The sequence below is a fragment of the Pseudomonas sp. NPDC090592 genome (assembly GCF_044769185.1).
Classification (GTDB): Bacteria; Pseudomonadota; Gammaproteobacteria; order Pseudomonadales; family Pseudomonadaceae; genus Aquipseudomonas.
Genome location: NZ_JBIVXJ010000024.1, coordinates 1 through 57,671, shown reverse-complemented (window position 1 = coordinate 57,671; position 57,671 = coordinate 1). Strand labels below are relative to the sequence as shown.

At 60.3% G+C, this 57,671-nt stretch carries 39 protein-coding genes, 5 tRNA genes and 2 pseudogenes (1 of these 46 running past the window's edge); 18 read left to right on the top strand and 28 right to left on the bottom strand.

Annotation, left to right across the window (positions count from 1 at the left end; genetic code table 11):
* From kdsB to ACIQUI_RS20305, 6 genes are all read right to left on the bottom strand, one after another.
* Positions 1-595, bottom strand: partial view of a 3-deoxy-manno-octulosonate cytidylyltransferase gene (kdsB, locus tag ACIQUI_RS20330; RefSeq protein ID WP_403202088.1) — the 5' portion only. Its footprint begins 170 nt before the window's first position; the window shows 595 of its 765 coding nt (coding positions 1-595); it begins with the start codon at positions 593-595; the stop codon falls past the left edge of the window.
* Positions 592-777: a Trm112 family protein gene (locus ACIQUI_RS20325; protein WP_003247142.1), complete on the bottom strand. Its 186-nt coding sequence runs from the start codon at positions 775-777 to the stop codon at positions 592-594. The genes kdsB and ACIQUI_RS20325 overlap by 4 nt, the downstream gene beginning before the upstream one ends.
* A 43-nt stretch (positions 778-820) precedes the next feature.
* Positions 821-1,831 carry a tetraacyldisaccharide 4'-kinase gene (lpxK, locus tag ACIQUI_RS20320; protein WP_403202085.1) on the bottom strand — a complete coding sequence of 337 codons (1,011 nt, stop codon included), beginning with the start codon at positions 1,829-1,831 and terminating at the stop codon, positions 821-823.
* On the bottom strand, positions 1,831-2,265 hold the full coding sequence (locus ACIQUI_RS20315; RefSeq protein WP_346645013.1) for a biopolymer transporter ExbD: 435 nt from the start codon (positions 2,263-2,265) through the stop codon (positions 1,831-1,833). Before ACIQUI_RS20315 ends, lpxK begins: the two co-directional genes overlap by 1 nt.
* Entirely contained in the window at positions 2,262-2,897 is a 636-nt protein-coding gene (locus ACIQUI_RS20310; protein ID WP_028614013.1) for a MotA/TolQ/ExbB proton channel family protein, read from the bottom strand. The genes ACIQUI_RS20315 and ACIQUI_RS20310 overlap by 4 nt, the downstream gene beginning before the upstream one ends.
* Before the next feature lie 192 nt (positions 2,898-3,089).
* Positions 3,090-5,306 (bottom strand): DNA internalization-related competence protein ComEC/Rec2, encoded by a 2,217-nt coding sequence (locus tag ACIQUI_RS20305; RefSeq protein WP_403202080.1) that lies wholly within the window; start codon positions 5,304-5,306, stop codon positions 3,090-3,092.
* 142 nt (positions 5,307-5,448) lie between these two features.
* Here ACIQUI_RS20305 and ACIQUI_RS20300 point away from each other — a divergent pair.
* Positions 5,449-5,955, top strand: a pseudogene (locus tag ACIQUI_RS20300) (DUF2062 domain-containing protein); the annotation flags it as partial.
* Positions 5,956-5,964: 9 nt separating this feature from the next.
* Here ACIQUI_RS20300 and ACIQUI_RS20295 read toward each other — a convergent pair.
* The 3 genes from ACIQUI_RS20295 to ACIQUI_RS20285 all read right to left on the bottom strand — a co-directional run bounded on the left by ACIQUI_RS20295 (position 5,965) and on the right by ACIQUI_RS20285 (position 8,429).
* Entirely contained in the window at positions 5,965-6,744 is a 780-nt protein-coding gene (locus tag ACIQUI_RS20295) for an ABC transporter permease (RefSeq protein WP_300024237.1), read from the bottom strand.
* Positions 6,741-7,673 carry an ABC transporter ATP-binding protein gene (locus tag ACIQUI_RS20290; RefSeq protein WP_027919461.1) on the bottom strand — a complete coding sequence of 311 codons (933 nt, stop codon included), beginning with the start codon at positions 7,671-7,673 and terminating at the stop codon, positions 6,741-6,743. The genes ACIQUI_RS20295 and ACIQUI_RS20290 overlap by 4 nt, the downstream gene beginning before the upstream one ends.
* Positions 7,674-7,805: 132 nt before the next feature.
* Complete coding sequence (locus tag ACIQUI_RS20285; protein WP_403202076.1) at positions 7,806-8,429, bottom strand: glutathione S-transferase; 624 nt, start codon at positions 8,427-8,429, stop codon at positions 7,806-7,808.
* A 283-nt stretch (positions 8,430-8,712) separates the two neighbouring features.
* Between ACIQUI_RS20285 and ACIQUI_RS20280 the strand changes: the two genes are divergently transcribed.
* The 7 genes from ACIQUI_RS20280 to ACIQUI_RS20250 all read left to right on the top strand — a co-directional run bounded on the left by ACIQUI_RS20280 (position 8,713) and on the right by ACIQUI_RS20250 (position 16,843).
* Positions 8,713-11,160: an acyl-CoA dehydrogenase gene (locus ACIQUI_RS20280; protein WP_403202073.1), complete on the top strand. Its 2,448-nt coding sequence runs from the start codon at positions 8,713-8,715 to the stop codon at positions 11,158-11,160.
* Between the two features lie 77 nt (positions 11,161-11,237).
* Positions 11,238-11,648, top strand: a complete 411-nt coding sequence (locus ACIQUI_RS20275; protein WP_403202070.1) for a PA2817 family protein — start codon at positions 11,238-11,240, stop codon at positions 11,646-11,648.
* A 185-nt stretch (positions 11,649-11,833) separates the two neighbouring features.
* The gene (locus tag ACIQUI_RS20270) at positions 11,834-12,376 is read left to right on the top strand and encodes a fimbrial protein (RefSeq protein WP_403202067.1); all 543 of its coding nucleotides are present in this window, start codon (positions 11,834-11,836) and stop codon (positions 12,374-12,376) included.
* A gap of 61 nt (positions 12,377-12,437) precedes the next feature.
* Complete coding sequence (locus tag ACIQUI_RS20265; protein WP_403202064.1) at positions 12,438-13,172, top strand: molecular chaperone; 735 nt, start codon at positions 12,438-12,440, stop codon at positions 13,170-13,172.
* A 28-nt stretch (positions 13,173-13,200) separates the two neighbouring features.
* Entirely contained in the window at positions 13,201-15,699 is a 2,499-nt protein-coding gene (locus tag ACIQUI_RS20260; RefSeq protein ID WP_403202061.1) for a fimbria/pilus outer membrane usher protein, read from the top strand.
* 65 nt (positions 15,700-15,764) lie between these two features.
* The gene (locus tag ACIQUI_RS20255; protein WP_403202058.1) at positions 15,765-16,094 is read left to right on the top strand and encodes a hypothetical protein; all 330 of its coding nucleotides are present in this window, start codon (positions 15,765-15,767) and stop codon (positions 16,092-16,094) included.
* Complete coding sequence (locus ACIQUI_RS20250; protein ID WP_403202056.1) at positions 16,088-16,843, top strand: fimbrial protein; 756 nt, start codon at positions 16,088-16,090, stop codon at positions 16,841-16,843. Before ACIQUI_RS20255 ends, ACIQUI_RS20250 begins: the two co-directional genes overlap by 7 nt.
* 76 nt (positions 16,844-16,919) lie before the next feature.
* Here ACIQUI_RS20250 and ACIQUI_RS20245 read toward each other — a convergent pair whose 3' ends face one another.
* From ACIQUI_RS20245 to ACIQUI_RS20215, 7 genes are all read right to left on the bottom strand, one after another.
* Positions 16,920-20,759, bottom strand: coding sequence for an RHS repeat domain-containing protein (locus ACIQUI_RS20245; RefSeq protein ID WP_403202054.1), 3,840 nt, complete (start codon positions 20,757-20,759; stop codon positions 16,920-16,922).
* Between the two features lie 27 nt (positions 20,760-20,786).
* Positions 20,787-21,281 carry a hypothetical protein gene (locus tag ACIQUI_RS20240; protein ID WP_403202051.1) on the bottom strand — a complete coding sequence of 165 codons (495 nt, stop codon included), beginning with the start codon at positions 21,279-21,281 and terminating at the stop codon, positions 20,787-20,789.
* Between the two features lie 60 nt (positions 21,282-21,341).
* Positions 21,342-24,227: a hypothetical protein gene (locus tag ACIQUI_RS20235; RefSeq protein WP_403202048.1), complete on the bottom strand. Its 2,886-nt coding sequence runs from the start codon at positions 24,225-24,227 to the stop codon at positions 21,342-21,344.
* A 29-nt stretch (positions 24,228-24,256) separates the two neighbouring features.
* Positions 24,257-24,871: a hypothetical protein gene (locus ACIQUI_RS20230; protein ID WP_403202045.1), complete on the bottom strand. Its 615-nt coding sequence runs from the start codon at positions 24,869-24,871 to the stop codon at positions 24,257-24,259.
* A 47-nt stretch (positions 24,872-24,918) separates the two neighbouring features.
* Entirely contained in the window at positions 24,919-26,541 is a 1,623-nt protein-coding gene (locus tag ACIQUI_RS20225; protein ID WP_403202042.1) for a hypothetical protein, read from the bottom strand.
* Positions 26,538-29,057, bottom strand: coding sequence for a hypothetical protein (locus tag ACIQUI_RS20220; protein WP_403202039.1), 2,520 nt, complete (start codon positions 29,055-29,057; stop codon positions 26,538-26,540). Before ACIQUI_RS20220 ends, ACIQUI_RS20225 begins: the two co-directional genes overlap by 4 nt.
* Positions 29,058-29,141: 84 nt before the next feature.
* Positions 29,142-30,893 (bottom strand): hypothetical protein, encoded by a 1,752-nt coding sequence (locus tag ACIQUI_RS20215; protein WP_403202036.1) that lies wholly within the window; start codon positions 30,891-30,893, stop codon positions 29,142-29,144.
* Positions 30,894-31,320: 427 nt separating this feature from the next.
* On the opposite strand from ACIQUI_RS20215, the gene ACIQUI_RS20210 reads away from it, so the two are divergent.
* The 4 genes from ACIQUI_RS20210 (at position 31,321) to ACIQUI_RS20195 (ending at position 42,224) form a co-directional block, all read left to right on the top strand.
* Positions 31,321-36,108, top strand: coding sequence for an RHS repeat-associated core domain-containing protein (locus ACIQUI_RS20210; protein ID WP_403202033.1), 4,788 nt, complete (start codon positions 31,321-31,323; stop codon positions 36,106-36,108).
* A 231-nt stretch (positions 36,109-36,339) separates the two neighbouring features.
* A complete protein-coding gene (locus ACIQUI_RS20205) occupies positions 36,340-38,319 on the top strand; it encodes a hypothetical protein (protein WP_403202030.1) in 1,980 nt (659 codons plus the stop codon).
* A gap of 179 nt (positions 38,320-38,498) precedes the next feature.
* Positions 38,499-40,673 (top strand): autotransporter outer membrane beta-barrel domain-containing protein, encoded by a 2,175-nt coding sequence (locus ACIQUI_RS20200; RefSeq protein ID WP_403202028.1) that lies wholly within the window; start codon positions 38,499-38,501, stop codon positions 40,671-40,673.
* An 81-nt stretch (positions 40,674-40,754) separates the two neighbouring features.
* Positions 40,755-42,224 carry a hypothetical protein gene (locus ACIQUI_RS20195; protein WP_403202025.1) on the top strand — a complete coding sequence of 490 codons (1,470 nt, stop codon included), beginning with the start codon at positions 40,755-40,757 and terminating at the stop codon, positions 42,222-42,224.
* 39 nt (positions 42,225-42,263) lie between these two features.
* On the opposite strand, the gene ACIQUI_RS20190 is transcribed toward ACIQUI_RS20195, so the two are convergent.
* The 5 genes from ACIQUI_RS20190 to ACIQUI_RS20170 form a co-directional block, all read right to left on the bottom strand.
* A tRNA-Gly gene (locus ACIQUI_RS20190) sits at positions 42,264-42,339 on the bottom strand.
* 86 nt (positions 42,340-42,425) lie between these two features.
* Positions 42,426-42,501, bottom strand: a tRNA-Gly gene (locus ACIQUI_RS20185).
* 3 nt (positions 42,502-42,504) lie between these two features.
* Positions 42,505-42,580: transfer RNA gene (locus ACIQUI_RS20180), tRNA-Glu, on the bottom strand.
* Positions 42,581-42,671: 91 nt separating this feature from the next.
* Positions 42,672-42,747: transfer RNA gene (locus ACIQUI_RS20175), tRNA-Gly, on the bottom strand.
* Between the two features lie 4 nt (positions 42,748-42,751).
* Positions 42,752-42,827: transfer RNA gene (locus ACIQUI_RS20170), tRNA-Glu, on the bottom strand.
* Positions 42,828-43,093: 266 nt separating this feature from the next.
* On the opposite strand from ACIQUI_RS20170, the gene ACIQUI_RS20165 reads away from it, so the two are divergent.
* Entirely contained in the window at positions 43,094-43,861 is a 768-nt protein-coding gene (locus ACIQUI_RS20165; RefSeq protein ID WP_403202022.1) for a hypothetical protein, read from the top strand.
* Positions 43,862-43,972: 111 nt separating this feature from the next.
* On the opposite strand, the gene ACIQUI_RS20160 is transcribed toward ACIQUI_RS20165, so the two are convergent.
* Both ACIQUI_RS20160 and ACIQUI_RS20155 read right to left on the bottom strand, forming a co-directional pair.
* Positions 43,973-44,455 carry a GAF domain-containing protein gene (locus tag ACIQUI_RS20160; RefSeq protein WP_403202019.1) on the bottom strand — a complete coding sequence of 161 codons (483 nt, stop codon included), beginning with the start codon at positions 44,453-44,455 and terminating at the stop codon, positions 43,973-43,975.
* Positions 44,456-45,343, bottom strand: coding sequence for a DUF815 domain-containing protein (locus ACIQUI_RS20155; protein WP_391135555.1), 888 nt, complete (start codon positions 45,341-45,343; stop codon positions 44,456-44,458).
* A 203-nt stretch (positions 45,344-45,546) separates the two neighbouring features.
* Here ACIQUI_RS20155 and ACIQUI_RS20150 point away from each other — a divergent pair, with 203 nt between their 5' ends.
* On the top strand, positions 45,547-47,904 hold the full coding sequence (locus ACIQUI_RS20150) for a response regulator (RefSeq protein WP_403202016.1): 2,358 nt from the start codon (positions 45,547-45,549) through the stop codon (positions 47,902-47,904).
* Here ACIQUI_RS20150 and ACIQUI_RS20145 read toward each other — a convergent pair.
* Positions 47,894-48,382, bottom strand: a complete 489-nt coding sequence (locus ACIQUI_RS20145) for a glutathione peroxidase (RefSeq protein ID WP_403202013.1) — start codon at positions 48,380-48,382, stop codon at positions 47,894-47,896. The genes ACIQUI_RS20150 and ACIQUI_RS20145 overlap by 11 nt on opposite strands.
* Before the next feature lie 13 nt (positions 48,383-48,395).
* Entirely contained in the window at positions 48,396-48,791 is a 396-nt protein-coding gene (gene msrB / locus ACIQUI_RS20140; RefSeq protein WP_016715103.1) for a peptide-methionine (R)-S-oxide reductase MsrB, read from the bottom strand.
* 167 nt (positions 48,792-48,958) lie between these two features.
* Here msrB and ACIQUI_RS20135 point away from each other — a divergent pair, with 167 nt between their 5' ends.
* Complete coding sequence (locus ACIQUI_RS20135) at positions 48,959-50,170, top strand: pyridoxal phosphate-dependent aminotransferase (RefSeq protein WP_012313392.1); 1,212 nt, start codon at positions 48,959-48,961, stop codon at positions 50,168-50,170.
* 292 nt (positions 50,171-50,462) lie between these two features.
* Positions 50,463-51,350 (top strand): protease HtpX, encoded by an 888-nt coding sequence (gene htpX / locus ACIQUI_RS20130; RefSeq protein WP_016715101.1) that lies wholly within the window; start codon positions 50,463-50,465, stop codon positions 51,348-51,350.
* A gap of 171 nt (positions 51,351-51,521) precedes the next feature.
* Here the strand turns inward: htpX and ACIQUI_RS20125 are convergent, their stop codons facing one another.
* Entirely contained in the window at positions 51,522-52,172 is a 651-nt protein-coding gene (locus ACIQUI_RS20125) for a thiopurine S-methyltransferase (protein ID WP_403202008.1), read from the bottom strand.
* Between the two features lie 110 nt (positions 52,173-52,282).
* Between ACIQUI_RS20125 and ACIQUI_RS20120 the strand changes: the two genes are divergently transcribed.
* The gene (locus tag ACIQUI_RS20120) at positions 52,283-53,050 is read left to right on the top strand and encodes a DODA-type extradiol aromatic ring-opening family dioxygenase (RefSeq protein WP_403202006.1); all 768 of its coding nucleotides are present in this window, start codon (positions 52,283-52,285) and stop codon (positions 53,048-53,050) included.
* Positions 53,051-53,202: 152 nt separating this feature from the next.
* Here the strand turns inward: ACIQUI_RS20120 and ACIQUI_RS20115 are convergent.
* Together ACIQUI_RS20115 and ACIQUI_RS20110 are read right to left on the bottom strand one after the other, a co-directional pair.
* A pseudogene (locus ACIQUI_RS20115) lies at positions 53,203-54,919 on the bottom strand (DEAD/DEAH box helicase).
* 396 nt (positions 54,920-55,315) lie between these two features.
* On the bottom strand, positions 55,316-56,071 hold the full coding sequence (locus ACIQUI_RS20110; protein WP_403202002.1) for a spermidine synthase: 756 nt from the start codon (positions 56,069-56,071) through the stop codon (positions 55,316-55,318).
* 116 nt (positions 56,072-56,187) lie between these two features.
* Here ACIQUI_RS20110 and ACIQUI_RS20105 point away from each other — a divergent pair, with 116 nt between their 5' ends.
* Positions 56,188-57,534 (top strand): class II 3-deoxy-7-phosphoheptulonate synthase, encoded by a 1,347-nt coding sequence (locus tag ACIQUI_RS20105; protein WP_004575935.1) that lies wholly within the window; start codon positions 56,188-56,190, stop codon positions 57,532-57,534.
* Positions 57,535-57,671: the final 137 nt, after the last annotated feature.

Sequence of the window (57,671 nt, the reverse complement as noted above, 5' to 3'; positions counted from 1 at the left end):
CCTGCAAAAAGCCGACGCGGTAGGCGTACATGCCGATGTGGCGGCGATACGGCACGCCTTGCGGCAGCACGTTGCGGTCCTTGGCAAAGGCATCACGGGCCCAGGGCAGCGGCGCACGGCTGAAGGTCAGGGCCAGGCCGTGCTTGTCACTGACTACCTTGACCGCATTAGGGTTGAACACGGTTTCCGGCTCATGGATCGGCTCGGCCAGGGTGGCGATGCCAGCCTCCGGGTGCGCAGCCAGGTTGGCCGCCACCTGGTCGATGATGACCGGCGGAATCAGCGGCTCGTCGCCCTGCACGTTGACCACGATGGCATCAGCCGGCAGGCCCAGATGCGCGGCCACTTCGGCCAGGCGGTCGGTGCCCGACTCATGGTCGGCACGGGTCATCAGCACTTCGGCGCCGAAGGCCTGGCAGGCTTCAAGGATAGTGACGTCGTCGGTGGCGATGACCACGCGGCTGGCAGCGCTTTTACGCGCCTGCTCCCACACATGCTGCACCATCGGCTTGCCGGCAATCGCCAGCAGCGGCTTGCCCGGCAGGCGCGTGGAGCGCAGCCGGGCAGGAATCACCACGGTGAAGTCCAGGCTCATTTGTCCAGGCGCTCGTCGTCGGTCAGGGTACGCGCCTCGCTTTCCAGCATGACCGGGATACCGTCGCGGATCGGGTAGGCCAGGCCGGCGCCCTTGCTGATCAGCTCGGTCTTGTCGGCGCTGAGCTTGAGCGGGCCCTTGGTGATCGGGCAGGCCAGGATATCGAGCAGTTTGGTGTCCATTGAAGGCTTCCTTTAGGCCAGGTGGCCGGAAATTGAAAAAGGCCTAGCGCTTGAAGTGCACGGGCAAAAGGCGCAGCAACTGGCCGTCGAACCAATTGACGAAAGCGGCTGACGGCACAGCGTCCACTGCCAGGTACCACCAATCGTCGGCGGCAAAAGCACGACATTTTACCGCGTCTTTTTCAGTCATGATCAGTGGCTGGCTTGGCTTGAATGTCAGACGCTCGCGGGTGTACTGCGCATGGTCGGCGAAGGGGTGTAGCGTGGGAGATAAATTCAAGGCTACCAAGGTCTTGAAAAAGCGCCTGGGATTGCCGATACCCGCTACTGCATGGACATGTTCATTCTTTGAAAAACCGTCCAGCTCACGCTGTTCGCCGCTTCTCAGATTGATGAAAGCCGTAGGTTCGAGATGAAAAGCGAAACCTGCACTGTTATCAATACCTGCACCATTGCGCAACACGGCATCAACGTCTTGCAGGCGCTCTACCGGCTCTCGCAGCGGCCCTGCTGGCAGACAACGCCGATTTCCCAAATCGCGCGCGGCATCAATCAATACCAACTCCAGATCACGTGCCAGGCGATAGTGCTGCATGCCATCGTCGCACAGAATCAGGTCGAGGGATTCGCTGGCCAGCAATGCCTTGACTGCACGCGAGCGGTCTGGGTCGATCATTAGTGGCACGCCTGTGCGCTGAACGATCAACAGTGGCTCATCACCCGCGTGATCTGCACTTTGTTCAGCGGTTACGCGCCAGGGAAACTGTGGCGGCCTGGCGCCATAACCACGACTGACCACGCCGACCTTCAAACCCTGCTTGCGACAATAGTCGATCAGCCAGAGAATCATCGGCGTTTTACCAGTCCCACCCACAGTGATGTTACCCACGACAATAACCGGTACTGGCGCGCGATAGCTGGGGCTTTGGCCACTGAGAAACCGTGCCCTCTTGCGCATCACTACCCGGCGGTAGAGCGCTTCCAGCGGGCGCAGCAGTGTCAGTGCCGGATGGCCGTGGTACCAGGCAGCAAGCAAACGGTCGGTGAAAGCCATCAAGGCGTACCCTGGGCCGCCTCGACAGTGGTCATGCGCAACTGGCTGAAACCGAGCTTGCCGGCAGCATCCATTGCAGTGACCACAGCCTGGTGCGGGGTCTTGCCATCGGCGCTGATGGCCAGCGGCAATTTGTTGTCGCCGCCCGATTCACGCTCGATGGCTTCGCTCAAGGTGGCCAGGTCGCTCTTGGGCAGCAGGTGATTGTTCACCGAATACACGCCCTCGGCGCTGATGGTGATTTCCACCAGCTTGCCCTCGTCGGCCGGCGCCTGTTCGGCACTGGCAGCCTCAGGCAACTCGACGCGCAGCTGGGTCTCGCGGGTAAAGGTGGTGGTAACCACGAAGAACAGCAGCAGGACGAACACCACGTCGATCAACGACGCCAGGTTGATGTCGACGTTCTCCCGCTGGCGATTGCGCCGGAACTTCACGCCTTGCCTCCGGCCACTTCCACTTCACGGTCGCCCTGGATCACTTCCACCAGCTTGATCGCTTCCTGCTCCATGCCCACCACCAGCTCATCGATGCGGCGCAGCAGGAAACGGTGGAAGAACACCGCCGGGATACCGACCATCAGGCCGGCTGCGGTGGTAACCAGGGCCTTGGAGATACCACCGGCCAGCACCGACGCATTGGCGGTCATTTGCGAGCCCATGAAGGCGCTGAAGATGTCGATCATGCCCAGCACGGTGCCCAGCAAGCCCAGCAGCGGGGCCATGGCGGCGATGGTGCCGAGGGTGCTGATGTAGCGCTCCAGTTCGTGGATGACGCGCGAAGCGGCTTCCTCGATGCACTCTTTCATGATTTCGCGACCGTGACGCGAGTTGGCCAGGCCTGCGGCAAGGATTTCACCCAACGGCGAATCGGCGCGCAGGGCCTTGAGCTTGTCACTGGTCAGCTGTTTGTCCTTGATCCACATCCACACCTGGCCCAGCAGGTGCGGCGGGGTGACGCGACTGGCGCGCAGGGTCCACAGGCGTTCGACGACGATAGCCATGGCAGCGATGGAACTCAGAATGATCGGCAGCATCATCCAACCACCGGACTTGACCAATTCCCACACAGTAAACGCCCCTTCGGAAAAAGGCCGCCACTCTACCATAGGCGCGCCAAGGGCTCATCTGCCGGAGGTCAGGGAATTGGCCTGCAACCTGCGCCGGCCCTTTCGCGGGCTCGCCCGCTCCCACAGGTATTGCACTGAACCTGAGGCCGGTGCAGTACCTGTGGGAGCGGGCGAGCCCGCGAATGGGCCAGATCAGCCACCCACAGCATCACGCCAGAATCGCCGCTGCCCGCGCATCCCCTCAACCTCTCCCCCCGCTCCCAGCATCAACCGCAATGCACCCTCCACAGCCGTATCATGCATCCTCACCCCATGCCGCCGATAACGCTCGACCACCTGTGCATGTGGGTGCCCAAAGCTGTTATTGCGCCCCCGCGACACCAGCACCCCGCGCGGCGCCGTGGCGCGAATGAACGCCTCGCTGGACGAACTACGGCTGCCATGATGCGGTGACTGCAGCCAGTCAATGCGCGGAGAATCGGTAGCCGCCAGCCAGGCCCGTTCGGCTCCGGCTTCGATATCGCCCGCCAGCAACAACCGCTCGCCCTGCGCCTCGACCTGCAACACACAGGAGCGGTCATTGCTGCTCTGCCCGGCTGCCCACTGCCACAGCGAAAAACGCACGCCATCCCATTCCCATTGCTCGCCACTGGCACAGGGCTGCAACTGAACGTCACTCAACTCTTCCCCACCAATCATCCGTCTGACCGGCAAACCACGCTGAATGGCCCCGGCCCCACCTGCATGGTCGGCATGGGCATGGCTGACCAGCATCACGTCCAGGCTACTCACACCCAACTTGCGCAAGGTCGGCAGCACTATCCGCTCACCCAGGTCGCTTTCGCCCCTGGCCGGCCCGGCGTCATACAGCAGGTTGTGCTGCCGGGTACGCAACAGCACCGCCAACCCCTGGCCAACATCCAGTTGCAAGACCTCGACCTGCCCGAACGGCACCGGTTCGCGGGGGACCCAAAGGGCTAGCAACATCACCCCACCCAACCCTCGCAGCGGTACACCACGGGGCAGCAGCACCAGCAATGCGCCCAGGCAGACCAGCAACCATGCCCATAATGGCAGGGCTGCCGGCACCCACGCCGGCCGTTGCTGAGCCACCAGCGCCAAGCCCCGGAACAGCAAGTCCAGCAGGCCACCTGCCAGCCACAACAACAGCTCCCCAGCCCCGCCCAGCGGCAACAGCAAGGTACCCAGCAACGCCAACGGCAACACCGCCAGGCTGATCCACGGCACGGCTACCAGATTAGCCAGCGGCGCAGTCAGGCTCACCGGCAACCCCACGGCCAGCAGCACCGGCAGCAAACCGACGGCAATCACCCATTGCGCCCGCGTCCAGGCTTGCCAGGGCCGCCAGCCACCCAGGCGGGCACTGAAACAATAGATAAGCGTGGCCACCGCGCCAAACGATAGCCAGAATCCGGGTAGCAGTGCCGCCAGCGGTTCGACCAGCAACACGGCAACCAGCGCCAGCAGCAACGGTAGAAAAGCCCCAAGGTGGCGAAAGCGCAGACGCCACAGCAGCACCACCGCCAGCATAAGGCAGACACGTTGCACCGGCACACCCGCACCGGCCAGCCAGCCGTAGGCCAACGCCGCCGTCATGGCCAGGCCACACGCCCAAGGCAGCCACGGCAGGCGGGCGGGCCACAGCCCCCAACGCGCCAGCCCGGCTATCAGGCCATACAGCAAACCTGCCACCAGGCCTATGTGCTGGCCTGAAATCACCAGCAGATGCACCGTGCCGGTGGCCTGCAACGTCTGCCAGTCTTCCCGAGCCAGGCCCGCCCCGTCACCAAGCACCAACGCGACCAGTGCGGCCTCCCGGCCATGGGACTCTACAGCCAGCAAGCGCTGACGCAGGCTGTCACGCCAGCCACCAACAACCGGCACCAGCATTTGCCCGGCCTTGACCGAACCTGTGGCGCCCACCCGCCGCGCCAGCAACTGCGCCTCCCGATCCGGCCCATGCGGGTTCAGCAGCCCGGCCGGGCGCTGCAAGGTCACCGCCAGCCGCCATTTTTCACCCGCCCGCAGCGGCGGCCCGTCGAACCAGCTCAGTTGCAGGCGTTGTGGCAGCTCGGCGCGCCGCGAGTGCGCGGCCTCCAATTCGAAGCGCACACCCTGTGCAGTCCGGGCCGGCAAGCCGACCACCCGCCCCTCCAGCCACAAGGTCCGGCCATCAAGTGCGGGAGCAAGGCGATCATCCAGCGCACCTTGCGCAGACCAGCACGCCCAGCACAAACCCAGCAGAAAAATACCCAGTGGCCACACCCGGCTAAACAGGCTAGCGACGGCGCAGCCAGCCAGCAGCACCAGCCACCCGACCGATGGCAATACGGGGAGAAAACCCAGGCACAACAGCCCGAGTGCGAGCGCAAACATCCCTGTGCGCATGAGGTAGAGCTCCAGAAGGCAAGTCACCCCCTGAGGCATAGCCCAATTGCCGGCAGTGCTTGCTCAACAATTGTCACAAACTCTAAACGAGGCTGAACCGGAATAAGGGCATACTGCCCGGATCAACGCTCCGGGAGCCTACATGCCGCGCCGACTTTTCAAACGCTACATGCCGGATCCGACCAGCATTCGCGAACACAAGTCCTTACGCTTTTTCGGCAAGCTGCTGCACGACCCGAACCTGTGGCACCTGAACCGTCACTCGGTGGCGCGGGCCATGGGCGTGGGCCTGTTCGCGGCGCTGATCCCGATGCCGGCACAAATGCTACTGGCTGCCGCGCTGGCCATTCCGGTGCGCGGCAACCTGCCAATCGCCGTCAGCCTGGTGTGGCTGACCAACCCGCTGACCATGCCGCCGGTGTTCTTCGTCACCTACATGACCGGGGCCTGGCTGATGCAGGTGCCGCCGCGCACCCTGCCCGACGAACTGACCTTCCAGTGGATCACCGACCAGCTGTCGACGCTGTGGCAGCCCTTCCTGCTCGGCTCGGTGGTGTGCGGCGTGGTGCTGGGAATCGCGGGCTACTTTGCCACCATGCTCTACTGGCGCTGGTGGGTGGGCCGGCAGTGGCGTCGCCGCCAATGCCGGTGCAAGGCCTCAGGCGCGCATGCCGCGGCCGCTGACCAGCAGGCGAACGCACAGCGTGTAGAGCACGGCAGTGGCCACCAGCATGAAGGTGATCGCCGTACCAATGCTGATATCCGACACCCCTAGGATGCCGTAGCGGAACGAGTTGACCATGTGCAGCACCGGGTTGGCCAGCGACACGGTCTGCCAGAACGGCGGCAGCAGGTTGATCGAGTAGAACACCCCGCCCAGGTAGGTCAGCGGCGTCAGCACGAAGGTGGGAATGATCGAAATATCGTCGAAGTTGCGCGCAAACACCGCGTTGACGAAGCCCAGCAGCGAGAAAATGGTGGCAGTCAGCAGCACCACGACCACCGTCACACCCAGGTGATGCACCTGCAGGTCGGTGAAGAACATCGACAGGATGGTCACGATCACCCCTACCGCCAACCCGCGCAACACACCGCCCAGCACATAGCCGACCAGAATGGTGTGCGGCGATACCGGCGACACCATCAGCTCTTCGATCGAACGCTGGAACTTGCTGCCGAAGAAGCTCGACACCACGTTGCCGTAGGAGTTGGTGATCACCGACATCATGATCAGCCCCGGCACGATGTACTGCATGTAGGTGAAGCCGCCCATGTCGCCGATCTGCCGGCCGATCAGGTTACCGAAGATGACGAAGTACAGGACCATGGTAATCGCCGGCGGCAGCAGGGTCTGCGGCCAGATGCGCAAGAAGCGCCGTACTTCGCGGTAGACGATGGTGTTCAGGGCGACCCAGTTGGTGCGCAGTTCCACACTCATACGGCCACCTTCGACAGGTTTTTTTCCACCAGGGACACGAACAGCTCCTCGAGACGGTTGGTCTTGTTGCGCAGGCTTTGCACCTCGATGTTCTGCAGCGCCAGCTGGCCGAACAACGCGGTGATGCCGATGTCCTTTTCCACTTGCACCTCAAGGGTGTGCGGGGTCAACAGCCGGCACGGGTAGCCTTGCAGTACCGGCGCACTGGCCAGGTCCTGCTTGAGGTCGAGCACGAAGGTTTCGACATGCAGTTTGCCCAGCAGCTGGCGCATGCTGGTGTTCTCGACAATGGTGCCGTGGTCGATGATGCCGATGTTACGGCACAACTGCTCAGCCTCTTCCAGATAGTGGGTGGTGAGGATGATGGTGATGCCTTTCTGGTTCAGCTCGGTGAGGAAGCTCCACATCGAACGGCGCAGCTCGATGTCCACACCTGCGGTGGGTTCGTCGAGGATCAGCAGGCGTGGCTCGTGGATCAGCGCACGGGCGATCATCAAACGGCGCTTCATGCCGCCCGACAATGACCGCGACTGCACATCACGCTTGTCCCACAGCCCCAGCTGGGTCAGGTACTGCTCGGCGCGCTCCTTGGCCAGCTTGGGCGGGATACCGTAGTAACCGGCCTGGGTCACGACGATGTCGAAGGTTTTCTCGAACTGGTTGAAGTTAAACTCCTGCGGCACCACGCCCAGGCAGCGCTTGAGCGCCGACGGCTCACGGTCCAGGTCGTGGCCGAATACGTTGACCGTGCCGCTGGTCTTGTTGACCAGGGTGGAGAGGATGCCGATGGTGGTGGACTTGCCGGCGCCGTTGGGGCCGAGCAAGGCGAAGAAGTCGCCTTCGGCAACGTCCAGATCGATCCCTTTGAGGGCCTGGAAGCCATTGCCGTAGGTTTTGGTCAGCTGTCGAATGGACAGGGCAGAACTCATAGCGGGTCACGTACCGAGTGAAAAGGTCAGGACACGCCAGGGCAGATCACTGGCGCAGTGAGTGCGGCCATGGTGCAAGGCCAGGCCGCACAAGTACAGTCACATCTATTGATAATGACTATCGAAGAAGGCTCAGGTGAGCGCGGTCATCACCGCAGCCTGGTAGGCCGGGCGCTGTTTCAGGCGCTCGTACCAGGCTTCCAGGTGATACATGGCCGGGCGCTCGATGGGCATTTCGAACCAGGCGTAGATGAAGCTCCCCAGTGGGATGTCGCCCATGCCGATCTGGTCACCGGAAAGGTACGGCTGATTGGCCAGGGTTTCGTCGGCAATGGCCAGCAACTGGGCGCACTGCTTGTGCGCGGCGTTGATCGCCACCCAGTCGCGCTGGTCTTCCGGGGTGCGCAGCAGGCCCCAGAACAGCGGGCGGAACGGTGCGGCGAACGACGAGGTGGTCCAGTCCATCCACTTGTCGGCCAGGGCGCGCTGGCGTGGGTCTTCCAGGTACCAACCCTGCTCTGCGCCGTACTCGGCGCACAGGTAGCGGACGATGGTGTTGGACTCCCACAGGGTGAGGTCGCCGTCCTCCAGCATGGGGACCAGGCCGTTGGGGTTGCGGGCGCGGTAGTGCGGCTCGTTGACCACGCCGAAGGCGCCGCCGGCGTCGATCGATTCGAAGTCCAGGCCCAGCTCGTGGGCGACCCACAGCGCTTTGCGCACATTGCTCGAATTCTTGCGGCCCCAGATCTTCAGCATGGCGATGTCCTTATGGATGCAGAGGGTGGACAGTCTACTCCAGAGTTTTGTTGCCTGTACTGGCCTCTTCGCGGGCGCGCCCGCTCCCACCGGTGTCTCACCAGCCTCGAAGCCTGTGATTTCCCTGTGGGAGCGGGCGTGCCCGCGAAGAGGCCCGCACAGGCTGAAAATATCCTGAAACTCCCACCGCCACACCCTGTCACTGTTCTGACCCTGCCGTTCACAGCGTTGCGTCTAAGCTATCCGGGACGGCTCAAGCCCTTGGTTCCAAGGAGGACCGATTATGTTGCTGTTGTGGTTGATAGTGCTGGTGATCGGCGCGGCGTACCTCACGCACCGGCGCCTGGCGCCCTTGCAGATTCTCGGCATCATGGCGGCCTACGTGCTGCTGATGGGCATTTTCAGCAGTGCCCCCGGCTGGCTGCTGGCCCTGATCTGGGTCGTATTGGCGCTGAAAATAGCCCTGGTGGCGCTACCGGAATGGCGCCGCAAGGTCTTCACCGGGCCGGTATTCAACTGGTTCCAGCGCACCCTGCCGCCCATGTCGCAGACCGAGCGCGAAGCCATCGAAGCCGGCACCGTCTGGTGGGATGGTGAGCTGTTCAGCGGCCGCCCCGACTGGCGCATCCTGCTCGACTACCCGGCGCCGAAACTCACTGAAGAGGAACAGGCCTTCATCGATGGCCCCACTGAAGAACTCTGCGCCATGGTCAGCGACTGGCAGATCGGCCAGGACCTCGACCTGCCGCCCGAAGCCTGGGCCTACATCAAGCAGAACGGCTTCTTCGCCCTGATCATTCCCAAGGAATACGGCGGCAAGGGCTTCTCTGCCTATGCCCACTCCCAGGTAGCGATGAAACTGGCCACCCGCAGCGGCGACCTGGCCTCCACGGTGATGGTGCCGAACTCCCTCGGCCCGGCAGAACTACTGCTGCATTACGGCACCGACGAACAACGTAATCACTACCTGCCACGCCTGGCGCGCGGCGAGGAAATCCCCTGCTTCGCCCTCACCGGCCCGCTGGCTGGCTCCGACGCAGGTGCCATGCCAGACACCGGCATCATTTGCAAAGGCCAATGGAATGGCGAAGAAGTCATCGGCCTGCGCCTGAACTGGGAAAAGCGCTACATCACCCTGGGCCCGGTCGCCACCCTGCTGGGCCTGGCCTTCAAGGCCTACGACCCGGACCACTTGCTTGGCGAGGAAGAAGAACTGGGCATCAGCCTGGCACTGATCCCCACAGACACCCCCGGTGTGGAAATCGGCAAGCGCCACCTGCCGCTGGGCGCTGCGTTCATGAACGGCCCCAACAGTGGCAAGGACGTATTCGTCCCACTGGACTTCCTGATAGGCGGCCAAGCCATGCTCGGCAAAGGCTGGATGATGCTGATGAACTGCCTGTCGGTGGGCCGCTCGATCTCCCTGCCCGCCGTAGGCACGGGGGCCGCCAAATACACCAGCCTGGTCACCGGCCAGTACGCCAGCATCCGCGAGCAATTCAACGTGCCGCTGGCAGCCTTCGAAGGCATCCAGGAATCGCTGGCACGCATCGGCGGCAATGCCTGGCTGATGGACAGCGCCCGCCTGCTGACCGCCAAAGCCGTGGACCTGGGCGAGAAACCTTCGGTGCTGTCGGCGATTCTCAAGTACCACCTCACCGAGCGCGGCCGCGAATGCATCCAGCACGCCATGGACGTGCACGGTGGCAAGGGCATCATCATGGGCCCGAACAATTACCTGGGGCGCAACTGGCAAGGGGCGCCGATCTTCATCACCGTCGAAGGTGCCAACATCCTCTCGCGCAACCTGATGATCTTCGGCCAGGGCGCCATCCGCTGCCACCCGTTCGTGCTCAAGGAAATGGCCCTGGCGGGCCGTGAGGACCGCGACCAGGCGCTGAAGGAATTCGACGACCTGCTGTTGAAGCACATCATGTTCGCTGCCGGCAACGCGGCAAGCACACTGGTGTTCAACCTCGGGCTGGGCCGACTGGAGAATGTGCCGGGTGATGCCTTGAGCCAGGGCTACTTCCGCGCCCTCAACCGCCAGGCATCAGCCTTTGCCCTGCTGGCCGACCTGTCGATGATGCTGCTGGGCGGCGCGCTCAAACGTCGCGAACGCCTGAGCGCGCGGCTGGGCGACGTGCTGAGCTACCTGTACCTGTCCAGCGCCGCGCTCAAGCGCTATCACGACCTGGGCTCACCGAAGCACATGCAGCCGCTGCTGTGCTGGGCCATGGAAGAAAGCCTGGGCCAGGCGGAAAGGGCGCTGGACCGCTTGCTCGACAACTTCCCCAACCGGTTTGTCGGTTGCGCACTGCGCGTGCTGGTATTCCCTTTCGGCCGCCGCCATACCGGGCCGAGCGATGAGCTGGACGCCGAAGTGGCGGCGCTGATTGGCCGCAGCAAAGGCGACCCGGCGTTGGAGGAGTTGCTTGCCGGTTGCTTCAGGCCACAAGCTGAGGGCGACCCGGTGGCGGCACTGCAACGGGCGTGTGATCTTCTGGACGAGGCTGCGCCACTGCACAAAGTGCTGCATCAGGCAATCAAGGAGGGCAAGGTACAGCCAGCAGCTGGGCAGTCGGCCATCGATGCGGCCGTCGAGAGCGGTTCACTGCAAGCTGGCGAAGGTCAACGGTTGCATGCGGCGGAGCAGGCACGCCGGGCCGTGATCGATGTGGATGCGTTCGACAAGGCGCAACTGCTGCCGGAACAGGGCAAGGTACGCTGAAACAGGGGCCGTTTTGCGGCCCCCTCCCTCCCGGCGTATACTCCGCGCCCGTTTCATCCACCTCGAGGACCATCCCCATGGCCACCCCCCACCTGCAATACCACCTGCAACTGCTGAACCACCTGCGCACCATCCTGGTGGCCCTGGGTGAAGCCGAGCAGGTACCGGAGGAAAGCCACGCCCTGTTCCTCGAACGCTTCGATGAGCTGCTGACCCTGCTCCCGCAAAACCCGCTGGAAAGCCAGTACCTGGGCCAGGACCTGATCTGCCAGGTGATACAGCGCTACCCACAGATCGCCCACCTGGTACCCCGCGACCTGCTGTGGTTCTTCGGCGGAGACTGCCTGCACTACATGCCCGATGATGAACTGGCCCTGTACCAGCAACTGGAAGAGCGCCGTTACGAGGCCGATCAAAACGATGAACCCTTCGACTGGCACGCTGAAAAGCAACTGTTGAACCTGACCGGCCCAACGTCCCGCCATTGATCTGCCACGCTCCCGGCCGTCCGCTGGCCGGGTGTTTGCAGAAATTTCCACACGAATGTTCCTCTCGGCCCTACATTTACTTCGCCCTCCCCTCCGTACGCTGACAGCGTTTCAAGAATGCCTCTGCACTTGAAGCGCTGTGTGCCTGGCACATAGCCAGCCAACCAAATCAACGTACGGATTGAATGATGAAAAAAATTCTAATGGTGCTCGCCCTGGGCCTGGCAAGCACCACGGCCTTCGCTGCCGATGAAACCGGCAGAATCCTCTTCAAAGGGCATATCAATGGCGGCAGCACCTGCCCTATCGAAGTGGTTGAACCGGGCATGGGTGGCCTGGGCTGGGTAGACCTTGGGGTGTATCCGGTCAAGTATTTCGCCTCAGGCACCTCCACTACCGATGTCGCGTTCGCTCTGCGAATCGAAGCGGACGCCACTTGCGTCATCACGCCGGGCACCAACGCTAAAGTGAAATTCGACTCCTTGAGCGGCGATGCAGGTCCGAACGGGGAATACTACGCCATTCGCAGCGCCGGTGCCGAAGGTTTGGCCCTGGAGATCAAAGACGAGGATTCCAACTCGATTGCGCCGCGAACAGTCTCGAAGGATTACCCAGTGGCGTCCACCGGCTCCACCGATATGAAATTCTTCGCCTCGCTGATCAAGACCGGCAACGTGACCGATGGCGCAGCCAGTGCAGATGTGAACTTCACCGTCACCCTGCCTTGATGCCCTTCCAGGTGCCTCTGCGCACCTGGATTCCTCGCCCACTCTGATTCGGTCACCTCTCATGCTTTCCGTCATCCGCACCTTGAAGCTGCTGGGCGGCTGCCTGCTGCTGGCCTGCCTGCAGAACAGTGCCCACGCCGCCCTTACCATCAGCAGCACGCGCATCATCTACGACAGTAGCCAACGCAGCGCCTCGGTGGTAGTTGCCAACCCAAGCCAACGCCCCTTTGCCGCCCAGGCCTGGGTCAATACCCAGGCCGATGACACCACCACGGCAGTACCGTTCATGACGGCTCCGGCCCTGTTCAGGCTGGCTGCCGGCAAGGACCAATCGGTTCAAATCAGCGGCCTGCCAAACGACCTGCCGCAGGACCGCGAATCGCTGTTTTTCTTCAACTTGCAGGAAATCCCCCAGGCCAACGACGGTGAACGCAACGCGCTGAACATTGCCTTGCGTACCCGCATCAAGCTGTTCTATCGCCCTAGCACTGTGCACGGCAACCCGGTACATCAGCTCAAGCAACTGCACCTCGCCAAGACCCTGCGCGATGGCCGCCCACACCTGACCCTGCATAACCCCACACCCTACCACTACACCTTCAGCCGCCTGGACCTGGTCAATGGAAAACAGCAAAAAGCCCTGCCGGGTGCTGACATGGTGCCGCCCATGTCCGAACTCAGCTATCCGCTGCCAGCCGGGCTGAAAGGCGCCGGACTGCAGGCCATCGTGAGCGTGATCAATGACTACGGCGGCACCAGCACACCGCTGACGCTACCGGTACACGACGCCCCCTGAGTTCACGCCCCCTCCTGAAGGAGCCACAATGTTCCTGCAACCCCCCGGGTGCAGGCGTATTCGCCTGCGCCACGTTTGTCCGATGGTGCTATGCCTGTCCACCGGCACGGTGCTAGCGACCCCCACTGCGCTGGCAGACGCCGAGTTCGAGGCAAGTTTCCTGTACCTCCCCCCCGGGCAGTCAAGGGGGAACGCCGCCCACGCCCTGCACACGCTGTCCGGGCAACAGGAACTGCCGCCTGGGCGCTATCCCGTGCAGCTACTGGTCAACCTGCGCCCCGCCGGCGTGCACGAGCTGGCGTTCGAGACGGCCCCCGACGGCGGGCAGCTGCGGGCGTGTCTGCCTTCCGCCCTGATGGCTGATCTGGGCCTGCGACTCGATGCCATCGAGGATCCCGCGGCACATCAAAGTGCCTGCCTGGACTTGCTCAATCTGGTACCGGGCGCACGTGTCGACTTCGATGCCAGCCAACTGCAGTTGGCCATTTCCATACCGCAGATTGCCCTGCAGCGAGACAAGGCTGGCCAAGTGGACCCGGCGCGCTGGGAAAGCGGCATACCGGCCGCATTCGTCAGTTACCAGGCCTCCATGCAGCAAAGCCACAGCCGCGGGCGCGGCAGCCAGAACAGCCAGGACCTGTACCTTAACAGCGGCATCAACCTGGGCGGCTGGCGTTTACGCAGCAATCAGGCCTGGCGCCGCGATGACGAGGGCCGGCAATCCTGGGACCGGTCATCTACCTACGCCCAGCACGACCTGCCTGGCACCTGGGGCAACATCACCCTGGGCGAAACATTCACCAGCAGTGACGTATTCCGCAGCGTGCCGGTGGTAGGCGTGCGCCTGGCGTCCGATTTCGACATGCTGCCCGATGCAATGCGCAGCTATGCCCCCACCCTGCGCGGCGTGGCGCAGACCCGCGCCAAACTGGAAGTGTGGCAGAACGGTTACCCCATCTACTCGACCTATGTCAGCCCAGGCCCCTACGCCATCGACGACTTGCACGTGGGCGCCACTGGCGAGCTGGAAGTGGTACTGACCGAGGCCGATGGCCAGGTGCGGCGCTTCATCCAACCCTATGCCAGTATCACCAATCTGCTCCGCCCCGGGGTATGGCGCTACAGTGCCACGCTCGGCCGCTACAACCCGGCAGTGGGCAGTGAGAACCCGCTGCTGTGGCAAGGCACCATGGCCTTGGGCATGGTGTGGAATGCCACCCTGTATGGCGGGCTGATGGCCAGCGAAGGCTATAGCGCCGGAGCCATCGGCATCGCCCGGGACCTGGGGGCAATCGGGGCGCTTTCCTTCGACATCACCCATGCCCGCAGCGATATTGCACCCGTGGAGGAGCGCACCCTGCAAGGTATGAGCTACAGCGCCAGGTACAGCAAAGCCTTCAACAGCGGCACACACTTGCGCTTTGCCGGGTACCGCTATTCGACCCAGAACTATCGCGACTTTGACGAGTGGATCAGCCAGCGCAGCAGCGACCGACTGTTCCTGGGCAGCCGGCGCAGCCGCGTGGAGGGTTCGATCAACCAGCGTGTTGGCGAGCGCAGCACGCTAAGCCTTACCTTGTCACAACAGGATTACTGGCAACGCAGCGATAGCCAACGCCAGTTCCAGCTAAACTTCAGTACTTCGCACAAGGGCGTCAGCTACAGCCTGTATGGGTCTCAATCGCTGACGCAAAACAGTACGGGCAGTGACCGCCAGTTCGGCCTGAGCGTGTCGGTTCCGCTGGAGTTTGGCCGCAGCAGCAGCTTGAGCTTCGACGTGCAATACGCAGCCAACGGCACCTCGCAGCGGGCAGCGTTGAACAGCCAGGTCGACCGCCTGAACTACAACGCCACCGTCGCCTCAACCGAACAGCGGCAACAAAGCGCAGGCCTGTCCGTGGCCTATCAAGCCCCTCAGGCAACGTACGGGGCGGGCCTGTCGGCGTCGGATGACTACCGCAGCCTGTCCCTTAACATGAGTGGTGCAACACTGCTGCACGCTGATGGTATGGCGTTTGGCCCCTATCTAGGCGAAACCATTGGCCTGGTGCATGTGCCCGATACCCCAGGCGTGGGGTTACAGAGCCACGGCGCCGTGCGCACCAACACCAAGGGCTATGCCCTGGTTCCCCACTTGCGCCCGTACCGGCTCAACCAGCTGGTACTAGACACCGACCAGCTGGACCCGGACGTAGAAATCGTCAACGGCACCGCCGATGCCGTACCACGGCGCGGCGCAGTCATCAAAAGCCAGTTCGAGGCCCGTCGTGCCAACCGTGTGGTACTCACCCTTACCAGCAAAGACCAGCAGCCCTTGCCCTTTGGCAGCCAGCTCCACGACGCCGACGGCAACGTGCTGGGCATGGTCGGCCCTGGTGGCCGCGTGATGGTGTCGATGGCCGGTGGCCTGCAGCCGCTCGAAGCTCGCTGGGGTGAGGCACCTGAAAGCCGCTGCCGGTTCTCGCTGGACCCGCAAACGATTCCTCTGCAACAGGGCTATCGCGTTCTATCGCTGCCATGTGAATAACTTGACCTGCGCCCTTCGTCATGAAACCCGCGCCCAGAACAGGCGCACACCACCAGGAAATGCGAATGAAACGCCTCATGCCTTGGGCACTGCCCATCGCGCTGCTGAGCACCTATCAGGCCCATGCCGCAGACCGCTGCACCTGGACCGCAGGCAGCCAACCAATGACCATCACCCGCACACTAAACGCCGTCATGCATGTACCCGCGAATGCCGCCCCAGGCTCCGCCATCGGCACACCCAACCAATGGGAATTCACCCGGTCAATGCCCTTTTCAGAGCTGCATTGTTACAACGATGGAGACGTGCTCTGGCGTTTCGATATGAACGCCAGGGATATCTTTCCCGACCCACTCCCCCCGTGGCAGGTGAACCGTCTGATGGCTACGTGCTGAAAACCAACATCGACGGCGTTGGCGCGCGCATCCGCCTTCAACAACCGTTCAACGGCTCACATCCCACCTACTTCATGCCTGACAGTGGCCCCCACGACCCCTTCATCCCGATGCGATCGACCATGCAGGCCAACAACCAGCTGGGGGGCTTCAGGCTGAACACAATCTGGAATCAGGTCACCTTGGTCAAAACGGGGGATATCGCCCCCGGCTTGCACCGGGTCGACACCGAACTGTTCACTGGGCATTTCGATGCCCAAGGCCTGGGCCTGGTATTGCGCTACCGATTGCAGGCCGACGTGCTGCAAACCCAATGCAGTCTCATCGGGGACCCGATTAGCGATACCCCAGTGGACCTACAGACGTGGGACAAATCGCATTTCGTCGGCATAGGCACCACAACTGCAACCGTGCCCTTTTCCATTACCCTCAGCAACTGCAAGACAGACCCGGGGGGGCTGACCAGGGCTAGCATCGAACTCGACCCCGCCAACGGTTCTGCGCCGGTACCTGGGCTGGACAGTGTGTTCACGCTCACCGCAGATTCCACTGCCGAAGGGGTCGGCATACAGGTGCTGAAAGATGACGGCACCCCCTTGGCGCTGCAACAGGAAGAGGACCTTCAAGCGATCCAGGATGGCGTCACCGTGCTGAACTTTGGCGCACGCTTCTACCAGACTGGCGATACCAGCGCGATACGTGCTGGCGAGGCAAACGGGGCCTTGAACTTCACCCTTCGCTACCGCTGAAACCGAGCAGGCAAAACGGCGCCCAAGGGCTTTAAAGCCCTTGGGCGCCGGTCTCATCCAGGTTCACGTTTCAGCATCAAGCCTCACTTTCAGTCGAGCTCAGAATGTTCTGCGGGTCATAGCCGTACAGGCACTCACCTTTTTCAGGGTCCGTCACCTTGGTCAGGCGGTTGAGCGCATCATATTCCAGGCTGCGGCCTGCATCGTCGCGTATCAAGTTGCCATTCCTGTCGTATTCAAGCTGGATTTCTTCAGGGTACGGGTCGCCAAAGTTATTGGTGATGCGTGAAAGCTGAGCAGGGTCCGCCAGGTTCTCGAAGTGGTAGGTCGCCAGATTCTGCCCCCCCTCGAAGGTTGTCTGCACCAGACGAATGTTATCGACCGGATCAAAGCGGAATACCTGCCTGGAAATCTGTTTGCCATAAGGGTCAACCGGGCACAGCTCGCCTACACAGGTATAAATGGTCAGCCTGCCGCGCGTATCATATTTGTACGTCTCGGTACGCAGCACCGTAGGGCCTTGTGCAAGCTTGCGTTCGATTATACGGTCAAACTCGTCATACTCTTGAGTCAGTACTTGATCGGGAGACTGGGTGAAGGTGAAGGTTCGGGAAATTTCCCGTTCCAGGTCATCATACTCCAAGCTGGTTTTAAGCGAATTGATCCCGGCACTCGAGGCCTCAGTGGTCTCGTAGCTCTTGGTCCGCCCCAGGTCGTCGTACACGAAGGTGCTCGATAGCTCCCCCAACGTGGTGACCTCAAGCCGCCCAATATCATCGTATTCATTGACCTGGGTCTGCTTCAGCACATCCCGGTATGACTCCAGGCGCCCACGGTAGCTATAGCCATACGCCATGTCGTATTCGCCCCGGGTTTCATCGCGTACTTCACCGGTACTGTAATACGTGCGCGTGAATGCTTGCCCACCGACTTCGTTACAGCTTTCCAGGCGCGCATTCTGCTTGTCGAATACATAATTGGCCTCGTTGCCGCCCAGCCGTCGCATTACAGGTTCATCTGTCAGGTAGGGGCGGTAAAGGTATTCGATTTCGCCTTCAGGGGTGATGACCTTGTTCGGTTTGGTCTCACCCGGTGCATATTCATACACCTGCCTACGGCCGCCGGTTATCGACCAGTCCATCAGGTCCAGGCCATTGAAGTGTTGCTCTCCCAGCAGTTCGAGATCGTTTACACGGATGGTGACTGGCAAGTCCTTGTCGCTGTGTGCAGCATAGGTTCTATAAACCACATCACCTTCACGCAACTCATGCGCCAGCAGGCGGTCGAAGCCATCATAGGTGAATGTTTCTTTCTGCTTTTCATCCTCGTTACCGAGCCCCGACATTTCTTTGTGCTTACGGCCGTACCCATCGTACTCGCTCAGCACCTCACTCTTGAGCAGCGTTTCTTGCTCGTCGGCCGGATCCTTTTTCACCCACCGCTTGACGTGCACAGGCAGATCAAAACGATTCAACTGGGTTTCAGTAACCCCGGTCTTGGCGCCGTTTTCCAGTTCGTTGCCCGCATCGTCCAACACCCTCTGCCGCCACTCACGCCTGACAGGGCCGGTTTCACCATCCCCCACAGGGTTCGTCTGGGCAAATTCAGCAACCCCATCAGGGCCGATGACACACAATTGCTCGCCCCAGCTGTCGTACCGGTACTGGCTTTTCAGGTGCAGGTCACGGTCCTTGAGCCAGTCGACTTCTGTCTCTTCCAGCGGCCGGCCCCATGCATCGAAACTGGCGGTGAAAATGGTTTTGGTTTCGCCCTTGGGCAGATCATTGTCCGGGTCTTCGCGCTCTTCCTTGACGGTACGAGAGGCACCATCGAAATAGGCCACTGTCATCACGCCCTTCGCATCGTACTGCGTCTGGGTGGCCTGAACGCTCTCATCGTTGCTCAGCAGGTATTCGTAGCGTCGCAGCGCCTCTTCCTCCTTGCCAGGGCTCACGATTTCCCGCTCGACCCGCTGCAGGGCGTCCCATACGGTCATGATCTCCGTGTTGGTATCATCGCGATTGAGAACCGTTTTACCGGTTGCCAGCGACAGTTGTACCTTTATTTCCTTGGTGGATGCGTCGTAGCCGGTCAGCAACTGCTCGTCCTGCAACACCTGCATGGTCCCGTTGACCAAGGGCCCCCGCGCCTTGGCAGTATCCCAAAAGAGGGTTTCATAGGTGTAAGTGTGCTCAAGCAAGGTGTCGAGCGTATCCGCCTCGCCCGGTTTACCCTTGTTCGGGTTCGGGTAGCGCGTTTGCTGGCTCTTGAGGCGGCCATGTTGCAGTGGCTTGGCTGGCACGACAGTTTCGTCCGCAGCTTGCTCGTATGCATGATTTGTAGCTTTGGTCACATCGCCGCTGGTATAGGTTTCCACCTCCACCTCCAGCCAGTGCGGCTGCTGTGTCTGCGACTGAGCACTGGTCAGCGTTGGCAGTTGCTGATAGGTGTAATGCGTGGTCCGCGCCAGCTTACTGCCAGGATGGTTGGCTGCCGGGGTCTGTATTTTTTCCTTCAGGAAGGCAACGAAGCCCTCCTCATGGCCAGGGAAACCTGGTTCTGTTGCGTCATACCACGTGTAGGCATCTTCAATGCCATTAGCCGCTTTGTGCGTCTTGAGGTTGCCGTAGTCGTCATAGGTGCTGGTTTCTGACAGTTTGAACACAGTCCCCGGGTTGTTTTTCAGCCACCAGCGCGTGTCAATGCTGTGGACCAACTGACAATAATTTGGCTGCTCCTTGAATAGACCAGGCTTCAGGTTGTATCCGGTCTTTACTTCCTTGATCTGGTTGCCGATGACCTCGGTTTCGCCAGCGTTCAACGCCTCGCCTACATAGGTCGTTTCCCCCGTGAGCAGGTGAAACTTGTTGAACTCGCGGAACGTGCTGCGCACGGGCTTGCCATCGGCCCAGAGTGTTTCGGTGGTGGCATAGTCATAGTCGACAACCTGGCGGAACAGGTTGTCCAGGCCATCGTTTATCCAGTCCAGTTCTATGTTGCCACCCAGAAAGTTGTGGCCATCGCTGGAGTAGGTATAACGCGTATCGATCGCAGGTTGGCAATGACCTGGGTGCTGTACATGACGGGTAACCCGCGGCAGCGGCTGCAGCCCTGAACCGATCGGGAACTCGTGGCCGCCATCACCGTAGGTGATTTCTTCAAAACCGCCAGCGGGGGTGTGAACGGTGTGGATGCAGTCGCAGTCGCGTTCGCGTTTATAGGTAAAGCGCCAACTGGCCAGGTTCTCGGTGGGCAGCTCAATGCGATCTACCTGGTTGTCTCTGCCCAATACCAGGGTGTAGGTAGCATTGCCTGTGTCTGTTGGCATCGTCAGCTGCACATTGCCCTGGCGAGCCACCTCCAGCAGGGTGACGCCACGCATGTCGGTGATCTTGGTCAACATCGGGAAGTTGCCGAAGGTGTCGTACTCCAGGTTCAGCCAATGGCCCTGGCGGCTGAAAATCAGGGTCGGTACTGCCCGGGTGTACTGGCCTGAGCCTTTTGGTTCAAGCACCTCTACCACGCCAGAACGGTGCACCACACGCCATTGGCTGTCAGAGTCCTCGTAAAGGTGGAACGTGTCGATTTTTTTTTCCGACATGGTCAACTGGTTGGTGGTGCCGACGCTGCCGTCGGCTTTGAAGGTTTCGCCATTGGCCAGGGAAATGATCCGGCGGCCCATGGCGGGATCGAACTCGGTGGTGCGCAGGTTCCAGCCTTTACCATAGCCACTGTCAAAAACGTTGAGCGGGCTATAGTGCAGCGCGACGTCAAACTCCGGCCCCAACTGATCGTTACCAGAAAGGCTGCGAAGGTTGGCAGAAAACGTATACAAACCGGTGCGTGAATCCACGCCGCCCGTCAAATGGCTCATGAAATTGAAGGCGTTGGAATGCACTGAGCGTTCATTGGACATTAGGGGTCTCCTTAATATAAACAGCCATCAGTAGTCGATAGTCACGCACGATATTTTTCCATCCACCGCGCCTTTGTTATACTCCCCGCCATCAAACATGATGCCTTTCGTTACAATATCCCCTGGCTTAGGCCCATTGAGATCTGAAATTTTTTGCCAACCAACCGTTATTGGATTTATATAAGTCCGAAACCTGAAGTACCAGTCACCGCCCTCCCTGCAATCATCCTCGGCGTGAAATGTTATCAATGCAGCAGAAGGTGCATTATCGAGCCGGTACCAATACATATCATCATTGGTGCAATTATTATTGTCACCACCATTGAATTTATACTGCCCACCCTTGATCTCGAACGAGCACGTATTTTGGTCAGGCTCGCCCCCCTTGCCGCCAGCAAAATATATCATTGGTGTGTTCGTAGTCCCAACAGGCTTACGGTCGAGCGCATAGAACAAAGCTGCCGCTGCTGAAAGCAAAGCCAAAAGGCCAACGATACGCCATACCGCAGTATTGGACGTCATGATCTTTCTCCACTCAAATAATTTAAACAGTCCGCTTGCCTGGCAGGCGGCCTGTAAACTTCACGCCGGTCTGAACAGGCTCTGTCCGATGTAGTTTCGATGACCAATGGTACTGGGGGACCCAAAAGAAAACTGCCGGTAATGTGCATTACCCTGATAGTCCCGCAGCAGCACCGCGATGGATCGTGAAAGGTGTTTACGCTCCTCTTCACCCGGTGTCCCGTACGAAAAGTCCATCACCCGATGATTGGTAATCACCAGGCTGCCTGCTTCAAAGTTAGTCCGGTCGACCTGGGTTTCCAGCTCTGTTCGCGCGCGCATCAAAGTTTTCAAATCATCATCAAAATCAATCTTGACATCCGACGAGTTCCACTTGCCGTTGTCCTTGGCATATCGATCCTGGAATATAGACCCAGTAAAGCTGAACATGATTTCGTTGCGGTGCTCGGACTCCCAACGAATCATGGACCGACTGATGTGCCCCCCCCCCTCCTGTGGATCCAGGAACTCAACGGTCTCAAAGTGGCTGCCTCTCAACTTGAATACCCAGTAGTCCAGCGTTTTCAACCAAAGATCAAATGCAGGGTCACCGGGATCGCTCGGATTGCCCGTCCCCCCCTCTACACGTTTTCGTTCCCATGTGTAGTGATCGTCCCCAAAGTCCGTGGTCGACTTCGGTATTACTTCAACCCGGGTTCCGGTCCCGCCACTGCCATCATCAGAAGACGCTATCCCCCCCGCATCGACAGAGAATGTGCTGTAGAATGAAGTAGCTACCCCTGCCCGCTCCGTACAATGAAGGTAGATATCCACCCGGGTAGTGCCTTCTTCATTTGCAATACCAGGCGCCTCGAGCAATTGCCCATAGGCCAGCTCAAACCGATTGGGCTGCCGACGGGTTGCCCATGTGTAGGGGGCAGCCGGTTCTATGCCGCCACTCGGGTTATGATCACTCAGCTCTACCAGAAGTTGCTTACTGATCAGCGAAGTCAAACTGATGCTGGCTTCCTCATCTTTGCTGATACGATAATGGATGCCACCCACAGCCTCGGTTTCGATCACTGCTTGCAGGCGTAATGACTGGAAGCCGTTATTGAACAGTACGCCCGTGGCACCTTGCCCACCCCCACCGGGTACGCTGATCTTGTAGCTCGTCAACTTGAGCCACGTGCCTTCTTCCACCAATTGCGCTTCGCCAAACTCCAGCAAGCTGTAACCTGCCGCCAGCACCACGCCGTTCTGCACCAACTCGCAGGTCACCACGCTGGTGCCCTGTTGGGCCCCCGAAGGTGCGGTGTAACGACCTTCGTCATCAAGCGTACCCGGCCCGATCAGTTGCCAACGCCTGCGTGCGCCTGGCAGTAGGTCTGGGTCTCGCTCTGTGAGCGGCACAACCTGGTCCGGCTCCAGCCCCGTTACACGTACCGGGTCGATGACCATCGATTGCAGACCATTGAGCATGACCAGTGCCGACGTACGCTGCTGGCCGCCTTTGACTTGCACCTGCTGGACACTTAGCTGACGCCGGTCGGCAGCCTTCTCGGCAGTAAACACATTGCGCTTGCCATGGGTCTGGGCAAGCTGACCGCGCTGGCCCCCGGACAGTGACCATTCGATTTCATCCGCCGGCATGGCCGCGCCCAGGGCCATGGGGGTGCGTGATGCAAACACAGCGACCCGCGGCGCGATCTGGACCTGTTCAAATTGCACGATCAGCTGAGTGGTCAGTTTATGAGTCTCCTCCCCCTCTTTCAGCTCAGCCGTGATCAGGATTGTCAAACTATGGTGGCCAATACCCTCAACCCCGATGGCCTGGTAAAGACCATTGGGGTCGATCTGGCCATCGCCGGCAGCTTCATGGCTCTGGCGGCTTCGGGCCTGCCAGCGGGTCGCAAGCACCTCCTCCCCCGCCTGGTTGCGTAGGGTAAATTTGACCGACTCACCGGCGCGGATCACTTTCGCCGGCGAGTCAATGGAATACAACGGTGGTACCGCGACAACATTGCCAAACACTGCAAGATCGAAGGGTGTGTGCCGTACCTGCTCAACGAATGTGTGCGACGTCGCGAACAATACCGATGCAAGCACATCCAGGTATTCATCACGCACATGGCCAAGCAGGGCTTTGTCTACGACGATGGTCGCCGAATAGCGCTCGCTGCCGTCATCGTTGCGGTCATCGGGAATCAGATAGGGAAATGAATGCTCAGGTAGGTCACCCGGGTCAGCATTAGCCCGCAGTTGAATGAACGTCAGCACCGCACCGTCACCGTAGTTGTCTGCCCCAAGGGTCTGGGCGCCTGGCGCAGCTTGCGTCAAGATCCGAAAGTGTGTAGGCGACAATGCCGAATAGCCCGAGAAATCAAGCATGCCCAGTTCAAACTGGCCACGATGCGCGGGTAACTGTTTGAATTGTTCTTGCATGGCCGTTGCAATCAGGCTGTTGACGTCCTGATCCTTTCCTGCCAGGTTGCAGCTGAAACCCGATGCATCGGCCAGGTCCAGCGTCACCCTGCCGCGCCGATCGACCGTGCCGGTCACCAGCCGCAGATCCACGTCCATCACCAGCGAATAGCCCATCGACTCATCGATGATGAAGCGCGTCAACAGGTTCTCTGCCAATGGCGATTGAAGGCTGTAGACCCCTGCCACGATAGGGAACGTCACCTGCGCTCTGGAATCGCTCAGCGATGCATGGGGAAACGAAAGCAGCGGCGCACCAAACTCGATCTTGCGCAACACGCTGCGGGTGCGGATAAAGTCTTCGTGGTAGACATCAGCATTGAACAGCGGCATGAAGCTCAACGTACCCAAACGCTGCCTGTACTGTTCAAGCAACAGGTCGTTCAGGCGCGAACGGCTGAACGCGGCGACGGCGCCCCAGCCGCGGGTGATGTTACGCCGGTCCATCCGCGCCAATACATGATCGATAGGGTTTACAGACATGACATTCTCCTGAAAGTAAGCGCAAGTGCTCATACCGAGCGCGCCATCGGTGCCAGCATCTGGCGACTCAAGCCGGTAAAGCGGTCAGCCTGCAAAGGCATGATCTGGTGCCCTTCAAAGACACCGAACTCGTCTGAGTCATAGCTGGCAAATACCAGGATGCCGGGGGTTTGCGGCCCACTCTGCGCGGGCTCATACAGGCCGGTGTCGGGGTTGATTTGCCCCGTGCCCACGCCTAGCCGCCATTTGGCGTTCACCACCCTGCCATTCAGGTAAGCAACGAAATGCAGGGTTCCATCGGCCTTTGCTGCATCGGCCAACGCCACCACCAGGCCAGGCTGTCGTTGGGTGACCAGTACATGTACGGGCTGTTTTGAGGCGGGCTCGTCAAGCGCAACCTCGAACGATTCCAGCCAATAGGTATCCTCCCTGTTCCCGTCGGCTTCCCTGGCCGTATACAAGCAGCGCCGCCCCTGGGCTTCCTCCACCTTCTCGCCGCTGAAATCCGGGTGATGGTTGACCATCGTCCACTTCAGCGGCCTGCCAACCAGGGATGCATCATCCAGTATCCCGGCGCTCAAAGTCCTTTGCGTGCCGGCTTGCATCACAGTGATGAACGGGTTGGCCGCAAGTGCCTGGCGCACCACCGTAACGATGGCAACGCTACGCTGCCCCGCCGCATTGGAGGCAATTACCAGCACTTGCCCCGAGCGCCTTTGCAAGGTGTGAGCAGGGGGGCCTGGTACTGAGCATCGACGAAACGGCCAGGGTTCGAGGGCCCCCCTGGGAGGCTTTCAAGCGTCCAGGTCAGCACCTCGTTATCCGGGTTATCTACGATAAATTCATGAAAGCTGCCCGCGAGCACCTTCACATCATCATCGCGGATGACAAACGCAGCGCCGCTCCCCAGCGCCCCGGGTACCATCAGCGCCCCGGGAAACGCTAGCTCGCCGGGTCTGGGTTGCAGTTTATGGGCAGCCCCGAGCGATAGCCCGGCAACCCACCGTTCCGGCGCCGCAGGGTCGAGCTTTTGCGCAAGCGCCAGCAGAATCGCGCGCTTCACTGCGTAGGCAGCAAAGTCCTCTGCCTGCCACCTGAGCTCTGCGTTCTCCTCACCTTCGGGAAGGCCACGCAAGGCATGGGCTTCCTTTGCTTTGGGCCAAGGTGAGAAAAACTGCCCCTCCAGCCAGCCCTGGTCGTCTTCCGGGCTGGCAAGCAAGTAGAAGCGATGGTGCAGGGACAGCGCGAATACCGCCGTGAATTCAAGCGGTACTTCTTCACCCTTGGGCAGGCAGCTGAATGCGATTGTGGCTTCGCGATTCAAGTGCTGGGTGGCAGTATCCAACTCGAAAGTTGCTGCCAGCCCACCGACCGCATCCACGCGGAAGGCGCCTGCATCAAAGATGTAATCGCCAGACTCATACCGCGTCGGCGGTACGGGCAATGTACCCGCCTCGGCAACCACCTCAACAAGCCGCCCATCTTCAGAGCGATGGCTGAAACGCCCCCCCTCCAACAACTGAGTGAAGCCAGCCAGGAAAGCATTGCGATGCATCAAGCGTGAACTGATCAACTGGACCGCAGCATCAGACTGAGGTGCATCTGGCAACAGCCGTGGGAAATCACCGCTCTGATTTGGCCAATCACCCGCACTACCGTATTGCGAAGAAGCGAAAACCACCAACGTATCGCCCTTGCCGTGGGCATCGGCCTGCGTGCCGAGGTGGGCGGTCTTCAACACAAGCTCCGCCTGCCCTTGCCCTCCCCTGACCATCATGTAATCGAGTTTCTCAACCTCGGCAGGCAGTTGCTGACGCAACCAGTCGCCTGCCTGCGCCTGTTCGCTCAGGTCAGCGCTGACGGCCAGGCGCATGTTTTCGCCCTTGGACACATCCAGTACCAGCGCGCCATCCTTGTAATCCGCACGGGCTTGTTGCATCAGCTCAAGACCCAGCAGTGGGTCATGCTCTGAAAGGCTCAGCACTTTATAAGGTGCTTCGGTCTTGACAAGGGTTCCGCCATGCAGGTTGGCGGACATATCTAACCGGGCGGCTTCATAGGCAGCGTGCGTGATAGCCACTTGTGGCCCTGACAACTGATAACCCGCAAAGTGATAAACAACATCGCTCATTTCAATTTCAAGCTGGCCGGAAATACCCGCGATTTCATGCCCCTGGCTCAAATGTATGGCATGGGTCTGCCTGAGCGCGGTGTTACCTGCGGCGAGGGACAGGCCGGTGATGCTGTCCCAGTTGAGCAGATCCGGGTTATCGGTTATCCAATCAGCCAATATGGAATACTCTTTATTAATCATGGCTTGACTTCCATTTGATTTTTTTGCACATGGAACACGCCTACCCCCAGCACAGCGTCCTCCAACTCAGCCGGGGGCAAAGTCTGCAATACATAGCCGTCATAAATCCCCAATGTCACGGTGTCGAATGTTGCAGTGATCAGGGCAAACTGATCGCTGCTGGACGGATCGTGGGTATAAATACCGGTCACTTCATCAACAGCTCCCGAGCCCTTTACCTTCCATACTATCTTGGAGGGATCTTGAGCCTTGCCGTTGATAAAAGCGGTCAGTTTCACAGTGCCCGCGACCGCGCCCAATTCCCGTCGGATCGGCATCGGTTGTTTGATCGCACTTTCGATGATGACCAGGGCGACCTGGCTCGAGTTTTTGCCTGTGCCGTCACCCAGCGCAACTTCGTCAACAACGAACGCGGCAAGTTCTTCAGGGTCAGAGGGATCAAGGGGTGGCATTGCTGCCGGCGCGGTATAAACCGCTGTTTTCCCGCTGGGCATCAATTCGCCGTACTGAGGTGACGACCATGTCAAGTCTTTGTCATCCCCCAGGTATCCGGCCTGCAAAGTGACAGGACTGTTGACTTGAGTAACATAGGCCAGCGGGTTGATCTGCACATGAGACTTGACGATGGTAACCAGTGCCGAGCTGCTGAACGGGCTGTCCTTGTGCTCAGCATGGATACGCACACGTATGAAGGCGTCCTCAAAAGCGGACCCAGACGGCGGCGTATACATACCGGTATTCTCATCGATCGAGCCGATCTGCCCACTCGCTACAGTGTCCAGCACGGGTTCACAGGTCCAACGAAGTTTGCCAAGGTGCGCTGGGGCGGTCGTGAACTGCTTTGGCGAGCTGCCCGCCACCAACGTATGCTCCATGGGGTCGATAGCAAATGCGGTGAAGGCCGGGTTCACAGCACCGAAGAAAGCGACATCACGCGGGGCGAATTGAGCTTGTCCGATAAGGGCATTACCGAAGTTGAGCTTGATCGTTTCATTAACAAGGTCTCTGAGGGACTGCGAGAACTCGAAATTTTTACCAAGGGCGTCCCGCACAACAGATTCAACACTTGGCATGTCAGACCCTTCAACCGCGTTCATTAGGGCATCAGCTACCTGCTCTGCTATAGCCTTCGTTAACAACGTCAACACAGGAATGAAAGCCATAAAAAAACGGGTCAACGGATCAAGCTGCGTCCCATCTGGGGGTCCGATTTCTCCGATCGAGAGCACCGGAGCCTTGATCTCCTTCATTTCCGAGGTATTGAATTTCAGCAACCCGCCATCAACATCCTCAAGCACATACGAACTCGTAAATTCGTAGATAAAATCATCTTCACTGCGGCTATAAAATTTGGAGGTATCGAATGGAACCATCCGGAGCATTTCTCCTATTTCTCCGTTTTCACTATCCAGATCAAATGGCTCCATGGCCATTATACCTGTTATCCGCCACGTAATATTTACGCCTTTATCATCCATTGACACCCTGAACGCATCAGCCAGACTCATGACGAGTTCGTGAATCTTGAACTTCAATATCATGTGCAAGATCCGGTCGAATTCATCAGGCTGTGTGTCGAATCTATGTTCTGTTTCTTGCTCGCAGACGACCATTGTTCCGCGCTTGGCAACAGCCGCTATTAACTTACCCTGATCATCGTGCTCCAGTTCAAATTCAACATCGTTAACGATAGTTTTCAAGGACTCGAGCAACTGCGCCAGCATGATTCGTCGTGGCTCGAACAACACCGTTGCGTCGTGCGCCCTGTCACGGGGTACGAGGTAGCGAAAGTCCTGCCCAGGTATGTTCCCTTCCTCAGCCCCTTCGTAGCGCACCAAGGCAAGCACCGCGCCTTCGTCATCGTCCTGGTCGCGCCCACGTGCCTGAGTGCGCAGGGCGAATGATTGAGCCCGCAGCAAGGGGTTGACCCCTGCTTCTATCTGACCAAGCGGAAACACACGTTGTTCGTCGGGCAAAGCTTCGAACTTTTGCTTGAAGTACTCCCCCACCAGCCTTTGCTCACCAGGATCGTCTGACACCTCCATCTTGAAGTCGGCGCTTTGTTTCAGGTCAAGCCGCAAGCGCCCCTCTTCACCCACCACACCGGGCACTTTATCCAGCAGCAGGTCCAGGCTTAGTTCCGGCCCCTGCAGCGGGCTGGTTTCGCGGATTTCTCGTACTTCCCAGTCTTGGCCTGCCTTACGCAAACCCAGCTGTGTCCCTGCCATGACCTGCATGTGCAAGCGCGCTTTGGAATCATTGGACTGCCCCCCAGCAAAGCTTAACCTCGGCCAATCCAGCGTAAACTGGTTCAGTGCAAAGCGCCGGTCATCGCCATTGGGGATACTCCCGGTAATCGGCGGCAGGTAAGCGCTGGTTTTGAACCGGCATATATACGCTTGCAACAGCAAAAGGTTGAGCTTCTCCCGGTCCATGAAAGAAATCATCCCCCAGTTCAGGGTACGCGACTCTTCCTGCAGCCACGTATACAACTGATTAAAATCGTACTCGGCCATTGCCTGTTCCTCACAAAATCGCTCACAGTAGCGACATTTATCCGCCATGCCTCATCGCAACTTGAAGTCATGAACTCTTCTAAACTAAGGCACTAACTTAAGATGGGCTGTCGCGCCTTGCACGAAGTTGGCACCATCATCGAAACTCACCTCCACACACACATCGAAAAGCATATATAACTCAAGCTTTTGCAAATACGCCTTACCCAGATTCATCTTCAGCTCATCGTTAAACCATTCATCTTCAGAAACCGGCAAGCGCTCCCGTATCACCTGATCGGGCAATGGTTCTTCACCTGGTCTTTCCTTACCCGTTACGTAAACATGTACAATCTGGCCTACGGCAAAGAAATGCCAACTTCTCGAGCTCAATTTGAACTCAACCGCCCCGTCAACAGCAGACAATGAAATTGTCCCGCTCGGAAAAGCCGGGCACTGAACAGCTTCAAAGCTCGTGCTATCCAGTTGTTCAATCCTGAGGCCATAAGCCGGTGATCGTTGTTCCGCGTCGTCGTCGTCTTTCACGGTGTAAAACACCTTGACCCGTTTGCCAAAATTGGCAGGGACCGCCGTGGCGGGGATCTGAAATTTCAAATTATTACCAATGATGGGCTTATCTGTTTGGTAACAACCCGTGCTACCGAAACCCTCCCAGTGCATGGTTATTTTTCCCCCATTGGTTTCCGACTCTAGGGGCACTAGCGCGTAAGCCCCTAGCTTGAGCCGGTCGGGGAACATGAAACCAAAGGCAACCATCTCCGGGTCAACTTCCTCCTCCGGATCAGGGTCTTTAGGCGTCGCGCCCTCAACAAATGAAACTTTAAGGTCCAGCGGCTTGCGCAATACCAACTCCAGTGGCGCTGAGTCCGCTGCCCCACCCGCTCGGGCCCATTGCCAGGTCAGCTTTACTGCTTCACCAACATGGTTCTGCAACCATTCGGCTGGCACAACAAAACGCAAGCGCCCGCTGTCCACGATGGAACGATCAACGCGCAGCGCCGTGCGGCTAACCTGCTTTCCCGATGCCGTCAGCAATAGTTCATCACCGTACTGAACGCCGTAGTCATCCACTTCGACCGGTAAACCGTCCCCATATTGGTTCGGGTCGAGCCGCTCGCCACTGTGCCCAGGTATTTGGGGGGCCGGCAAACTTGGCAATTGTTCGTCTGGGCCGTCGACGATTGTAAAGCGCTGGACAGGAGACTCGCTTCTCCCCCCACCCGCATACTCAATCGTGTAGCCCAGTTCGCACCACCCGCCAGCCAATAGCAAAATGGACGAATCAATCCGCCAGACCAGTGGGCTGCCCAAGTCCTCAGTCTTTATGTCTTTTGTAAAGCGATCGGTAAATGCATATTCGTCTTTCCATGAAAGCACCACTTTGTCACCCACCGTCATGAATGGATAATGCGTGGTGATAACCTGACCGTCTCCGGGCAGGCGCTCCAGGTCAATCACAAGCCCGTCACTGTTCATAAAGTGCGGCACTGGCAACAACTTGTCAGCCTCAACCGGCTTGTTAATATAAAAAAATAGTCGGGTAGACGTTTCTTCCACGTACCGCGGCGCCGATGCACGTTTGGGGAAAATCGTCTTGGCGTAGGAATAGAATGCCACACCCCCATCCAGTTCTATCAATAAACGATTGTCTATCTCGAGCAAGAACGTCCCATCAGGCTGCAATACATCTACCGTTATTGGTGTTGGATCGCGATCATTAACCTCACCGCTTGCACCGCGGCCAAAAAAACGTGGCCACAATTCGTCGCCGAGTGCCATTCCCGGGTATTCGATATACGTCTTTAGATTTTCAGACCCTAACTTATCAAGGTCCAATGAGTCACCCTCCAGTAGCGGGATGACAGGCGGTGGCAGTACTGCAGTCGCAGCGCTTGAATCATTTCGCAGGCCATGCCGTGCGTTAACCATTTGCTGATCCCCTTTGTACTTTTGATCGGCACTGGCTGCTTCTGCCGACCACGATGGGGATTTTTTACACCTGCGCCTGCCTTGCCGAAACTAGCACTTTTAACAGGTGGCGGGGGTGGCACCGTTTGTTAGGGTGTGGGCCCAGGCTCATGAATTCTGTTCCCTACATGTCACCGGAGCGCGCCCCATGGCTACCGATTCCAGTATCAGTTCCAACGCATTCAACTTTTTCAACCACATACAAAATGGTGTTGACTCACGTACGGGCCTTTATGCATTCCGTATGGAGCTTTCCGCGTTTTATGGCAGTGACCTGCTGGCACCTGAAATTGAAATGAACCTGCGCTACAACCCACTGAACGTGCACGACCGTGGTTATGGCAAGGGCTGGAGCCTGCCCACTACCGAGTTCGATCCCGCCAGGGGCCGGCGGATCATTTCCCTGGCCAATGGCGAAACCTTCAAAGCCGACGGCAGCGTCGGCACCACCAACCAGTTGACCATGTCGGAAAAAAAAATCGACACGTTCCACCTTTACGAGGACTCTGACAGCCAATGGCGTGTGGTGCACCGTTCTGGCGTGGTAGAGGTGCTTGAACCAAAAGGCTCAGGCCAGTACACCCGGGCAGTACCGACCCGCATTTTCAGCCGCCAGGGCCATTGGCTGAACCTGGAGTACGACACCTTCGGTAACTTCCCGATGTTGACCAAGATCACCGACATGCGTGGCGTCACCCTGCTTGAGGTGGCTCGCCAGGGCAATGTGCAGCTGACGATGCCAACAGACACAGGCAATGCTACGTACACCCTGGTATTGGGCAGAGACAACCAGGTAGATCGCATTGAGCTGCCCACCGAGAACCTGGCCAGTTGGCGCTTTACCTATAAACGCGAACGCGACTACGACTGCATCCACACCGTCCACACCCCCGCTGGCGGTTTTGAAGAAATCACCTACGGTGATGGCGGCCACGAGTTCCCGATCGGTTCCGGGCTGCAGCCGCTGCCGCGGGTTACCCGACATGTACAGCACCCAGGTCATTGCCAACCTGCGATCGATACGCGTTATACCTACTCCAGCGACGGCCACAACTTTCTGGGTGGCAACATAGAACTGGACTGGATGGACGATGGCCTGGACAATCTGTTCCGCCAGAATGGCGAATATGACTATGCCACCACCGAAACCCTCTGGGCGGATGGCAAGCCCGTGCGCAGCACGCTCCGCGAGTTCAACAAGTTTCACCTGAACACCCGTGAAGCTGTCTATAGAGGCAGCCGGTTGAATGCCGCGGGCACCGAAGTCATCGGCAACAACATCGAAGAGAAAATCACTACGTATAACCTGAGGCCTGGGCGCTTCGAAGAACAAGTGAATGCCTGCCAGTTTCCGATCAAGGTTCAAACACGTTGGTGGGTGCTCGATAGCAGCCGCCAGCGGGTGGAAGAGGTTACCTCTGAGTTCGACGACTACGGCAATGTGCTGGTGCAGAAGGCAGCCACCGGCATCGTAGAAACCTTCACCTGGTACAAAAATGGCGATGCGGGTTACCCAGGTAACGCTGAAGGTTTTGTATGTGACATGCATACAAAGACCGTAACGCCTGCAACCGGGCACCCTGGGGATGCCCCTGTACAGGTCACAACCTGCCAGTACAAGGCATTCAAAGTGCTGGCCAGCAGCAGCGATGCGACCAGGCAGGAAACCTGGTGCGGCCTTCACAGCGAAACACTGACACACCGCAACGGCACGCTGAAAGTCACCAGCTATGACTATTGGGAACAGGACGATGAAGACCCGCTTCAGGAAGAGCCCTGGTTGCATGGTCGCCTGCAAAAACAGACCACGGGTTTCCCCAACCCCGCCTACGGCGAGCCGGGCCAACCGCAAATGCTGGAAACCTCCATTGAGTATGCCTATCAGTTCGACACGCTCGAATGGAACAGAATGCGAGACGAGCGCTTGCATGATTTGCCACCTGCCAACATGGTCAAAACCGTAAAAACCACGGTAGGTCATGACCAGTCCAGCCTGCAAACCTGCGAAGGTTACTCGCTGCTTTGCGGCGAACTGCTATTGGACATCGACGAAGACAGGGTCGAGCGCCGCACCGTGCTCGACAAGCTGCGCCGAATTATCTACGAGGTTGTTGCGGGTGGTACTGACAGCGAAGCCGTGCGCAGTAACGAGTATTTGCTTTGCGCGGACGAGACGGAGCAGGCCAGGGCACGTCATACCTCGCCCACATCTGTGATCACTGAAACACGCTACGATGGCCTGAGCCGTGTGCAGCAAGTGCTTGCAAGCCATGTAGATCCAGAACAACCCAAGGCCTTGTTCCTGGTCAGGGAAGTGCTGCACGACGCCCGGGGACGGGAACTGGAAGACAGGCAGTATGACTGGCTGGAGGCCAAACCTTTCCCACCCGAAGTGCCGTTCTTGCCCCTCAAGTACTTGTATGACGACTGGGAAGGTCGCAGCGTGGTGATCCGCACCGATAACGTGCAGGAGCATGTGCTTTTTGACCCCAGCGTGGTGGACCAAGACAACAATCTTTGCAAAACCACGTGGTTGCAGGTAGCGCAACAAACCCAAAAGAGTGAGAAAGTCAGGACCTGGAGCAACCGGTTCGACAAGCCTGTGCGCGTGGAGCGCCTGAGCCTTGATGACGCCATCGAGGCGGAACAGGTCATGCGCTATGACGGCCTTGGCCAATGTGTAAGCAAAACTGATGAACGCAACCACGAAACCACATTCGAATATGACCCGTTCGGGCGCATGATCGCCAGCGTGCTGCCAGACGAAACCCGTGTCGAACATGGCTATGCGCACCATACGGATGCTGAATGGGCAACCAGTATCAATGCCATTTCCAATGCTGAGTCCGACCCCCCTTTTGAAGTAGGCAGGCAGTGCTACAACGGGGTGGGCAAGGTAACGTCGTTGACCATCGGCAAGCGCACCGAGACTTTTGAGTATGACCCCGGCCAGTCGATGCCAAAAGCCCGGATCACCGGGGCACGCGACACCATCAATTACCGGTACAACCTTGCGCTCTCCCCCTTCCCCACCCACAGCCGCGTGAATGCGCACGAGAAGGAAACCGAGTTCGTCTATGACCCGGTCACGGCCATGATGAAAGAGTCACGCAGTACCAACGGCGACCGCGTCTACCACTACAACGTGCATGACCAGTTGGTCGGCGAAACCCTCGTCCAGGCCGATGAAATGCCGCGCACGGTCAGCTATGTCAGCACGCTGCAGAACCGCCCGAAAGCGCGCAAGGATGCCGGGGGCATGACCGCCGAGCATGATTACGATGAGCGGGGCCGGCTCAAGGCAACCCACCAGGGCAACCTGCTGGCAACGTTCGACTACGACGGCTTCGGCAGGCTGGTAACCGTAACCAGCACAGACACCGGCAACGCCAGCACGCTGATCACCTCCCTCGCCTACGACGAGCATGGCCGGGAATGCAAACGCGTACAGCACCTGGGCACGAAACCGGAGCGCACGTTATGCCAGGTGTGGGGCAAGGACAACCTGCTCGAAGGCCGCGAAATGCGCGAAGGGCCTGCCATTGTACTCAAGGAGAAATTCACTTATGATCCGCGAGGCAGGCTGAGCATTGTCGAGTACGACGGCAGCGAGCAGCCTGAAGACGAGGCTGGCCGCAAGACCCGTAGACAGATATTCCGTTACGACAGCATCGATAACATTATTACCTGCCACACTACCTTTGATGACCGTAGCACCGAAAAGGCCGATTACGCCTACGACGACGACCGTTTCCTGCTGAAGTCAGTAACACTCACCACTGCCGGCAATACACCCGAAACGTTGACTTTCAGCCATGACGCCAATGGCAACCTCACCCGCGATCAACGTGGCAGGGCGCTGGCTTATGACGAAGAAAGCCGCTTGTTGCAGGTTGCAGGCCACAGCCAGTACCAATACGACGGTGAAGGGCAAGTACTGACCAGCCAGGCAGGCAGCGCCCCACCGAAGCAGTTGTGGTTCGACGAAAACCGGCTGAGCCTGGCCATCCAGGGTGGCACCTGCACGCGCTTCAGCTTCCATGCCGATATCCCGTTGGCACAACAGGGCGATTCGCCTGATAGAACGTTGCTGCTACAAGCCAATGCCAGCCACAGCGTCATTGCCGAATGCGAGGCCGGTGAGGTCCGCGACATCCGCTACAGTGCCTACGGCCAACGGCACGTCACCGCCCCCGTGCACAGCCACCTGGGCTTCAACGGTGAAGCGCTGGATGAAGGCAGTGACTGGTACATGCTGGGGCGGGGGGTGCGCGCCTACAACCCGGGGCTGAGGCGCTTCAACAGCCCCGACCCACGCAGCGTATTCGAAACCGGCGAGCTGAACCCCTACAGCTACTGCCTGAACAACCCGATTGCCCTGCGCGACCCCACCGGCCTGACGGCCTCCGGAGGCGGTGGCCGGCCACGGCGCCCGGACGAGGACGACCCTAACTGGCTGGGGCGTGGCGGTGGCGGTGGGGGGGCATTGACCTGGATCTTCGTGGCAGTCGGGGTAGTGGCTACCATCGCTGCCGTGGTTACGGCAGGCGCGTCACTGTATGCGTATGCGGCCGCCCTTCCTGGCTTTGCGGCGAGCGCAGGCGCTTCGGCGGCTGCAGGCGCTGCGGGGAGCGCAGGCGCTGCGGCGGCTGCAGGCGCTGCGGGGGCCACTGGCCTGGGAGGCGCCTTCCTCGCTAAATTTGCAGGTATCTCGCTTGCACAAGTGGTCTACAACGTGACCATGGCAGCAGTGACCACTGCCGCTACGATTGCGCAGACACACGCCGCTTTCACCGGCGATCAAACGGCTGAAAAAGTAGCGATGTATGTAGGCTTAGCCTCTTTCGGCATGGGGCTGGGGAACGCAGCGAAGTCGCTGGGTAGGGCGGCTTGGGGGGCGTTCAGGGGTCGTAATGCTGGAGCCGCACTCACGAATGTCCAACCCCCCACACAACAATTCCGACCAACTCCCCACACCAGATGGGATGCCACAAGGGTTGTTGTAAATAGATTTGATCCGCTGCGTCGCAGCGTGCGCAGAGTACTGACTCCACATCAATATAGACGTCGTCCGCCCATATAGATAAAGAGCAACCCATGGCAGGCCAACCGCCCCGCATATGCCACCGCGGTCAAAAATTACAATTGCACATGACCCCATATCAAAAGTGCCGATCTCGCACCTAGCATTATTACCAGTATTCAGAATTTTCGCTCTACGTTAGCCTGAACTTACCTACAACGCGGGGCCTGCCAGCCGAACTTACCGGCATGCCCCAGCAACCTCGTCGTCCAGTGTGTGGGAGCAATCTGTATGAGTAATGACTCGGCACGTCTGCTTGCAGCCAAAGTACGCCTTGACTATCAAAAACAGCGCGTTGCCCGGCTGGCCGCGCGGCAACCTACTGCTCTGGCCTCCCCTGAGGTCCAAGGTGTCATTGACTCAACGGACGGCACCTTGAACAAGGACGTCCTCGATGCCCCCCTTGATGTGGTGATTGAGGCGTGGGCCAACTTGCCCGACCCCATCGATGACGACGTCGATACTTTGCAACTGGAAATGGCCATCGTTGACGATTCGGGTGTCGGTGATTTCGTGGCGATTGGCGAGGGTGAGCCATACAACAAGGACAGTACTTTCCCCACAACCCTAAAGGTCGCGCAAACTGATTACCCCCGCGATGGCAAGCGCCAGCTGCGTTATAGAATCGACCGATATAACTCAAGCACTCCGGAATATTCCCCCCCTGTCGACCTTATTTTCGATAAAACGCCCCCATGGGATGCGGACGAACCCGAGGCAGCGACGATCAATGCAAACGTGGTGACCGAAGCGTTTTTAGAAGCCAACCCGAGCGGCCTGACGGTAACATTGCCAGCTTACCTGAATCAGTCGGAAACGGACACCTACGCACTTTACTACTCCGACACTGTGCCTGTTGAAGACGATATACCACCCCCGGTAAGTTGGGGGGATCTGCCCCAGAATCGAGAACTTTTTATAGGCAAGGATTACATAGAGAACCTGGGTGATGGCCGCTTCTACATTGTTTATATCCTGCTGGACAAAGCCACCAATCGCAGCCGTATCTCCAAAATCGCGCAGGTATATGTAAACCTCGGGCTGTTACCCACCAATCTGCAACCACCGGTTGTACCGCTTGCAGCAGACGGCCTTGTCGATCTGGCAGATGCTCAGACAGGCGTCACGGTTGAAGTCAGCTTCACCAACCAGCGACAAACCGACCTTATCGAAATCACCTGGGGCTTGTCCAAGCCTTTCGACGAGCCGATTGGCGGGGGCGCGCCGCCGTTTGTCATTAGCGTACCTCATGATCGTCTGCGTAGCGCATACGGTAACGCCCAGGACGCGGTAGACACGGTTGTAAGTTACCGTGTACTGCGCCATGGGGTTGCCTACGGCCCGGAGGAGACCACGGTAAAAGTTGACTTCTCGGTCGCAGGCCCTGGCCCTGGCCCCGATTGGCCAGACCCCGTCAACCCCGCTCTGGAAGCGCCTGTGGTGCGGGGTTCAGTCTCAGCTACAGACAATGTGCTCAATCGGCGAGATACCGGCGCAGACGCAACGTTCACTTTCAAGCGCTATGCCGGTGCCGAGGATGGTGAAAAAGTGGACTTCTACTACGCCGGCACCTTGGTGGACGAAGCCGCTTACACCGTGAACTTGAATGACCCCGACACGCTCGTTCGCTCGCTTCCCTGGAGTTACATCCTCAATGCCGGCAACAACCCTGCGCTGCCGGTGCATTACACCATCCGCAAGCCAGCAGGGGCAGGTAACAAACAAAACTCGCCTGCCGCACTGGTCGATGCCAACGCCGTGATTATCGTGGCGGATGCTCCCGTGTTTCAACGCAAGTTCGGTAAGTTCCTCAACTGTGATGCGCTTTGGGAGGAATCCGACAATCCGGCCGGTGAGCCTGCCTTCAAGGTTTTCGTACCGCCGCTGAGACAATATCTGCCTACAGGCGGGGATGTACACATGTTGTGGACCGCGTGGGGAGGACGCAGCGGGGAGGATAATGAATTCGAAGAGGCCCGGTTACCTGCCACGGTGACTATCACGGCAGAGCAGGCAGAAGTGGGCTTTTACTGGGAGGTCAAACCGTACGACACGCATATCCTGCCTATCTACGATCCCGATGGGCATGGGAAGGATGGCCGTGGTCGGGTGAAGTACTGCTTCGAATACAACGGCGAGACCATCTACTCGGATAGAGACGAAGCCTTGGTCAGCTTGGGCACGGGCTCGGGAACCTGTCCAATACCGTAAGAGGGCACCCATGGATGGGCTGTCAGGTTCGCCTGCAGCTCATTTGTAGGAAAAGTCGCGACCATCATCGGACTATTCCTACAGGCGAAACCCGTTAAATCCATAGACTTTGTCGCCAATGGTCAGTCTGGCGATTGCCGCTGGCTGGTTTTCGACTTGGACAAGATACAGGTATCCCTATGCCAGCACTCCGCCCCCTGCCCCTACGCCAGGCACTGCGTGCCGCTGCTTTAGGCCCTTTGCTGCTGCTCAGCCCGGACAGCTGGGCGCAAACCCTCATCAAAACCGACACCACGATCGATGGCAGTACCCCGCTGGACAATTTCACGGTAATGGATGGCGCTACCTTGACGGCCAGCGGCGCCTCTACCCGCGATATCAGGGTGGAGCAAGGCTCGACATTGCTCCTTGAAGGCAGCCAGGTCACCGCGACAGGCAACGCGGCAGGCCTGCGGATCAACGCCGCCGCGGCCACTATCAGCAACAGCCGCGTGACATCCGACTTTCAGGGCCTGGCCATGGGCGGCGGCTCACAGGTCGATGTGCCAGGCAGCACCATCAGCGGCGGTGCCGTCGGTGCGGTGGTCAACAATAGCCTGCTGACGTTATCTGGCAGCCAGGTACTGGGCAGCAACGCCAACAGCACCGGGGTCAACCTGTTCGATGGCGACTTGAAGGCCAGCGCAGGCAGCCGCATCGTCGGCGGCCAGGATGGCATTCGCTTGCGTGGCGACAGCGGCCAGCCCGCCCGGACCGGCACCGTGGTACTGGACGCCAGCCATGTAGAAGGCCAGAGCGGTTCCGCCATCGCCGTCGGCACGGCGGGCAACGCGCCAGCGAGTGCCAGGATCGAAGTATTGAATGGCTCCACCCTCAAGGCCGGCAACGGCACGCTGGTAGATGTGGGGGATGCCGGCACAGCCGACATACTCGTCAGCGCCAGCAGCCTGGAAGGCGATATCGTCGTCGCCGAAGGCGGCAGCGGCAGATTGACCCTGGCCAACCAGGCCACCCTCAAAGGCCGCCTGGAAAACCTCGACCACCTGGCCCTGAACAGTGGCGGGCAGTGGACCATGACCGGCGACGCCCAGCTCAGGGACCTGTCGATGGATGGCGGCTCGGTACAGTTTGGCGACACTGGCGAGTTCTACACCCTGCAGCTGGGTAACCTGGAAGGCAACGGCACTTTCGTGATGAACGTCGACTTTGCAGACGGCAAAACCGACCTGCTCGAAGTCACGGGTAACGCCACCGGTGACCATCAGATCCTGGTAAGCAGCAGGGGCAATGACCCGCTGGCCGATACCGAACTGCATATGGTGCATACCGCGGCAGGCGATGCAAACTTCTCGCTGGTCGGCGGGCCGGTAGACTTGGGCACCTTTGCCTACGGCCTGGTCCAACGCGGAAACGACTGGTACCTGGATGCCTCGATGCGCTCGCTGAGCAATGGCACCAAGACCATCCTCGCACTGGCCAACACCGCCCCTACTGTCTGGTATGGCGAGCTTACAACCTTGCGCAGCCGCATGGGTGAAGTGCGCCGCAACGATGGCGCCGCCGGGGGCTGGATACGCAGCTACGGCAACCAGTACAACGCCTCGGCGTCCGGCTTTGGCTACAAGCAGCAGCAGCAGGGCATGTCCTTTGGTGCGGACGGGCGCCTGCCGGTCGGCGACGGCAACTGGCTGGCCGGCGTGACCGCAGGCTACAGCAACTCCGACCTTGACCTGCAAGGAGGCAGCTCTGGCAAGGTCGACAGCTTCCATGTGGGTGCCTACGCCACCTGGCTCGACCCGCAAAGTGGCTATTACTTCGACGGCGTTGCCAAAATCAACCGTTACCAGAACCGCGCAGACGTGCAACTGAGCGACGGCACCAAGACCAAAGGCGACTACAGCAACCACGGGGTCGGCCTGTCGGTCGAGGCGGGTCGGCACCTGAAACTGGGCGAGGGCTACTTTATCGAGCCTTACGCACAGTTGGCCGCCATGACCATCAAGGGGCAGTCCTACCACCTCGACAATGGCCTGCGCGCCAGCGGCGACGACACCCATTCGTTGCAGGGCAAGCTTGGCACAACCGCCGGGCGCACGTTCGATTACGGCGAAGGGCGCATGATTCAGCCCTACCTGCGCGCAGCCGTCGCCCACGAGTTCGTCAACGGCAACCAGGTACGGGTAAATGGCAACAGCTTCCATAACGACCTGGCAGGTACCCGCGCCGAGTTGGGTGCAGGCGTTGTCGCAGCCTGGTCGCAGCAGTGGCAGGCGCATGCCGAATTCGACTACGCCAATGGCGAACGCCTGGAACAGCCCTGGGGGGTGAGCGTGGGCGTTCGTTACAACTGGTGATTGCCCGGCCCTGGGGCGCCGCGTGGCGCACGCAGGGCTCCAGTCGGCACTCAATGCTTGTCCTTGCCAGGAGACCAAGCCATGCCATTGATTACCCTGATCCGCTCATTCTGGTCCTTGCTCAACAGGCGCCCAGCGCAAAGCGAAGAGCTCGATCCACCTGAGATCGAGGCGCTGCTGCCTGACCTTGAAGGTGGTGTAACCCATTTACTGCGCTTCAGCGCCACACAGCAGCCGTTGCACGTCGGATTCAAGATGTGGCAAAACTCCAACCCCTCGCCCGCAGATCCGGAAACCCTGACGCTGTACTGGGACGATGACGAAGTTGAGACCAAGACATGGACGGAGTCGGTGCCTGAGGACGAATTATTCATCCTGGTACCGCAACCTAAGTTGCTCAACGAAGGTGAGCATACGCTGAAATACAAGGTGGTTCTTTACAACGGCAACGTTTCCTGGTGCTCGCCCTTTCCCCTCACCATCGACAGAACGCCCCCTGAGCTGCCGGAGGAGAACACACTGGTGTTCGACCCCGAAGTGATCCAGGGCGGCGTCACCGACGCCTATCTGGTGGCGCACGGTGAACAGCTTGTGGCTACCGTGCCCCCCTATTCAGACATCGGTGTAGGTGATGAGCTGATATGGTACTGGTCCACCTCTCCCGCCGGGACGGATGAGGCGGGCAGAAGGACCTTGGCAGCGAAGGACATCGACCAGCCGCTGGAAGTCATTTTCCCTGGCGAGCACATCCGCAAATCGGGTGAAGGCCTGCGCTACGCCCGCTACACAGTTCAGGACTATGCGGGCACGCGAGTACAGCCTTCGTTCCCCGCCGGCCTGGACGCAAAACCCACCCCGTTACCCGTGGATTTTTCGGCGCCCTACCTGAAGGAAACGGGCAACTCCGGCAGCAGCAGCACGCTGGACCCAGCTAGAGCCTTGAATGGCGCAACCATCGTCATCAAAGCGGATAACCGCTTCGAGCCGACTGACAACGTGAGGGTTTTCTGGGCAAACCCGGGTGATCACGGCGCCTATGAAGCGCCCGTCGAAGTGGTACCTGGTGCCATCGAGTGCCCCGTACCCAAGGCGAACGTTGCGGCACGGATGGACAGTGACCTTGTGCTGTACTTCGTAGTGACCCGCCGCGGCGTACCTCACACCTCCAAACCTCACGAACTCAGCGTACAAGCCCCGCGCAATCTACCCCACCCTCAGAGTGATGCGATCCAGGGTGACAAGCTGAGCCTGAGCGGTATGGGCGAGAAGGCCACCTTTACGCTGACCGGCTGGTCCCTCAGGAATACTTCTCAATTCGTCCGATTGCACATCATCGGCAAACGTAACGATGGCAGCAACGAACCCCTCGTGGTCGTAGATGCAATTGCGGTCCCTTCGGAGACCGGGATCATGACCGTGGGTTCAGTAACCCCAGCAGCGCTGGGCGTGTTCACTGTCAACTTGTGGATTGATGTCGAAGCCTTTCTCAGCGTAGACAACAAGATCAGCTGGACCCGCTTCCCTCACGTGAGCGCACAGCTGGTCAATTAAGCAAAAAAAAACCACTCCAGAAGGAGTGGTTTTTTAAATTGGAGCGGGAAACGAGACTCGAACTCGCGACCCCGACCTTGGCAAGGTCGTGCTCTACCAACTGAGCTATTCCCGCAATTTGAAGCTTTACCGCTAATCGGCGTAAGGCGCCTTTACGACCCTCACCACCACTGCACCGTGCGAACGCCACAGTATTTAAACTGGAGCGGGAAACGAGACTCGAACTCGCGACCCCGACCTTGGCAAGGTCGTGCTCTACCAACTGAGCTATTCCCGCATTTGGCGTCCCCTAGGGGACTCGAACCCCTGTTACCGCCGTGAAAGGGCGGTGTCCTAGGCCACTAGACGAAGGGGACACACAACACTTTTCAGTGCACCAGACCTGAACCTCACGATTCACCCTGGATTTTCTTTTCCTGCCCCGCCGCTAAGCAGTGCCGGAGAAACTGGAGCGGGAAACGAGACTCGAACTCGCGACCCCGACCTTGGCAAGGTCGTGCTCTACCAACTGAGCTATTCCCGCAATATGGCGTCCCCTAGGGGACTCGAACCCCTGTTACCGCCGTGAAAGGGCGGTGTCCTAGGCCACTAGACGAAGGGGACACGCTGCTGGCATTACTGCCTGCTTTCACTCCCTGCCGCGTTTCGCTGTGTGCTTTACGCTGCAAGTGGCGCGCATTCTATGGATGCTTCGGACATGCGTCAACCCCTTTGTAGAAATTTATTTAAATCAATGACTTCCGGGTAGCTTGGGGTGCAGATGCGGGCCCCGGTGTCGATATAGAAAGAAGCAACCCTGTGCCGCTGTTCGCCCCCCGGCGAACTCACTACACTCATGGGTGTAATTCTTCTTCAATGAGGCATTAACGGTGACACCACTTCTGATCACCCTGCTTATCGTGGCAGGCATCGCGTTGCTGATCGTGATCGGCTACCTCAACAATGTGGTCGAGAACGGCAAGATCGAACGCGTCCGGACCAGGATCGAGCTGGCCGACCGCCTGCGCCGCTGTGGCGAAATCACCGAGACCTTCCCCGGCCAGTTCATGTCCCCGGCCCTTAAACTGTTGCTGACCCGCCTGGAGCTGAACCTTAACCAGCGCCAGTTGGCGGTGGACAAGCACAATGCCGAGCTCAAGGCGCGCATCGCCGAACTGGAAGGGCTGATTGCCCTGGGCGACAAGCTACCGGTGAACAACCCGCCCAACCCGATCCACACCGAGGTCAAGGCCAAGGATGTGCGCTTCTTGCTGGAGGCGATGCACAACCAGGTCACCCGCGCCGCCCAGGAAGGCTTCCTGCCGGCCACCGAGGCCAAGCACTGGATCAAGGAGATCCGCCACATCCTGGTGCTGCTGCATATCGAGTTCTTCAACAACCTCGGCCAGCAGGCCTTGCAGAAGAACCAGCCGGGCCAGGCGCGCCTGGCGTTCGAACGGGGCGTGCAGTACCTGCGCAAACAGCCGGAGCCGAAGGTGTATGAAGAGCAGCTGACCTATCTGGAGAAGCTGCTGGCCCGGGCCAACGCCCAGGTGATGGACCGCATGGCCCCGGCCGAGGACGAGCACAACGAGTTGACCGACGGGCTCAAGACCGATGAGGAAGAGACCTGGAAGAAGAAGGTGATGTACGACTGATGCTTTAACCTGTACCGGCCTCTTCGCGGGCACGCCCGCTCCCACAGGTACAGCGCGATCCCTGTGGGAGCGGGCGTGCCCGCGAAGGGGCCGGCACAGCCCATAAAACACTCAGCAGTCAGTCAGTTCCAGAAAGATCGCCGCCAACCGCTCCAGCCCCACCTGGTCCGCCTCGCTGAACCGCCCAATCTTCGGGCTATCCAGGTCCAGCACCCCAATCAGCCGGCCTTCCTTCACCAGCGGAATCACCAGCTCGCTGTTGGACGCACTGTCACAGGCAATGTGCCCCGGGAACGCATGCACGTCCTCCACCCGCTGGGTTTGCCGCGTTGCCGCCGCCGCCCCGCACACGCCCTTGCCGAACGGAATGCGCACGCATGCCACTTGGCCCTGGAACGGCCCCAGCACCAACTCTTCGCTACGGTTGAGGTAAAACCCCGCCCAGTTCAGGTCGTCCACCTGGTTAAACAAAAACGCCGAAAACTGCGCGGCGTTGGCGATGAAGTCACGCTCGTCGGCAAACAGCGCCTGCACTTGCGCTGCCAGCAGGTTGTAGCCGTCGAGGCCGGCGCCACTGGCATTGAGGTCGATCATTTACTTTTGCTCCAACAATTGCAGCCCGACCCAATAGCGGGCGAACTGATAGGCACAACGGCCATTACGGTTACCGCGGCCGGTGGCCCAGCGCACGGCGAGTATGTCGAGCTCTTCGGTACGCTGCCAGGCCAGGCCCGCAGGGCGTGCCAGCTGGCCGATCCAGTGCTCGACCACATTCAGGAAGTGGTCTTGGGTAAACGGGTAGAACGACAGCCACAGGCCAAAGCGGTCAGACAGGGCAATCTTGTCTTCCACCGCTTCGCTAGGGTGCAGCTCGCCGTCCACGCGTTTCCAGTTCTCGTTGTCGCTTTCTTTCTCTGGCACCAGGTGGCGACGGTTGGAGGTGGCGTACAGCAGCACGTTGTCCGGCGCCTGCTCCAGCGAACCGTCCAGCACGCTCTTGAGCACCCGGTAGTCGCCCTCCCCGGCTTCGAACGACAGGTCGTCGCAGAACAGGATGAAGCGTTGCGGCAGCTTTTGCAGTTGCTCGACCACGCGCGGCAGGTCGGCCAGGTGGTCGCGTTCGATTTCGATCAGGCGCAGGCCGGCACCGGCGTGCTCGGCCAGCAGGGCACGCACCAGCGACGACTTGCCAGTGCCCCGAGAGCCCCACAGCAGCGCGTGGTTGGCCGGCAGGCCGTTGATGAACTGGTGGGTATTGCGGCCCAGCTGGTCACGCTGTTTGTCGACGCCGATCAGGTCGGTCAGGCGGATGTCCAGGCTGACTTCCAGTGGCAGCAGGTAGCCGCTGCGGCCATCGCGCTGCCAGCGGGCAGCCAGGGTGGTGCCCCAGTCGATGTTCGGGCGTTGGGCTGGCAGCAAGGGTTCGAGACGCGCCAGTACCGATTCGGCGCGGTCCAGGAAAGCAATCAAGCGAGCGTCCATGACGACTCCTAAGAATTTCAGTTTTTTGGGGCCGCTGCGCGCCCCTTCGCGGGCGCGCCCGCTCCCACAGGGAGTGCGTTCAGCCTGGGGCTACGCTGTACCTGTGGGAGCGGGCATGCCCGCGAAGGGGCGCAAAGCGGCCCCCGCTTGGCGATCAACTGAAATGAACAGACAGACCCACCAGTAGCCGGGGTTGATCGGCTATGCTTGCGCAGCGCAAGGAACGGGAAACCGGCTCGGGACTCATGGATATCAAGTTCACCAATCGCCTGTCATACAAGCAAGCCCGGTTGACAGTCCTGGTCGGCTTCATCCTGGGAACATTGCTCAGTCTCATCCAGATCGGCATCGATTATGCCAGCGAAGACGCGTCCATCAACCGCGAAGTGCACGCGTTGCTGCAAATCAGCCACAATCCGGCCTCGCGCATCGCCTACAACATCGACTCGGAACTGGCACTGGAGCTCACCCGCGGCCTGCTGCAATCGCCGGCCATCATCCGCGCACGGCTGATCGACAACAACGAAACGGTGCTGGCCGATGTCGAGCGCCCACGCCAGCAAGACCGCTACCGCCCGCTCAGCGACTTCCTGTTCGGCGAGCAGCGCCAGCTCAAGGAACGCCTGTACCTGACCCACATGCCCGAGGAATACCTCGGCACCCTGTACCTGGACGTCGACACCTACGCCTTCGGCAGCCGTTTCCTGGACCGTGCCGGCATCACCCTGCTCAACGGCTTTGCGCGCAGCCTGGTGCTGACCGGCATCCTGCTGGCGCTGTTCTACATGATGCTGACCAAGCCGCTGGTAACCGTGATCGGCGCACTCAGCGCCAGCGACCCGCGCAAACCCCGGCAAACCCGCCTGGACTGCCCGCACGGCCACGAACACGACGAAATCGGCGTGCTGGTGAAGGTCGCCAACCAGCAGTTCGTCAGCATGGCCACCGAAATCGAGCAACGGCGCACGGCGGAAAACCGCCTTACCCAGTACCTGAACGAACTGGAAGACATCGTCTCGGCACGCACCAACGAACTGAAAGCCAGCAACAGCAGCCTGAGCCTGTCCAACCAGGAGCTGGAAGAGGCCCGCCGCCGTGCACTGGACATGGCCCAGGCGCGCGCCGCCTTCCTGGCCAACATGAGCCACGAAATCCGTACCCCGCTCAACGGCATGCTGGGCATGATCGCCCTGGCGCTGGACAGCCCGCTGCCCAGCGAGCAGCGCCAGCAGCTGGCGATTGCCCATGACTCGGGCAAGGTACTGGTGGAACTGCTGAACGATATCCTCGACCTGTCCAAGTTCGACGCCGGCCAGCTGGAGCTGGAGCGCATCCCGTTCGACATGGGCTCGATGGTGGAAGACACCGCCAACCTGCTGTCGCAGAACACCGCGCAAAGCGTGGAACTGACCTGCCTGATTGCCCGCGACTTCCCCAGCGCCGTGCTCGGTGACCCCACGCGCGTGCGGCAGATCGTCAGCAACCTGCTGTCCAACGCGCTGAAGTTCACCCGCTTCGGCCGCGTCGATGTACGCCTGGTCACCATCGTCGGCGGCGTGCGCCTGGAAGTGCGCGACACCGGTATCGGCATCCCCGAAGAAGCCCAGGCGCGAATTTTTCAACCCTTCACCCAGGCCGGTGCCGGCATCACCCGCCAGTACGGCGGCACCGGCCTGGGCCTGGCGCTGACGCGCAACCTGTGCAAAGCCATGCAGGGCCACCTGCACATCCGCTCGGAGGCGGGCTTTGGCAGCTGCTTCAGTGCCGAGCTGCCATTGGCCGTGCACACCGAAGCCATTGCGCCGCTGCCATTGCACGGGCGCGTGGCAGCCCTGAGCCCAGCCGGCAGTGGGCTCAACGAACTGTTGCAAGGCCTGTTGCCCGCCTGGGGCCTGGCGTACCAGCGGCATGACAGGAGCGCAACACTGGACGCCAGCGCAATGGACCTGCTGATCACCGACGACGTGGACCACCTGTTCCAGCTGCGCCCGGCGCTGAAAACACCGATCCTGCTGGTGACCGCCTACGGTAATTTCCTACCCAGCGAACAGTCGATGGCCCTCGCCCCGCTCCATCAGCTGGCCCGGCCGCTGGCACGCAACGCCCTGTACCAGACCCTGCGCCGCACCTTGCAAGGGCACGAGCCCGAACACCCGCTGGCCAACCCGGCCATTACCCTGGAGGCAGGCCGTGCGCGAATACTGCTGGTGGAAGACAACCCGGTGAACCAGCTGGTAGCCAAGGGCATGCTGGCCAAGCTCGGCTGCCAGGTGCAACTGGCCACCCAGGGCGCCGAGGCCCTGGAGCTGCTGCAACAGGATGAATTCGACCTGGTGCTGATGGACTGCAACATGCCGGTGATGGACGGCTACGAGGCCAGCCGGCGCATCCGCCAGAGCGGCCGCTGGCCCGACCTGCCGATTGTCGCCCTCACCGCCAATGCCATGCCCGAGGAGCGTGAGCGCTGCCGGGCGGCGGGCATGAACGACTACCTGGCCAAGCCGTTCCGCCGCGAAGAGCTACTGGCGCTGGTCGACCACTGGGTGCCGGTCAACGGCTGAGCAGGCGCTCGATGTCTGCTGCCAGGGCCTGCGGTTTGGTACTGGGGGCGTAACGTTTGACCTGGCCATTGGCCGGGTCGACCAGGAACTTGGTGAAATTCCACTTGATCTTCTGGCTGCCCAGAATGCCCGGTGCGCGCTGCTTGAGCTCGACAAACAGTGGGTGAGCGCCCGGCCCGTTGACCTCGACCTTGCGAAACAGCGGGAAGCTCACGCCAAAGTTGCGCTCGCAGAACTGCGCAATATCCCGCGCATCGCCCGGCTCCTGCTTGCCGAACTGGTTGCAGGGAAAGCCCAGCACCACCAGGCCACGCTCGCGGTAAGCCTGCCAGAGTTGCTCCAGGCCCTTGTACTGGGGGGTAAAGCCGCACTGGCTGGCGGTATTGACCACCAGCAACGCCTTGCCCGGGAAGTCGCCAAGCTTCTTGTGCTCGCCGCCCAGGGTCACGCAGGGGATATCCAGCATCGTTGCAGCCATGGTCGGGCTCCGGTCAGTCGCGTGGGCGCAGGTCGATGCACACCGAGTTGATGCAGTAACGCAGGCCGGTCGGTGGCGGACCGTCAGGGAACACATGGCCCAGGTGCGCATCGCAACGCGCGCAGGTGACTTCGGTGCGGATCATGCCGTGGGAGGTGTCACGGATCTCGATCATCGCACTGTCCTCGATCGGCGCGTAGAAGCTCGGCCAGCCACAGCCGGAATCGAACTTGGTTTGCGCATCGAACAACGCCAGGCCACAGCAGATGCAATGGTAGATGCCATCGCGACGCTCGCTGTTGTACTTGCCGCTGAATGGCCGCTCGGTGCCCTTGAGGCGGCATACCTGATATTGCTCGGGGTCGAGCATCGAGCGCCATTCATCCAGGGTTTTTTCGATCTTTTTCATGCAGGAACCTCGGCAGGCTTAATTTCACCCCGTACCGTCTTTTCCGGGGCGCAGGTGGCACGTATATTAGTTGGCTTCGTGTGCCAGGCGTTCAGTCTGTCACCCGCTTCCTGCCCTTTCAAACCTTTCGGCGGGGCGTTGCGCGTTTTCTCAATCGGGATCCCATCATGCAGTTCAGCAAATCGAACAAGCTCGCCAATGTCTGCTACGACATTCGCGGCCCAGTGCTCAAGCACGCCAAGCGCCTGGAAGAGGAAGGCCACCGCATCCTCAAGCTGAACATCGGCAACCCGGCGCCGTTTGGCTTCGAGGCGCCCGATGAAATCCTCCAGGATGTGATCCGCAACTTGCCCACCGCGCAGGGCTACAGCGACTCCAAAGGCCTGTTCAGCGCCCGCAAGGCGGTGATGCAGTACTGCCAGCAAAAGGAGATCGAAGGCGTCACCATCGAGGACATCTACCTCGGTAATGGCGTGTCCGAGCTGATCGTGATGTCGATGCAGGCGCTGCTGAACAACGGCGACGAAGTGCTGATCCCGGCGCCCGACTACCCGCTGTGGACCGCCGCCGTGAGCCTGGCCGGCGGCAAGCCGGTGCACTACCTGTGCGACGAGCAGGCCGACTGGTTCCCCGACCTTGAAGACATCAAGGCCAAGATCACCCCGAACACCAAGGCCCTGGTGATCATCAACCCGAACAACCCGACCGGCGCGGTGTACTCCAAGGAGCTGCTGCTGGGCATGCTGGAACTGGCCCGCCAGCACAACCTGGTGGTGTTCTCCGACGAGATCTACGACAAGATCCTGTACGACGAAGCCGTGCACATCAGCACCGCCTCGCTGGCGCCCGACCTTCTGTGCCTGACCTTCAACGGCCTGTCCAAGTCGTACCGGGTGGCGGGCTTCCGTTCCGGCTGGCTGATCATCTCCGGGCCCAAGCACCATGCCCAGAGCTACATCGAAGGCATCGACATGCTGGCAAACATGCGCCTGTGCGCCAACGTGCCTGCCCAGCACGCCATCCAGACTGCGCTGGGCGGCTACCAGAGCATCAACGACCTGGTGCTGCCACCAGGCCGCCTGCTGGAGCAGCGCAACCGCACCTATGAACTGCTCAACGACATCCCGGGCGTTAGCTGCGTGAAGCCGATGGGTGCGTTGTATGCGTTCCCGCGCATCGACCCGAAGGTGTGCCCGATCCTCAACGACGAGAAGTTCGCGCTTGACCTGTTGCTGTCGGAGAAGCTGCTGATTGTTCAGGGTACGGCGTTCAACTGGCCATGGCCGGACCACTTCCGCGTGGTGACCTTGCCGCGGGTGGATGACCTGGAAGCGGCAATTGGCCGGATCGGGAATTTCCTGCGGACTTATTCGCAGTAAGTACCGGCCTCTTCGCGGGCAAGCCCGCTCCCACAGGTACAGCACAAGGCTTGAAACCTGTGCTAATCCTGTGGGAGCGGGCATGCCCGCGAATGGGCTGCACAGCAGCCCCCTGCAATCTCACGGCATGTTTCTTACATCCTGCAACGCTCTATCCCACAGCCCCCGCGCCATCCTCTGCCATACTCCGCCGTACACAGTTTGAAATAGTCGCCCGATTGAATCGACGCGACAGGCCCCTTATATACCCCGCAGTAAGCGACAATTCATCCGTCAGGAGAACGTAACAACCATGATGCGCATTCTGTTGTTTGTGGCCACCAACCTTGCGGTGGTGCTGGTTGCAAGCATTACCCTGAGCCTGTTCGGTTTCAACGGGTTCATGGCCGCCAACGGGGTCGACCTGAACCTCAGCAGCCTGCTGGTGTTCTGCGCCGTGTTCGGCTTTGCCGGCTCCCTGGTCTCGCTGTTCATCTCCAAGTGGATGGCGAAGATGAGCACCGGCACCCAGATCATCAGCCAGCCACGCACCCGCCACGAGCAGTGGCTGTTGCAAACGGTCGAGGAGCTGTCCCGCGAAGCCGGTATCAAAATGCCCGAGGTGGGTATCTTCCCGGCTTACGAGGCCAACGCCTTCGCCACCGGCTGGAACCGTAACGACGCGCTGGTAGCGGTATCCCAGGGCCTGCTGGAGCGCTTCTCACCCGATGAAGTGCGTGCGGTGCTGGCCCACGAAATCGGCCACGTGGCCAACGGCGACATGGTCACCCTGGCGCTGGTGCAGGGCGTGGTGAACACCTTTGTGATGTTCTTTGCGCGCATCATCGGCAACTTCGTCGACAAGGTCATCTTCAAGAACGAAGAAGGCCAGGGCATTGCCTACTACGTGGCGACCATCGTTGCCGAGCTGATCCTGGGCATTCTGGCCAGCATGATCGTGATGTGGTTCTCGCGCCGCCGCGAATACCGCGCCGACGAAGCCGGTGCGCAACTGGCCGGTACTGCGGCGATGATCGGTGCGCTGCAACGCCTGCGCGTGGAGCAAGGCCTGCCGGTGCACATGCCTGACACCATGAAAGCCTTCGGCATCAATGGTGGCCTGAAGCACGGCCTGGCCGGGCTGCTGATGAGCCACCCGCCGCTGGAAGACCGTATCGAGGCCCTGCGCCGCCGCGGTTGATCCACTGGGCAATGCAGAATGGGCGGCTTCGGTCGCCCTTTTTTGTGCATGCCTTCACCGGCCCTATCGCCGGCAAGCCAGCTCCCACAGTCACTCCACAGTATTTGAGCCTGCGGTACTCCTGTGGGAGCCGGCTTGCCGGCGATAGGGCCAGTACAGACAGCCCATCAATCACCGGCTGACCCGGTACACCCGCTCCAACAGGCTGGAGGCCCCTGCCTGCAAGAACTTGGGGCTGTCCTGGATCATCTCCACTGCCTCCAGCTCATCCAGCTGCCAACCCGCCAACCCCTGCCGCACCTCTTCATCCCCCACCGAAAACGGCGGCCCATCCAGCAGCGACTGGTCATAATCCAGCGTCACCAGCAGCCCCCTGCACCTCGCAGGCAGCAAAGCTGACAACAGCTGCATGTACCCCGCACGCATCGGCGCAGGAAGCGCAATCAGCGCCGCACGGTCATACAGCCCCACGCAGTCCCCGACATCCTCCGCCCGCAGCGCAAAGAAGTCGCCACACCACAATTCCACGTCACCATGACGCCAGACCTCGAACGCGCCTTGCTCACGCACCTCGGGTTCAAGCCCATGCTCGCGGAAGAAACCCTCCACCGCCCGCCGCGACAGCTCCACACCCAGCACGCGATACCCCTGCCCCGCCAGCCAGGCCAAGTCCAGGCTTTTGCCACACAACGGCACCAGCACGCGACCGCCAGGCGCCAGCGCCAACGTTGGCCAGTGCGCTTGCAAGTACGGGTTGACCTGCCCCTGATGAAAGCCGATCTGGTTGTCGGCCCACCGTTTGTGCCAGAACGCTGGCTCCATGGTTGCTCCTTGTTTATCGAGTAAACCGATAGAAAACGCGTAAAACTTGCGATGGATATCGATCAGTTTCTGATCGAAGATGAGTGCATCTTAACCTTCAGGACCTCGCCATGCTGCCCAGCCTGTTCATCTCCCATGGTTCCCCCATGCTCGCCCTGCACCCCGGTGCCAGCGGGCCAGCGTTGACCGGGCTGGCCAACAGCCTGCCACGGCCCAAGGCCATCGTGGTGGTGTCGGCGCACTGGGAGAGCCGTGAGCTGCTGGTGACCGCCAGCGCACAGCCCGAGACCTGGCACGACTTCTACGGCTTCCCGCCGGCTTTGTACGCGGTGCAGTACCCCGCTCCGGGTGAGCCTTCCCTGGCAGGCCAGGTCAGCGAGTTGTTGAAGGCTGCCGGGCTGCCAGCCCGACTGGACGCTCAGCGCCCGTTCGACCACGGCGCCTGGGTGCCACTGTCGCTGATGTATCCGGATGCAAGCATTCCGATGGTACAGGTTTCGCTGCCCAGCCACATGGGGCCGGCGCTGCAGGTAAAGGTGGGCCAGGCGTTGGCGGGGTTGCGCGCTGAAGGTGTGCTGCTGATCGGTTCGGGCAGTATTACCCATAACCTGGGCGAGCTGGACTGGCATGCCGGGCCGGAGGTGATCGAGCCGTGGGCGCTGGCGTTCAGGGATTGGGTGGTGGAGCGACTACGGGCGGATGATCAGGCGGCGTTGCTGGATTACCGGCAGCAGGCGCCATATGCGGTGCGTAACCATCCCAGTGATGAGCATTTACTGCCGCTGTTCTTTGCGCTGGGGGCTGGGGGCAAGTTTGGGGTGGTGCACCAAGGTTTTACCTTAGGGGCGCTGGGGATGGACATTTATCGGTTCGACTGAAGGGCCCCTTCGCGGGCTTGCCCGCTCCCACAGGTCCTGCACAGGCATTGAAACCTGTGGGGTACCTGTGGGAGCGGGCAAGCCCGCGAAAGGGCCGGTACAGGCAAAAAAAATCCCCAGCCAAGGCCGGGGATTTTTTTATTGCGCCAGGATCAATCCTCGCGGTAGCGACGCAGCTTCAGCTGCTTGCCAGCCACGCGGGTGTCCTTGAGCTTGGACAGCAGCTTCTCCAGGCCGTCTTCCGGCAGCTCGACCAGGCTGAAGCTGTCGCGCACCTGGATACGGCCGATGGCGTCACGGGCCAGGCCGCCTTCGTTGAGGATCGCGCCCAGCAGGTTCTTGGCAGCGATACCGTCACGGGCACCCAGGGCGGTACGGCAACGCACGCGGCCTTCGGCCAACGGCATCGGCGCACGGCGCTCGCGGTCACCACGGTCAGGGCGCTCGCTGCGCTCACCACGCTCGGTACGCTCGCCACGCGGGGCACCAACGCCCGGCACCAGCGGCTGCTCACGCTCTACCGCCGCCAGGTCCAGCGCCTGGCCATTGGTGGCCTTGCGCAACAGGGCAGCGGCCAGGGCACGCGCGCTGCAACCCAGGTCGGCAGTCAGGCGGTCGAACAGGTCGCCGTGGGTGGCTTCGGCTTCGGCTACCAGTGGCGCCAGGCTCGAAGTCAGCTTCTTGATGCGGGCATCCAGCACGGCCTGGGCATTCGGCAGGCGGGCTTCGGCTACCTTTTGACCGGTAACACGCTCGATCACCTGCAGCATGCGGCGCTCACGCGGGGTAACCAGCAGCAGCGCACGGCCTTCGCGACCGGCACGGCCGGTACGGCCGATACGGTGCACGTAGGACTCCGGGTCGTACGGCATGTCAACGTTGAACACGTGAGTGATGCGCGGCACGTCCAGGCCACGGGCAGCAACGTCGGTGGCAACCACGATGTCCAGGCGGCCATCCTTGAGCGAGTCGATCACACGCTCACGCTGGTTCTGGGCGATGTCACCGTTCAGTGCGGCAGCCTTGTAGCCTTTGGCTTCCAGCGCGGCGGCCAGGTCCAGGGTGGCTTGCTTGGTGCGCACGAAGGCGATCAGCGCGTCGAACTCTTCCACTTCCAGCAGACGCAGCACAGCCGGGATCTTCTGGTCGGCGTGGACCATCAGGTGGGCCTGCTCGATCGCGGTAACGGTCTGGGTCTTGCTCTGGATCTTGACGTGCTTGGGCTCACGCAGGTGACGTTCGGCGATCGAACGGATCGACGACGGCAGGGTAGCGGAGAACAGTACGGTCTGACGGGTAGCCGGGATGGCATCGAAGATCACTTCGAGGTCGTCCATGAAGCCCAGCTTCAGCATCTCGTCGGCTTCGTCCAGTACCAGGTACTGCACGGTCGACAGGACTTTTTCGTCACGACGCAGGTGGTCGCACAGGCGGCCCGGGGTGGCCACGACGATTTGCGCGCCATTGCGGATTGCACGCAGCTGTGGGCCCATCGGGGCGCCACCGTATACGGCAACCACGTTCACGCCCGGCATCTGCTTGGCGTAGGTTTCGAAAGCGGTAGCAACTTGCAGCGCCAACTCGCGTGTTGGCGCCAGGATCAGGGCTTGCGGTTCGCGCTTGCTCACATCGATCTTGTTGAGGATCGGCAGGGCGAAGGCAGCGGTCTTGCCGGTGCCCGTCTGCGCCTGGCCGATCATGTCATGACCGGCGAGGATGATCGGGATCGATTGTTGCTGAATGGCGGACGGCTCTTCGTAGCCGGTAGCCAGAACGGCAGCAACAATATTCGGATTAAGATCGAGAGCGGCGAAGCCGCCGGTTTCCTGGGTCATGGGTCTGCCTCTAGGTGCATCCGCAAAGACCCATGCTCCAAAGCTGCACATGCCTTGAAAGACCGTCAGGTCACCCAGGCAGCTTTGGCGGCGGGGATTTGCGAAAACGATTGAAAAAGAATACTTGGGAAGGTCCGCCTAGCGGACGTGCAGCCGAAGCTGGACTCGGAGGATTTGCACCACCTGATTTTGAGGTCCGCTAAAAGACCGGCGCGTACTATACCCGAAATCGTACGGGGACGTGAGGAATATTTTCAGGGTGCAGGGCCAGTATCGGGCCATCAGTAAAGAGCGGCTGAAACGATTCCTGCCTGCGAAACCGCACCGCCTGCTTCGCGGGCACGCCCGCTCCCACAGGGATACCACCGAACTCAAGGGCGGCGAATATCCTGTGGGAGCGGGCGCGCCCGCGAAGCAGGCGCCGCGGTCTTCAGGTAGCCGGCCGGATCTCGCGGATCAACCCTTCCAGGCTGTAACCCAACCGCGGCGCCAGCGCCTCGGCCCGGGCGCGCAGCCCTTCCAGGTCCAGCGTTTGCTCAAGGTCCGCCGGCACCAGCAGGATCACGTTGCCCTCCTTCACCGGCAGCTCCCAGTAATGCCGGTGGTACAGCCCGCGCAGCAACGCCGCACCCAGCGGCTTGCCATCATCGGTGGCCCACTGGTTGATCACCAGCCAACCACCCGGGTTCAGCTGTTGCTGGCATTTTTCAAGGAAATTCCACGCCAGGTGCCCCACGCCCGGGCCGTGGTCGGTGTACAGGTCGACGAACAGCAGGTCGGCCTTCTCTGCCGTGGGCAGCAACTCGATGGCATCACCAATGCGCACGTACAACCGTGGGTCGTCATCCAGCCCAAGGTGTTCCATGGCCAGGCGCGGTACATCCGGGCGCAGTTCGATGGCCTCGATGTCTTCCAGCGGCAGGAACTTCATGCAGGCCTGGGTCAGCGTGCCGGCACCCAGGCCAAGAAACAGCGCGCTCTCCGGCTGCTCATGGCACAGCGCGCCCACCAGCATGGCACGGGTGTAGTCGTATTCCAGCCAGCTGGGATCGGCCGTGAACACACAGCTTTGCTCGATGGCATCGCCGAATTCCAGAAAGCGGTAGTCGTCTACTTCATACACGCTGATGACGCCAAAGGCATCCTCCACTCGCGCCAGCAGCCGCTCTTCCCGTTCCGCCGTCATGCTCACCACCCACCCGCGCAAAAACGCGCATTGTCCGCCAACACCCTGGATGCAACAAGCACAGCGCCAACTGTTACCATGGCCTGAAGCCTACAACCTACAAGACCGAGCCCGAGATGAACCAACCGTGGAGCCCTGACAGCTGGCGCGCCCTGCCGATCCAGCAGCAACCGACCTACCCCGACGCCGCGCACCTGCTGAAGGTTGAACAGACCCTGGCCAGCTACCCGCCACTGGTGTTCGCAGGCGAGGCACGTGAGCTGCGCCGGCAGTTTGCCGAGGTAACCGAAGGCCGCGCCTTCCTGTTGCAGGGTGGCGACTGCGCCGAGAGCTTTGCCGAGTTCTCGGCGGCGAAAATCCGCGACACCTTCAAGGTGCTGCTGCAAATGGCCATTGTCATGACCTTTGCTGCCGGTTGCCCGGTGGTCAAGGTCGGGCGCATGGCCGGGCAATTTGCCAAGCCACGCTCCTCGGGCGACGAAACCATTGGCGACATCACCCTGCCCGCCTACCGTGGCGATATCGTCAACGGCATCGGTTTTGACGCCAAAAGCCGCATTCCCGACCCGGAGCGCCTGCTGCAGGCTTACCACCAGGCCACCGCCAGCCTCAACCTGTTGCGCGCCTTCGCCCAGGGCGGTTTTGCCGACCTGCACCAGGTGCACAAGTGGAACCTGGACTTCATCGCCAACTCGGCGCTGGCCGACAAGTACCACCAGCTGGCCAACCGCATCGACGAAACCCTGGCGTTCATGCGCGCCTGCGGCCTGGACAGCGCACCGCAACTGCGCGAAACCAGCTTCTTCACTGCCCACGAAGCGCTGCTGCTGAACTACGAAGAAGCCTTCGTGCGCCAGGACAGCCTGACCGGCGACTACTACGACTGTTCGGCGCACATGCTGTGGATTGGCGACCGCACCCGCCAGCTGGACGGCGCCCATGTGGAGTTCCTGCGCGGGGTGCACAACCCGATCGGGGTCAAGGTCGGCCCGAGCATGAACCCCGAAGAGCTGATCCGTCTGATCGACACGCTGAACCCGGCCAACGACCCCGGGCGCCTGAACCTGATCGTACGCATGGGTGCGAGCAAGGTGGGCGACCACCTGCCGGGGCTGATCCGCACCGTCGAGCGCGAGGGGCGCAAGGTGCTGTGGAGCTCGGACCCGATGCACGGCAACACCATCAAGGCCAGCAGTGGCTACAAGACCCGGGATTTTGCGCAGATCCTGGATGAGGTGAAGCAGTTCTTCCAGGTGCACCAGGCCGAAGGCAGCCATGCGGGCGGCATTCATATCGAGATGACCGGGCAGAACGTTACCGAATGCATTGGCGGTGCACGGCCGATTACCGAGGATGCGCTGTCAGATCGTTACCACACGCACTGTGATCCGCGGATGAATGCCGATCAGTCGCTGGAGCTGGCGTTTTTGATTGCCGAAACCTTGAAGCAGGTAAGGCGTTAAGGCTGGCAGTGCATGCCTTGGGCTTTGTGGCGCTTGTGAGATCGAGCGCCGCCCGCGCGGCGCTTCGCGGGGCAAGCCCGCTCCCACATTTGTTGCAACGTGCCGAACCTGACAGGCCATGGTCGCCTGCCTTGTTC

Excerpts from the sequence above, each read along its gene's own strand:
- ACIQUI_RS20325 (WP_003247142.1), bottom strand. The coding sequence starts at position 777 with ATGGACACCAAACTGCTCGATATCCTGGCCTGCCCGATCACCAAGGGC.
- lpxK (WP_403202085.1), bottom strand. The coding sequence starts at position 1,831 with ATGGCTTTCACCGACCGTTTGCTTGCTGCCTGGTACCACGGCCATCCG.
- ACIQUI_RS20305 (WP_403202080.1), bottom strand. The coding sequence starts at position 5,306 with ATGCGCACAGGGATGTTTGCGCTCGCACTCGGGCTGTTGTGCCTGGGT.
- ACIQUI_RS20295 (WP_300024237.1), bottom strand. The coding sequence starts at position 6,744 with ATGAGTGTGGAACTGCGCACCAACTGGGTCGCCCTGAACACCATCGTC.
- ACIQUI_RS20290 (WP_027919461.1), bottom strand. The coding sequence starts at position 7,673 with ATGAGTTCTGCCCTGTCCATTCGACAGCTGACCAAAACCTACGGCAAT.
- ACIQUI_RS20285 (WP_403202076.1), bottom strand. The coding sequence starts at position 8,429 with ATGCTGAAGATCTGGGGCCGCAAGAATTCGAGCAATGTGCGCAAAGCG.
- ACIQUI_RS20280 (WP_403202073.1), top strand. The coding sequence starts at position 8,713 with ATGTTGCTGTTGTGGTTGATAGTGCTGGTGATCGGCGCGGCGTACCTC.
- ACIQUI_RS20275 (WP_403202070.1), top strand. The coding sequence starts at position 11,238 with ATGGCCACCCCCCACCTGCAATACCACCTGCAACTGCTGAACCACCTG.
- ACIQUI_RS20270 (WP_403202067.1), top strand. The coding sequence starts at position 11,834 with ATGATGAAAAAAATTCTAATGGTGCTCGCCCTGGGCCTGGCAAGCACC.
- ACIQUI_RS20265 (WP_403202064.1), top strand. The coding sequence starts at position 12,438 with ATGCTTTCCGTCATCCGCACCTTGAAGCTGCTGGGCGGCTGCCTGCTG.
- ACIQUI_RS20260 (WP_403202061.1), top strand. The coding sequence starts at position 13,201 with ATGTTCCTGCAACCCCCCGGGTGCAGGCGTATTCGCCTGCGCCACGTT.
- ACIQUI_RS20255 (WP_403202058.1), top strand. The coding sequence starts at position 15,765 with ATGAAACGCCTCATGCCTTGGGCACTGCCCATCGCGCTGCTGAGCACC.
- ACIQUI_RS20245 (WP_403202054.1), bottom strand. The coding sequence starts at position 20,759 with ATGTCCAATGAACGCTCAGTGCATTCCAACGCCTTCAATTTCATGAGC.
- ACIQUI_RS20240 (WP_403202051.1), bottom strand. The coding sequence starts at position 21,281 with ATGACGTCCAATACTGCGGTATGGCGTATCGTTGGCCTTTTGGCTTTG.
- ACIQUI_RS20235 (WP_403202048.1), bottom strand. The coding sequence starts at position 24,227 with ATGTCTGTAAACCCTATCGATCATGTATTGGCGCGGATGGACCGGCGT.
- ACIQUI_RS20225 (WP_403202042.1), bottom strand. The coding sequence starts at position 26,541 with ATGATTAATAAAGAGTATTCCATATTGGCTGATTGGATAACCGATAAC.
- ACIQUI_RS20220 (WP_403202039.1), bottom strand. The coding sequence starts at position 29,057 with ATGGCCGAGTACGATTTTAATCAGTTGTATACGTGGCTGCAGGAAGAG.
- ACIQUI_RS20210 (WP_403202033.1), top strand. The coding sequence starts at position 31,321 with ATGAACCTGCGCTACAACCCACTGAACGTGCACGACCGTGGTTATGGC.
- ACIQUI_RS20205 (WP_403202030.1), top strand. The coding sequence starts at position 36,340 with ATGAGTAATGACTCGGCACGTCTGCTTGCAGCCAAAGTACGCCTTGAC.
- ACIQUI_RS20200 (WP_403202028.1), top strand. The coding sequence starts at position 38,499 with ATGCCAGCACTCCGCCCCCTGCCCCTACGCCAGGCACTGCGTGCCGCT.
- ACIQUI_RS20195 (WP_403202025.1), top strand. The coding sequence starts at position 40,755 with ATGCCATTGATTACCCTGATCCGCTCATTCTGGTCCTTGCTCAACAGG.
- ACIQUI_RS20160 (WP_403202019.1), bottom strand. The coding sequence starts at position 44,455 with ATGATCGACCTCAATGCCAGTGGCGCCGGCCTCGACGGCTACAACCTG.
- ACIQUI_RS20155 (WP_391135555.1), bottom strand. The coding sequence starts at position 45,343 with ATGGACGCTCGCTTGATTGCTTTCCTGGACCGCGCCGAATCGGTACTG.
- ACIQUI_RS20150 (WP_403202016.1), top strand. The coding sequence starts at position 45,547 with ATGCTTGCGCAGCGCAAGGAACGGGAAACCGGCTCGGGACTCATGGAT.
- ACIQUI_RS20145 (WP_403202013.1), bottom strand. The coding sequence starts at position 48,382 with ATGGCTGCAACGATGCTGGATATCCCCTGCGTGACCCTGGGCGGCGAG.
- msrB (WP_016715103.1), bottom strand. The coding sequence starts at position 48,791 with ATGAAAAAGATCGAAAAAACCCTGGATGAATGGCGCTCGATGCTCGAC.
- ACIQUI_RS20135 (WP_012313392.1), top strand. The coding sequence starts at position 48,959 with ATGCAGTTCAGCAAATCGAACAAGCTCGCCAATGTCTGCTACGACATT.
- htpX (WP_016715101.1), top strand. The coding sequence starts at position 50,463 with ATGATGCGCATTCTGTTGTTTGTGGCCACCAACCTTGCGGTGGTGCTG.
- ACIQUI_RS20125 (WP_403202008.1), bottom strand. The coding sequence starts at position 52,172 with ATGGAGCCAGCGTTCTGGCACAAACGGTGGGCCGACAACCAGATCGGC.
- ACIQUI_RS20120 (WP_403202006.1), top strand. The coding sequence starts at position 52,283 with ATGCTGCCCAGCCTGTTCATCTCCCATGGTTCCCCCATGCTCGCCCTG.
- ACIQUI_RS20110 (WP_403202002.1), bottom strand. The coding sequence starts at position 56,071 with ATGACGGCGGAACGGGAAGAGCGGCTGCTGGCGCGAGTGGAGGATGCC.
- ACIQUI_RS20105 (WP_004575935.1), top strand. The coding sequence starts at position 56,188 with ATGAACCAACCGTGGAGCCCTGACAGCTGGCGCGCCCTGCCGATCCAG.